Below are 57671 nucleotides of genomic sequence, written 5' to 3' on the forward strand. Positions count from 1 at the left end.
GCTTTTTTTCATAGAGCCCCTCGGAAGAAGGCTCCGGGACTATTGGCGTGAGGCGCTGTTCAGCCCACGCTTTCCCGGCGATCGCGCAGCTTCACATAGGCGATCGCACAATGCTCCGCGCAGTAGGGCTTGCCGGGTACGGGCTTGGCACCGCAGAAATGAAAGCCCGGCGTACCTGGATCGCCGTTAGGCCAGCAGCAGGCAGGGCCACGACGCGGTGACGTATCGGCCGTCAGCGGACGCAGAAGCGGACGGAGCATCAGATCTGGTGCCATGGTCTTGGCCTCTGCAGGTTTGCGGGTTGAGGATGCCTTGGGCGCGTCTTGCGCCTCGTCTTCCATAACGACCGAAGACGCCTGAGCGGGCGCGGGCTGGGCAGGCGCCGTCCTGACTGCCGGTTCCGCACGGCTGGCGGCTGGCGGCACGGGCTGGGTAGCCGGGCGCACGATTTCGGCAGAAGACAGCGGAGCCACCGTCACGGACGCATCTTCAGAAATGGATGCCTTGGTTTCAGGGCTCTTGACCGAAACGGCGTCAACAGGCTGCGCACTCTCCGCCGGTGCGCTCGTGACAACAGGCGCAGCCTCAGCAGCAGCGTCCTTGCGGGGTTTGGCCGAAGCACGAATAGGCGACGGGCGGGGCGGCAAACCCAGACGATGCGCCTTGCCCACAACGGCATTCTTGGTGATCGAAAGCTGTCTGCCAATCTCGGCAGTCGACAGTCCTTCCTGCCACAGCGTCTGAAGACGGGAGATTATTTCGTCAGTCCATTCCATCGCCCGTGCTCCTCATTCAGTCCTGTGACGTAAAACTAGGGTGTCGATACGACTTGCTCAATCCGTAAATCGGATTTTTCTATGATGAGACTGGCGGATAAACACAGAGCTCTTGTCCAAGTCAATCTGAACTCGCGCGAATTACCAAAGAATGAGGGCGATTGGGCCTCCGAAGCCCAATGCTGCGCCCTCATCTCGCCTGTTTCAGGGCGATACCGTCTCTTCAGGGCTCTTTTGCGCGCGAATAAGCCGGACAGAGCGCCCCGCGACGGCTAGCTGGATATCTCCACGCAGGAGAGCAAGGGCATCGTCGCCGAACACAGCCCTGCGCCACCCCTGCAGAACGGGGCTGTCTGTCTCACCCAGAGCGAGACTGTCGAGATCCTCGCTATTGGCCACCAGCTTGGGGGCCACGCGATTGGCCTCACAGCTGGCGGCGAGAACGACCTTGAGAAGGGCCACGAGCGCGGATGAAGGCTTGGCGCCCTCCGGCTTGCGCGGAGGGCGCGGCAGATCCTTCTCGGGCAGATCGAGCCCGAGCTTGACCGCCGCGAGCAGACCCGGTGCTGCCTTCCCCTCGGCAAAGCCGCGCGACACGCCCCGCACGCGTGACAGGGAGTCTGCATCCTGAGGGCGCACGGCGGCGATCTCCAGCAGGCTCTCGTCACGAATAAGACGCTGACGCGGGATATTGAGCGCCTGCGCCTCGATTTCGCGCCAAGCGGCGACCTCGCGCAGGACGCCCAGCATGCGGCGGTTATTGGTGCGCGCCTTGAGGCGCTCCCACTGGCGGCGCGGGTCGGGGCGGAAGGTTGCCGGGTCGTTCAGCACGGCCAGCTCGGCATCGGCCCAATGCAGGCGGTTCTGCTTTTCGAGTTCGCGATGAAGCGTCAGATAGACATCGCGCAGATGGGTGACGTCTGCCGCCGCATAGGCAATCTGCGCCTTGGAGAGCGGGCGCGCGGACCAATCACTGAAACGATGGGTCTTGTCGATGCTCGCCCCGGTAATGGCGCTCACCAGTGTGTCATACCCGACCTGATCGCCATAGCCACCGACCATGGCCGCCACCTGCGTATCGAAAATCGAGCAGGGCAACGCATCGAACAGATGCAGGAAGATTTCCAGGTCCTGACGGGCCGCGTGAAAGACCTTCACACAGCTTTCTGTCGCCAGCAGATCGGCCAGCGGAGCAAGGTCCAGCCCAGGGGCGAGCGTATCGATCACGGCAACATCGGACACACCGCCAAGCTGCACCACACAGAGTTCCGGCCAGTATGTATGCTCGCGCACAAACTCCGTATCGATCGTAACGAACGGCTCCTGCTTGAGTCGGGCGCAGAGTTGCGCCAAATCGTCTGTAGAAGACACGATGACTGGGGCTGGGAAACCGGCTTGAGACACTTGCATCTCCCATCCATACATCAGGGCAGACCCTCATGACCACATCAGAGAATGATCTCGCAGCACTCAGCCAGCTGGGTCGACAGACCGTGCAGCCGGACAGCCCCGAAACCGCCACGCTCGAGCGCGTGCCGAGCCCCCATAAGGGACGCGACTACGTGGTACGCTTCACCGCACCCGAGTTCACCTCGCTCTGCCCGGTCACGGGCCAGCCCGATTTCGCCCATATCGTCATCGACTATATTCCGGGTGACTGGATTGTCGAAAGCAAGTCGCTGAAGCTGTATCTGACCAGCTTTCGCAACCATGGCGCGTTCCATGAAGATTGCTCGGTCAGCATCGCTACGAAGCTGGTCGAGGTTCTGAACCCGAAATGGCTGCGCATCGGCGCCTATTGGTACCCGCGCGGTGGCATTCCGATCGACGTCTTCTGGCAGACCGGTCTGCCACCTGAAGGGGTATGGGTTCCCGCGCAGGACGTGCCAGGCTATCGCGGCAGGGGCTGATTGACGTTTCCGGGGCGGGCTCACTGAGGGCTCCTGCATTTTTGGTCCGGAAGCGGGGCCCGTCCTGGAAATTCCTTTTAATGGTGTCCGAAGCGTTTTCCCTGACAGACTGGCCTCTCCTGATTCAGGAGAGGCCTCATGACATCGATTGTGCGCGCTTTCATCGTCTTGACCCTGTCGGGTCTGTGCGCTCCCTGGACATCAGCGCGGGCCTCTCCTCCGCCAGCCGCTTTTCTCTTCCTGATCCAGCAGCGTTGCGATGTGCCGACCGCCCTGCCGGGAGATCCCGCCTGCCGCACCATGCGCCCTGTAGAGCCGGGAGAGGACCCGCTTTATCGCCTGAGCAACGGCGTAGAGGGAGAGGGGCGGATCGATATGGTGAATCTCCCGATCGAGCGTCATGGAAAATGGCGGGTCGTGAGCCCGGACGCCCATGTGAACGTGACTGATAAGACCACAGGGATCAAAGGGGGCGTGTCCGTTGAGGGTGTTGGGGCGCGCTTTATCTCAGTGCTGGGCAGCTGGAGCCCCGTCGCGGTCTCGCATTTCACTAATGCGGCCTGCGACGCCATGCCCGATAATTCTGACCGGTTCCTCGATTCCTGGGTGCTCGGTCCGGCTCAGGACAACACAGCCACGGCAGGACATGGCGAGACGCGCAGTGGCAACCTAACGCGGTATGAAGGGGAAACGGATGGCCCCGGCTGTCCTGCCCGTTTACGCAAGGCGGCCTATAGCTGGATCAGGCAGGACTATACGTATCGCTCGGGGCGGCGCTTTCCGAGCCTGGTTTCCGTGCATTACAGCGCTGCCAGCCCGCTAGGTGGACCGGGCGAAGCAGAGCAGAGGGAACGGCTCTATCTCGCCTGGGGGCTGGGCCTGGCACGTTGGGAGAAATGGTCACGGGAGGATTGGCGCAACCCGAAAACAGGCGAAACGGCGCTCGATCAGGCGCGGCGCGTATTCGTGTCAGGCCGATGCAACACGCCGATTGGCGACCGTGATCAGGGTGATGGCGTGACTTATAGTGCCGTCTCGTCAGACGGCACCTATGCCGAGACGATCAGGACGGCACCGGATTCTCCGGCCCATCGCTGGGTCCTGACGCAATGTCAGGACTATACCAGCCTACGCGCCGGCCCGACACGCGATCTGCAACAGATGAGCGCCGGAGCCAGCCCCGAATTCTGGAGATGAGGGCGGAGGTTACCGGGACGAAGAACAGAACGTCACGGATCGGACCGCGATAAAAAAAGGCCGGAGCCCTTCAGGACAACGGCCTTTTTTTATCTCGTGTATCGCAATCCGGTCAGTGGATCGGATGCGACGCCTCGGCGGCTTCAATCGCAGCGCGCGTCGACTGGATCTTACGGGAAATGCGATCCTGATCGATGATGTCGTCAGCGGCGACATTGGTCAGCTGCATCTCCAGCGTTTCAAGGCGGGCTTCTGCTTCGCTCAGGACAATATCCTCGATCGGCAGGGCCTCATCCGCAAGGATGGTGCAGCGATCGGCCGTGATATCGGCGAAACCACCGGAGACGAAGAAGCGCTCGGTCACGACGCCACCCTCATAGAGGGAAACGACGCCACCGCGCAGCAGGAGCATGATCGGCGCATGATCCGGCATGGCCGCGATATCGCCTTCCTCGCCCGGGATCACTGCCATTTCGACTTCCTTGCGGAAGAGCAGCTTCTCCGGGCTGATGATTTCGACCTGAACCGGCATGAGCTTACGCCGACTCCTTCATCTTCTCGGCCTTGGCGATCGCTTCGTCGATCGGTCCGACCATGTAGAAAGCGCCTTCCGGCAGGTGGTCATATTCACCGGCCACAATCGCCTTGAAGCTGCGAACCGTATCGTCAAGCGAGACCAGCTTGCCCGGCGAGCCCGTGAAGACTTCGGCCACGTGGAAAGGCTGCGACAGGAAGCGCTGGATGCGGCGCGCGCGCGCCACGACCTGCTTGTCCTCTTCCGACAGCTCGTCCATGCCCAGGATCGCGATGATGTCCTGCAGGCCCTTGTAGGTCTGGAGAATACGCTGCACGTCACGCGCCACCTGATAGTGCTCTTCACCAACGATCTTGGGGTCGAGCGAACGCGAGGTGGAGTCGAGCGGATCGACAGCCGGGTAGATACCCATTTCTGCAATCGAGCGGTTCAGCACGGTCGTGGCATCAAGATGGGCGAAGGTCGCGGCAGGTGCCGGATCGGTCAGATCGTCGGCAGGCACGTAAACGGCCTGAACCGAGGTGATCGAGCCCTTCTTGGTCGAGGTGATGCGTTCCTGCAGGGCGCCCATCTCAGTGGCGAGCGTCGGCTGATAGCCCACGGCCGAGGGAATACGACCCAGCAGGGCCGAGACTTCCGAACCGGCCTGCGTGAAGCGGAAGATGTTGTCCACGAAGAACAGCACGTCCTGACCTTCCTCGTCGCGGAAATATTCCGCGAGGGACAGGGCGGACAGGGCAACACGGGCGCGGGCGCCCGGCGGCTCGTTCATCTGGCCATAGACCAGCGCCACCTTGGAGCCAGCCGTTGAGCCGTCTTCACCGATCTTGATCACGCCGGCATCCTGCATTTCGAAATACAGGTCGTTACCTTCACGCGTACGCTCACCGACACCGGCGAAGACGGACACGCCGCCATGCGCCTTGGCGATGTTGTTGATCAGCTCCTGGATGATGACGGTCTTGCCGACGCCAGCGCCGCCGAACAGGCCGATCTTGCCGCCCTTGAGATACGGGCAGAGCAGGTCGACAACCTTGATCCCGGTGACGAGAATCTCGGAAGCAGCGGCCTGGTCCTCGAAGGAGGGAGCCTTGCGGTGGATCGGATAATGCTTGTCGGACACGACCGGGCCGCGCTCATCGACGGGCTCGCCAATGACGTTCAGGATACGGCCGAGCGTCGCCGGGCCTACGGGCACGGTGATCTGGGCACCGGTATCCTTCACTTCGCTTCCGCGAACGAGGCCGTCGGTGCTGTCCATGGCGATGCAGCGCACTTCGCGCTCACCGATTTCCTGGGCCACTTCAAGCACAAGGGTCTGGTCGCCAATCTGGACGTGCAGCGCATTGAGGATATGCGGCAGCGTGCCTTCGAACTGGATATCGACCACGGGACCGCGGACCTGCGTCACGCGACCCACGACGTTGCTGCTGGCAGACGACAGAGTTTCGGACATCGTATTTCGGCTCCTGCGTAAAAGTCTCAGACGGCTTCAGCGCCGGAGATGATCTCGATAAGTTCTTTGGTGATGTTGCTCTGGCGGGTGCGGTTATAGCGCTGCGACAGAGAGTCGATCGCCTTGCCTGCATTCCGTGTCGCGTTATCCATGGCAGTCATGCGGGCACCCTGCTCACCGGCGGCGCTTTCGAGAAGCGCAGCGAAGAACTGGACCTGGATGTTACGCGGCAGAAGCTGAGCGAGCAGCTCGGCTTCGTTGGGCTCAAATTCATATTGAGCGGTATAATCTGTCTGATTGTCGTTCTTGGCCACGGGCAGGGGCACAAGCGCCTCTTCCGTCGGGACCTGGGTCATCGCGTTCACGAAGCGGTTGAACACCACCGTGACACGATCGACCTCACCGCTCGCAAGCAGTTCGGTCACGCGCGTCCCGAGATCGGCCGCCTTCTGGAACTGAACCTCACGGCCGGACGTGCCTTCGATACGATCGACCAGCTTGCCGGGGAAGATGCGGGCCATGGCCTCGCCACCCTTGCGCCCGACAGGCAGGATACGCACGGTCTCGCCCTGGCTTTCCAAACGCGCAACGATCTGACGCACGCTCCGGACCAGATTGGCATTGAACCCGCCCGCCAGACCGAAATCGCTGGTCAGCAGAACGACGAGATGCGTCGAGCCTTTGCCGCCTTCCATCAGGATGGGCAGCTCGCCCTGACCTTCCGTCGCGGCGGCCAGTTCGGACAGCATGCGACGCATGGCGGCAGCGTAGGGGCGCGAGGCTTCGGCATGCTTCTGAAAACGGCGCAGCTTGGAGGCTGCAACCATCTTCATGGCGCTCGTGATCTTGCGCTGCGATTTCACGCCCGCGATCCGGGCGCGCAGTTCCTTCAGCGAGGGCATGATTCGTCCTTAGGCTGCGAAACGCTTGTTGAACGCGGTGAGCAGCTCGGTCAGCTTGGCTTCGACTTCCGGCTTGATCTGGCGATCATTGCGGATGGCGTCGAGAATGTCCTTGCCGGGGCCGCGCATCTCGGCCAGCAGCGTGGCTTCATAACGAACCACCTGGTCGACCTTGACCACGTCCACGAAGCCGCGCGTACCGGCAAACAGAACCACAACCTGCTCTTCGACCGGCAGCGGCGAGGTCTGGGGCTGCTTCAGCAGTTCCGTCAGGCGGGCGCCACGCTCGAGCTGCTTGCGGGTTGCGGGGTCCAGATCAGACGCAAACTGCGAGAACGCCGCCATTTCGCGATACTGGGCGAGGTCCAGCTTGATCTTGCCGGCAACCTGCTTCATCGCCTTGATCTGGGCGGCGGAGCCGACGCGCGACACCGAACCACCCACGTTCACGGCCGGGCGGATGCCCTTGTAGAACAGGTCGGTCTCGAGGAAGATTTGACCGTCGGTGATCGAGATCACGTTGGTCGGGATATAGGCGGCAACGTCGCCCGCCTGGGTCTCGATGACCGGGAGGGCCGTCAGCGAACCGCCGCCGAATTCGTCGGACATCTTGGCGGCGCGCTCGAGCAGACGCGAGTGCAGATAGAACACGTCACCCGGGAAAGCCTCACGGCCTGGCGGACGACGCAGCAGCAGCGACATCTGGCGATAGGCCACGGCCTGCTTGGACAGATCGTCATAGCAGATGAGGGCATGCATGCCGTTATCGCGGAAGAACTCGCCCATCGAGCAGGCCGAGTACGGTGCGAGGTACTGCATGGGAGCCGGATCGGACGCGGTGGCGGCGACAACGATGGAGTATTCCATCGAGCCTTCTTCCGTCAGCGTACGAACGAGGTTGGCGACGGTCGAGCGCTTCTGACCGATGGCAACGTAGATGCAATACAGCTTCTGCTTCTCGTCACCCGTGGCGTTGACGGGCTTCTGCGCGACGATGGTGTCGATCAGAATGGCCGTCTTGCCGGTCTGGCGGTCGCCGATCACGAGCTCGCGCTGGCCACGACCGATCGGCACCAGGGCGTCGATGGCCTTGATACCGGTCTGCATCGGCTCGCACACGGACTGGCGCGGCATGATGCCCGGAGCCTTCACTTCGGCGCGCTTCATGACAACGTCGGTCAGCGGGCCCTTGCCGTCGATCGGGTTACCGAGCGCGTCAACAACGCGGCCCAGAAGCCCCTTGCCGACCGGCACTTCGACCACGGCACCGGTGCGGGTGACGGTGTCACCTTCACGGATACCTTCGCCATCGCCGAACACGACGACACCGACGCTGTCCTCTTCGAGGTTCAACACCATGCCGCGATCGCCGGTGGTCTGGAAATCGACCATTTCGCCGGACATGGCATTGGACAGGCCATAGACGCGCGCAATGCCGTCACCGATGGACAGGACGGTGCCCGTCTCGGAGACCTGCGCTTCGTCATTGAAGGACGCGATCTGCTGCTTGAGGATGTCCGAAATCTCTGCGGGACGGATATCCATCACGCGGCTCCCTTCATGGCATTCTGGATGCGGGTCAGACGCCCGCGAATGGAGGTATCAAATAGCTTGGCGCCAATCTGCACGACAAGACCACCGATCAGTTCGGGCTCGACGCGCTCGATCATGGAAACACGGGCATAGCCCGCTTCTGCCAGGCGAGTCTGCAAGGCGCTGCGCTGGCCTGCCGTAAGCGGCTGTGCGCTGCGCACTTCGGCAATCGTCTCGCCACGACGCTTCGCGTCCAGGGCAAGAACGGCACCGAGAATTTCATCGACGCGGGCGACGCGACGGTTGCGGGCGATCACGGCCACGAAACGCTTGAGCGTCTCGCTGAAGCCCTGCGCGTTCAGCACGGCTTCGAGACCCTGGCCGGCCTGGCGGGAATCGAGACTCTGGTCGGCCAGGAATTCGCGCAGCGGGGCGCTCTCCGCGATCAGCTTGCGCAGGGCGCGCACCTGATCCAGCACTTCAGGGAGCACCGATTTCTCATCAGCATAGTCATAGAGCGCAAGGGCGTAGCGTTGCGCCATGCCCCCCGACACCTCCCTGCTGACCTGCGGTGCCTCGGCTGTTTCGACCACTGTCACGTCTGGCGTTCCCACCCCAATTACACAAACATCCTGATGACCATCGCGACCATAGTGCCGGGCAAAGCGCCCTGGGCATGGTTCATGGAACCGATCGATCATGACTCAGGTAACGAGACTGTTCGTCCCGATTCCGCAATAACGGATCAGGCCTCGCGGGGCGTCTAGCACGCAGGCCGCGCCAAGCGCAACTGACACTCTGCGGCGCAAACCCTGTAAACGCACGCCGTTCTGTCACGCTGTCCTCCTTCGCGCCTTGAAGACTACCTCACCTTCCTCCGGACACCCCGGAGGGCAAACCGTTCCGGATTTGCACTTTTGCGTGTGAACTTGCGAAAAGAGCGCCCTCCCAGACCACCAGATTCGGAAAGTCCGCCTCTTTCATGCCTCCCGTCCGCCCAGTGCCCTCTCTCTCATGCGCCCGTTTCTCTGCCAGTGGGCTGTCTCTCAAGGTATCCGCAGCTTTTACAATCATCCTTTGCAGCCTGGCCGGCCCCAGCATGCTCGCCGAGGCAGCGTCAATCGCATCCGCAGCCACAACCGGCAGGGACACCGCAAAGGACGCCTCCCCCCTTACGCCGGAACAGCCCGCAGGCGTGCCTTATTGGGACAACTGGACAGACGCGCAGGGCGTCAGTCATCTGACCAAATGTAAGCTCAGGAATTTTACCCTGATGCGCATGGCGGCCCATGCCGACCCGCAATGGGTCAATCACGCCCAGCAGGGTCAGGCCCGCATGGTCACGAGTATCCAGCCAGCCGGGTGGAAGGGCGGATGGCATGCCCCCGAAAGCGTGCAATGGATCATCCCGATTCAGGGCGTCTGGTTCGTCCAGAGCATGGATGGCACGCGCGTTGAGCTCAATCCGGGCGACGCCCTGTTGAGCGAGGACATTGGCGGCAAGCCCGATGCTGAAGGCCATGTCGGTCATTTGTCAGGGAATGTGGGGGACGCGCCTGTCGCGCTCATGATCACCCAGTTCGCCGCAGCCCAGCCCAGCCATGAGCCGTGCCAGACCCGCTAGGCTCGCCGTTCACCCGCAAGACCGGGAAAGCCCGATGCGCGTGGTGCGCCAAGCCTGGCCCGATATTGTGCCGTTCGGGCGAATCAGCGCGGGAGCGGGAAGCGACCCGGAAGTTAACCCTATCAAGGCCGGTCGGCGCAGCGCGCGAAACACAGATTTTCGAGGAGAAATTCGGCTGGAGCGGGCGAAGGGAATCGAACCCTCCTCAGAAGCTTGGAAGGCTACTGCATTACCACTATGCTACGCCCGCGCTTCAGCTGATGGTTCTCCCTAACGCTGATCCAGGCGGGAAGCAAGAGACAGTTTCGCCCGAAAAACTGCAAATGATCTCTTGACTTAAGCGCCCGCGCGCCGCATTACGCCGCAAGTGGTCTCGTCATGACCCAACCGGACAGGATGCTTCATCCGGAACGGTTGACCAGGCGGACGACGATAGGGGTGTAGCTCAATTGGCTAGAGCGCCGGTCTCCAAAACCGGAGGTTGAGAGTTCGAGACCCTCCGCCCCTGCCACCACGCCGCAGCCGCTGGCTGATCATGTCAGCGAGCGGAGTCGGGCGCGGTATTCCGCCACGCGCGGCTTTCAAATAAACATGAGGATGACGGTGTCGGTCACTACCCCCAAGCACGGGTCGCAGCAGTCTTCGCCCTCCAAGGGAGGTGCATCGAAAGACGCCCCGAAACCCTCTCCCAAACCAGCCGCCCGCTTCAATCTGGTCCAGTACCTGAAGGATGTGCGCACGGAAGCGACCAGGGTGACCTGGCCGACACGTCGTAATACGCTGGTCACCACGGGTGCCGTTCTTGCAATGGCCGCCCTTACTTCCGTTTTCTTTTTCGTTGTCGACCAGGTCATCGGGCTTGGCGTACGCGAACTCTTTGGCGTTGGAGGCTGAGACGAACAACCATGGCTAAGCGTTGGTACGTCGTGCATGTCTATTCCGGGTTCGAGAAGAAGATCGCGACCCACATCAAGGAACAGGCTGCCCAGAAGGGTCTGAGCGACCAGTTCGAGGAAGTTCTGGTTCCCTCCGAGGACGTCACCGAAGTTCGCCGTGGTCGCAAGGTCAATGCTGAGCGCAAGTTCTTCCCCGGCTATGTTCTGGTGAAGATGGAACTGACCGACGATGCATGGCATCTGGTCAAGGATACGCCCAAGGTCACCGGCTTTCTCGGGACACGCAACCGTCCCTCTCCCATCACTGAAGCTGAAGCCGAGCGCATGCTCAAGCAGGCCGAAGAAGGTGTCGAACGTCCGCGTTCGGCCCTGACCTTCGAGATCGGCGAGCAGATTCGCGTGGCCGATGGCCCCTTTACCTCGTTCAACGGTGTTATCGAGGAAGTGGACGAGGAACGTTCGCGCCTCAAGGTCAGCGTGTCGATCTTCGGTCGTTCCACCCCCGTGGAACTGGATTACACGCAGGTCGAGAAGCTCTGATCGCTTCACGATACAGCGCGCGATAGACAAGAAAAACCCGCCTCCTTTGGGAGGCGGGTTTTTTCATGTCTGCACTCCGGAATGAGATAACCGGAACCCTCGGTAAACCCGGGCTCTGCCAAGCCTGGGCAAAGCTCCGGTTCTCGTCATGGCGCGATGGGCAGGACCGGCAACGCGCGGATTTTCTGTGCGGCGAGATCGGCTAGTTGTCCTGTCAGGGTACTGAGACCCGCGACCAGTGTGTCTGCCTGCTTGTTGTCCAGATGGGTCTGATACTGCACGGGGACAGTCAGGTTCGGTCCAATCCCTGGCTTGTCGCCATGGACGGAGAGCGACCCGACCAAAGTAGCATTGCCTTGCTGATCGGCATTGAATGCCGTGATAGTCACCTCGACAAAAGCCTGAGGCTTGGTCGAAACCGCATCATTCTGGGCAAATACTGTGCTGCCGGGCAGGCGCAGGGCAAGATCACGGGTCAATACCCGGCCGATCATGTCACCAATAGGCTCGCTCCAGGCGTTCCCCTTGGCAATATCGAGTTTGTAATTCTTGTCCTGACGCACGATCTCGTCGCGATCGAGACTGGCTGTGACAACAGGCGTACGCACTTCCACAGTCACCGGTCCGCCTGCCTGGGCAGGACCGGGAACCGGTGCAATGGAATACAGATCGGGATCGCTGCCACAGGCTGTAAGACCTGTGGCCATGAGCAGGGACAGGCCGAGCATCGCCGCAGGGCGACGTAAGCCTGAGAAGGCGCCCTGGCGCGGGCGGGATGGGGTAAGCTTCTTCACGTCAGTGGCGTCCCGTAATCAGTGCCGAGGGATGATGATTCAGATAATCGGTCAGAAAGCGGATAGACCGCGCGGTCTGACTGAGCTGCGTGATCATGGCCTGCAGGTCGCGATGGAAATCCGTATCGCCGCCATAGCTGGCCAGAACGACCTGCGCATTCTTCAACGTACCCTCAAGCGCATCGCTCATGGCGGGAAGCTTCTTCAGGAAAGGCTTCATGCCTTCATTGGCATTCTGGGTCAGCTCGGAGATATGGCGCAGCGAGTCCCGCAGGGCGACAATCGACTGCTTGACCTCAGGGCTGGCCAGACGCTGATCGGCATGAGCAAGCAGGTCGTTCAGGTGCTCGCCAATCTGGGTGAGCGGCATGGCCGCCACCTTGTCCATGGTCGTCGCTGCGGATGCCATGATCCCGTCGATCCCGCCCGGCTGGCTCGGGATGATGGCGACATCATCCTCATAGGTCAGGCTCGCCGGCTTGGCGTTCTTGACGAATTGCAGCCCGATCATGGATTCGCCGGTCAGGAAGCTGGCGCTCTCCACAGAGGCACGCATGCCTTTGGCTACGAAAGCCGCGAGCAGCTTGTGCTGCGAGTCCCGTGAGCTTTCCTCGGCGTTCAGGACGCGCTCCGGCTCGAGCTCCATCTCTACGCGCACGCGGGCAGAAGCATCTTTCTCATCCACCTTGAGCGAAACATCGGTCACGCTGCCCACCTGGATGCCGAACATGCTGACGGAAGCGCCTGACGTCAGCCCCTTGACCGAGCTGTCGATATAGGTGGCTGCCTTCACGCGCTGATGATAGCGCGCGTTATCTGCCTCGGCCTGACTGGCATAGAGCCGGAACACGGAATTGGCGGGCGCCTGTGGGGCATCCACTTTCAGTCGACGCGTGGGCAGGCCGAAGGCAACACCACCCGAAAGCAGCGCCTGCAACGAGGTTAGCTGGACCTTGAGGCCTCCAGCGCCCAGTCCGACCTGCACACCCGAGACATTCCAGAAACGCGAATCGGTACGCAGGTAATGATCGTAGGGCGACTTCACAAAGACCTGGACCATGATCGGCCCCTCGCCTCCGGGCGGCATGGTGTAGCCCAGAACCTCACCGACCGACATGTCGCGGAAGAAAACAGGGGCGCCTTCGCCGATCGACCCAAGAGTCGGTGTGACCAGCATGAACGTCGAACCCGGCTGGTCGGAGCGCACGCCGGGAGCAGCCTCGAGCCCCGTGAAATTACTCTCGTAGCGCCCCCCCTTCTCGCCGGGATCGATCGCGATGTAGGCGCCAGAAAGGAGGGTTTCCAGACCGGTGATGCTGGCCCCGTTGATACGCGGACGCACGACCCAGAAGCGGGTGTGATCGGTCAGGATATCCTCGGTATCGCCATTCATGCGGACGTGCACGATCACCCGCCGCATATCGGGCGTCAGGCTGATATCCTGCACTGTGCCCAGCGTCACGGCCTTGTTCTTGACCTGGGTCTGACCAGCCGTCAGGCCTGATGCCGTATCGAAGGTGATGGTGATATCGGGGCCGCGATTGGCGAAGCTGCGCCAGGCGAGCCACCCCGCGATCACGATGGCAATGATCGGTATCAGCCAGACGATCGAAAAGCGTGTCTTTCTGACCCCGGCCTTTTTGGGGGCGGGCGTCTGCTGCGGGGATTGGTCGTTTTGGTCGCTCACGCGCGCTCAGGCTCCATATCGTGAGGAGGAAAGGGATGACCGGCCTCGGAGATCCCTCCTTGGTCGGAATTTTGTCTTGCCTCATCGGGGGCCGGTACAGGTCCGTTCTCCCCGGCGGCGTCCCACATGCTGCGTGGGTCGAAGCTATGCACCGCAAAGATCGTCACGATGACGACGATGGTGAAGAAAACCACACCCGGATCGGCCAAAACATTGGCGAGAAAATTAAAATGAACGATCGCAACAAGAATTGAGATCATGAAAACATCGATCATGGACCAGCGCCCGATGATATCAATCAGACGATAGAGCTTGGTGAGCAGGCGCAGTCCGCGCTTCTGCTTGCGCCATGTCCCGAAGACCATGACGGCGAGTGAGACGATCTTGAGAACCGGCACCGTGATGGAGGCAAAAAGCACCAGCAGGGCCAAGGGGATAAGATTGGACTGCCAGAGTTCGATCACGCCGTGGATGATGGTGCTCGTATCGGGCCGGCCCATCTTGGTATAGGTCATGACCGGCAGGAGATTGGCTGGAATATAACAGATGATCCCGGCCAGAAGCAGCGCCGCAGCATTGGTCAGACTGTTGGACTTCCGGCGGCGCAGGATCTGATGACAGCGCGGACAATCGCCCATATCCCCCTCGCGCGGCACCTCGTGATCGAAGGCCATGACCAGACCGCATGAGTGGCAGGACAGCATGTGCTGCAGGGGTGGCATGGATTCTTCCGTGGCGGTCAGATGCTCGACCGGCAGAATGCGGCCCTGCCCGTCTTCCATCTCCTCGCGGATGTCGCGGTTATGCCAGATACGCTCGACATCGAGTGTCGAATCCGTCGCGGCCATCGTGATCATGAGCGCGGCAATGAGGAAGACACCCGCCTGCAGGTCGACAATCGCCAGATCGATGAGCTTGGTATAAGCCACGAACACACCGAGGATATAGACCTCGATCATCGACCATTCCCGCAGACGCTCATACCAGGACATGAGGCGCGGTGCCCAGTCGGGCATGTGCCGGCGGCTGGCACCAATCAGGATCGCCCCCATCAGTGCAATCACCACCCCGGGCATGACCAGGGTCGTAAGCCCCACAATGACGCCAATCTCGCCGAACCCCTCACGGCCCAGCTCGATCGGGCCGGTCAGGATCGTGACGGTATTCACGCGACCATGCACATTGATGGTCAGGAGCTGTGTGATGAGCAGCGCCAGATAGAGGGCGGCGGAGGCGAGACAGAATGCGGTCGGGGCGGCGATAGGGGGCGTATGGCGACGCCGGGCAAGCTGGGCATCGCAGCGGGTGCAATAGGCGACCTGCCCGCGATTGAGCCGAGGGACTGTCTGAAACAGGCCGCAATCGGGACACTCGCGCAGCCCTTCCACAACCTTGAGGGTCGGTGTGGGCGGCGCAGCGGAAGTCATCGTGACGGCGTTGCGCCACAGACGCTTGTGGAAGCGATCAGACATGAAACATGTTGTAGCGAACGATTCCGTCTAGAGATAGGTGTTTGGCCTGTTGCAGTCGGGGCCGGTCTCGGCTATAGCACCGCGCCAAGGACGCCGACATAGCTCAGGGGTAGAGCAACTGATTCGTAATCAGTAGGTCCTCGGTTCAATTCCGAGTGTCGGCACCATTACCCTCGCCTTTAGATATCGGTCAGCCCTGTGCTGCTTGCCTTTTGCCAAGCGTCCACCCTGCGACACAGTACAACGCAAGGAAGGCCAGAGGGATCCACTCGCCTTTCAGGCTCTGCGATACAAGATCGGTCAGCACGGTTGCGAGATTGATCACGCAGGCCAGTATTGCCAGCACGGGCACGATACCGAGCCACAGACGCCCCAGCACGATACCACCCAGCGGAACGCGGAAACGCGATGCCGGCCTGTCTGCCTCCCCACGCAAACGCATGACGGCCACGGCAATCACCAGAAAACCGATCATGGTCCCGATGCTGACCAGATCGGCGAGGAGTGTGATCGGCAGCATGGATGCTGTGAGAGCCGTAAGCCCCGTGGTGAGAGCAACGGCCAGAACCGGCGCACCGCTCCCTGGGTGCACCAGACTCAGGCGCGGGCTGACCAGACCATCGGAAGCCAGAATCTGGCAGAGCCGGGACTGCCCGTAGAGGCTCACGAAAAGCACGGAGCCGAGACCGATGACGGATCCGAATTGCAGAATCAGCCCGAGCACGGGCATGTTCAGCGCCCGTACTGCCAGCGAGACCGGACTCGCCACGCCAAGTGCCCGAAACGGCACCAGTCCCGTCATGACGAGAGAGACCAGAACATACAGCACGGCTGATATCGCAAGAGCACCAATCAGACCTAAAGGAACATCACGCCCGGGATTGCGGGCCTCCGAAGCTGCAATGGAAATTGAGTCGAATCCCAGATAGGCGAAAGACACGACGGCCACCGCGCGCAGCAGCCCAGCGAGACCGAAATGGAACCCTCCCTCGGAGGGCGGCAGGAACGGGTGCCAGAGGGTCGGGTCAAGATGGAAGATACCCACTCCGACGAACACCGCCAGAACCAGAAGCTTGAGCAGAACGAAGCATCCATTGGCCCAGCTGGCCTGTCTGATGCCTTGTGACAGAACGAGGCCAAGAGTCAGAACGAGGAACAGGGCGACGAGATTGATCTGCCTGGCCAGGTGAAAACCACCATCGCGCCAGACGATGAGCGATCCCGTCACGGAAGAGGGCAGCACGATGCCACACGAGGCCAGAAAACCCGATAGATAGCCTGTCAACCCAACCGAGACCGCAGAACCGGCAAGCGCATATTCAAGAACGAGCATCCAGGCGACCCACCATGCAGGGCCGACGCCCAGAATGGCGCGGGCATACCCATAGGCACCCCCCATGGCGTCCGGAAGGGCCGATGCCAGCTCGGCATAACAGAGCCCGATGAAGCCGCAGCTCAATGCTGCCAGTACAAAAGAAAGGGATACAGCCGGACCCGCATATTGCGCCGCAGCGACGCCCGGCAGCACGTAGATTCCGGCACCGACCACACTTCCGATGCCCATCATCAGAAGGCCGAACGGGCCGAGTTGGCGGTGAAGGGTGCGCGACTTGCCGTCAACCGCCATGAAACATCTTCCTCAGACTGTGAATAACGCCAAGGGTGGCGTTGTCCCGCAGCCAAGGCAAGCCCGCAAACGACCGGTCAGGTCGTATCGCCTTCAAAACATCATATTGACCGCGATCTGCGGGGCCACGTTGAGGCTCGTATTATGCCCGGCGAAGAAGGCAGAAGCGCCCGCCACGACGCCGAACCGCGGAGACCAGCTATATTCGAGCGCCGGTGCCACCATCCAGTCTCCTGAGGAGGCGCTGATACGATCGATACGACGCCCCTTTCCGTCATACCCCCAGACGCGCGCACCATTGGCCCAGTCACGCACCATATCGACCGCCAGAACCAGTCTCTGGTTGAACCCGAATTCGAGTGAGAAACCGGTCTGACCGCTCATCCCGGGGCGGCCCCGCCCGACGAACCCTTTTGTCGTGCCGTAACTCGTCAGATTGGCCAGCTGGGCAGAGGAGACCGCCCGACGGAACGTCCCCCACATACGTAAGCGCAAGGTATAATCATGGGGCAGCTGATAGGTGGATTGCTCGACGAGGGCGGTACGAAACACATAGGCACCGTTTCCTATACCGTCCTGGCTGCGGCCCAGATTTGTATAGTCACCCGTCGGCATAAGCATGCCAACGAAGAGACTGAGAACAGGGATATAACGCTTGGGGTCGGGATCGAGGAAGCGCCACAGAAAATCCACGGGCAGATCGCCGAATTTGAGGCCGCTCGAGTTACCGTCATGACGCTTCCAGCCATAACTGATTGCCGGGAAGAGCTGGATGCTCACATGATCGGTCAGGCCATATTTGATCATCGTCGAGTTGCTGATGGTTCGCTGACCTGATTCCATTGGCGCACTCGCTCCATGGGAGCCCAGATAATCAACCGCCTGATTATAGGTGAGATAGGGTTCCAGCCCCAGCACCCCGGCCTTGAACTGAGGACCTGAGGGCGAAATCAGGGATCCGGTGTACCATTGCTCATCGCGGGGGAGCGGCACAGCATCGGCAGCGCCTGCCGACATTGGAAGAAGAACCGCTATCAGGGTCGCAACGAGCGCCGTCACTGTTGCTACAGATGATCGGATATTCCGGGAAGCCGCAGGATACTGTCTCAAAATCTCGCCGTATTATTTTTTTGTTACCCAGCGAGGGTTTAAATGCTTAATTCAGGAAGACAACCATAAGCGCGCATGAATATCCTGACCTGAAAGTCAGACTCTTTGCGGCGCAAAGGTTTTGCCAGCAAGCGTCACATAGATGTGAGTAAGTATTGGCACTTACCGCCGTAGTATTCGCATTTTATCGATGATTTTTGGAAGCGACGCTCCAGACTTGCAACACTCTTTATAGTGTCTTGTCTGGAGCGGGCGATGGGATTCGAACCCACGACCCCAACCTTGGCAAGGTTGTGCTCTACCCCTGAGCTACGCCCGCGTTCCGTTGGACGGGTGAATACTGCCTGCAGCACCTGGGCGCAAGAGGGTTTTTTCAAAAAAGCTGTTTTTTCCGGTTTTTTCTTCGCTGCCTTATAAGCAGGTGTCGATGCGGCGCTGAGCGGGCTTGCCTCCGCAGGGCTTCAGAACAATCTTTAGGCCAAACCTATCAAGGCTTGACGCGGTCCCGATCGCGCTGCCCCGGAACAGAGAGATTTCATGGACTATATTATAGGGCAGAATCGGCCCCAGCCCGGAAATGACGCCACTGCGCCAGCCTCGGGCGGTGCGATGATCGTCGATGCAGACCAACGCAGCTTCATGCCGGAGGTGCTTGAGGCAAGCCGCCAGCTTCCGGTTCTCGTCGATTTCTGGGCACCGTGGTGCGGCCCCTGCAAGCAGCTCACCCCGGTTCTGGAGCGCGCTGTCACAGCGGCTGGCGGCCGGGTCAAGCTGGTCAAGGTCGATATAGAAGCCAATGCAGCGCTGGCGGCGCAGCTTGCGCAGGTCGGGCTCCCGATACAATCCATTCCCCTTGTAGCTGCGTTCTACAAGGGACAGATCGTGGATATCCTGCAGGGTGCCCAACCCGAGAGCGAGGTGAAGCGTTTCATCGAGCAGGTCGTGAAGGCAACCGGGGCGACCCTGCCCAGTGCAGATCTACTGGCAGCGGCCTCTGCCGCCCTTCAGGAAGGGCAGGCTGAGGAGGCTGCAAGCCTGTTTGCCTCCCTGCTCGAAATCGAGCCGGAGAATCCCGAGGGCTGGGGTGGCATGATCCGGTCCATGATCGCTCTGGACGACGACGAAGCCGCGGAGGAGGCCCTGAGCCAGATCCCCCCGAAACTGGCTGAACACCCGGCGGTATCGGGCGCTCGTGCCGCGCTGGCTCTGCACAAGGAGAGCCGTCACGCTGCTGCTGCCCTCGATGGGCTGAGGGCAGAATGCGCGGCCAAGCCAGGGGATCTGGAAGCAAGGTTCCGACTGGCCGGTGCTTTCAACGGAGCAGGGATGAAGACCGAAGCCGCCGACACGCTGCTGGCGATCATCAAGGAAAATCGCGAGTGGAATGACGGTGCGGCGAAGGCTGAACTCCTGCGGTTTTTCGAAGCCTGGGGCAACACCGACCCGGCCACACTTCCTGCCAGACGCAAGCTCTCCGCGATTCTCTTTTCCTGATGCGCGGTGACGTCCGTCCCTGAACGGGCGCGGCGTGGTTTCTGCCCAGTATCAGTCTATGGCCTGCCTGCGCTTCACGCGCGGCGGGTTTTGTTCTCATCGTCCGTTTTTCCGAGGAACATTTCTATGGCCCAAGATCTCGACCCGCGCCTGCTTTCGATGCTGGTTTGCCCTGTGACCAAGGAAGCTCTGGTCTATGACCGTGAGACGCAGGAGCTCATCAGCAAGGGAGCCCGCCTCGCCTATCCGGTGCGCGACGGTATCCCGGTCATGCTTCCTGAAGAAGCCCGCTCATTATCTGACTGACCGCGATCGCGGCATGTGTACCGGGTGTCGCGCCCTGACAAGAGTCGGGCGCGGACCTCGACACGCACGCGGGATAACCTGACTGGCGCGCACGATGTCATGTGCGTTCTTCCCATTGCCTTCCGCAGAACAGGGCCTCAGCACATCATCATCGAACGACGAAAAATGCCGTGTCGAGGGTGAAACTGCCATCGTCCTCGAACGCAAAACGATGCTGCACATGCGGGCTCGCCGCACGCTGCAATGACAGTATGGCGTCCCGATGCAAGGCTGGGGTGCGGGTTCTGGCGACCCAGGATGCGAAATCCAGCCTCAGGCGCAGTGGGATATGCGCCTCGACAACAAATCCTGCCCATTCAAGATTCTGACGCCATTCGGACGGGCGATAATTGCGCATATGTGAAGGGTCACGCAGCACCTCGATAGCCTGCAGGACCGAGTCAGCCATCGCGTCCTCGGGTGCCACCGTGTCAATGAAAATACCGAGCCCGCCCGGTCGCAAAACCCGCCGCGCCTCGACGAGCCCCGTTTCCAGATCATTCCAGTGATGGGCGCTGTAACGGCTGGCGACTGCATCGAACACATCATCGGCAAATGGCAGAGCCTCGGCGAAGCCACAGGCGGCCTGAATCTGCTCATGACCGCGCCGTTCAGCCTCGGCCATGACGGCACTTGTCATGGTCTGGGTAGGGTCACAGGAGACGACCAGGTCAGCATGCGGCGCAGCGGCATAACTTACGTGCCCACCCCCGCAGCCGAGATCCAGCAGGCGCGCGGGGCGTTCGGCGGTCAACTGCTCGATCAGATGATCGAGATCGCCACCTGTCGCATGGGTGGCGCTACGCACATAATCTTCGGCGCGCGTACTGTAGTGGGACGTGACAAATTCGCTCATCGATTATCCCTCTTGCCATAGGATACTTCAGCGTCAGGCACGGCGTATTGCGGCTTGACTTCGCTTGTCGTGACCGTCTCGGTTGCCAGCCCCGGCAACATGGGTGGTCCTGATGCACCATCCATGCCCGGGATGGCGACCGGCAGCGAGGCATAGGCACGTGCCATCCTGTCCCGGTGCGGCGGCTGTCCTGGAGGATGACCCGGTGGCCCGTTCACGGCCAGATCCGGCTTGGGCGGGCCGAAACCATTTGCCGCACAACCCGTCAGAACCGTCAGAAAGAGGATAAGCGGGACTGAGCGCATGAGTTTCGTTGTATCAATCTCCTTGACGGGCGGCAATTGACGGATGGTGGCGACTGGGGCAGGCATCGCTGACGATTTCAGGGAGAGTTTTCGTGTTCGATGGATCGCTTGCAACACCCTCAGGACGTCGCAAGGCGTGGGTCGACAGTCTGTTCGTCGATCATGCAATTTTCAGACTGCCCTGGACCAATCTTGCCACGGTCGTTCCCGGCAAGGTCTATCGTTGCAATCACCCCACCCCGGCGCGACTGGCCCGTTTGACACGACGCCTCGGCCTCAAGACCCTTGTCAATCTGCGCGGGCACCGGCGATGCGGTTCGGATGCTCTCTCACGCCATGCGGCCGGGAAGATCGGGCTGACCCATGTCGACATGGCCTTCGAAAGCCGCGGTGCCCCGCACAGGGACCGTATCCTGCGCTTTGCGGGGCTCTACCGGCAGATCGAGACACCCATGTTGATGCATTGCAAATCGGGAGCCGACCGCGCCGGTCTTGCTTCGGCACTGGTCATCCTGTTCGAGGGTGGGACAGCCGCCCAGGCCCTGCGTCAGCTGCACTGGCGTTTCGGGCATTTCAACCGCTCGCGCACAGGCATTCTCGACGCATTCATCCTGCACTATCAGGCGCAGGGCGAGGGCAGGCTGCCCTTCCTGCAATGGGTGGAACACGAGTATGACGAGGTCCAGCTCAAGAAGGATTTCGTGGCGGGCAAACTTGCCTCCTTCCTGACCGATCAGGTTTTGCGTCGCGAGTAATCTTCCCGGCGCACGCCCTCGCCTGTCTCGCTACTTTCAGGCGGGTGCCGCCATGCTTTTCACCAGATTGACAAGATGCTGCCTGACACGCGCGTCAGACACATGCTGAAAAGCACGCAGAAGCTCGAGTGACATATCATCGAGCATCGGCGCACCCGTCTCGGGGGCTGCCTCATCCGCGTCATCTCCCTTGAAAAAAGTGGGGGGCGGTTCGGCGAAGCCACCACCAAGGGCTGCGATGGATCTCTCATGGGTGCCGGAAATGAGGTCGTCGAAAAAAAAACCGATTGGAACATTGAGAACGCGTGACATCTCATAAAGCCGGCTTGCACCCACCTTATTGGCGCCACGTTCGTATTTCTGCACCTGCTGAAAAGTCAGCCCAAGTGCGGATCCGAGTTTTTCTTGCGACATCCCAAGTAAAGTGCGTCGCATTCTTATGCGCGCACCCACAAGAGCGTCAATTGGACCTGCCGCCGAAGCACTTTTAGCGGTATTACTCATGAATAACGACTCATTTTCTGGTTAATCCGTGTGCCTATCGCCACGAGTTAACCTTTTATTATTTCTCGCCGACGATACCCAAGGAAAACGGCCAGAATCGCCACGCCAACGCTCAAATAAAGCGGCACGGCTCTGCCATAACGGGAAAACACCGTTGGACGGTGCGGCGCAGGCAGGGCAAGGACGAGCGTACCGGGCTTGCCCCAGGAAAGACGCCCCAGTTCGTGGCCCGCCCCGTCATAAGCCGCCGTAATTCCCATATTGGCGGCCTGGACCACAGGGAGACCTTCCTCCACGGCGCGCATTCTCAGCGTCGCAAGATGCTGGCGCGGTCCTGCACTATTGCCGAACCAGGCATCATTCGTGACATTGGCGATCCAGCTTGGGCGTGGGTGCGCAGCGACCTGACCTGAGAAGATGATCTCGTAACAGACAAGAGGATCCACCGCCCCAAGCGAAGGCAGGGACCATGTGGTGACACCCTTTCCAGGTGTCAGCTGGGCGGGAAGCAGGTTGAACGGAATGAAACGCGGCTGATATTCGCCAAAGGGTACAAGAGTCGATTTGTCGTAAATGGCGCGGATCTGTCCGCTCTCATCGAGAGCCATGATGCTGTTGTAGAACCGCTCGCGGTCATCACGGCGATCGGACCCGACCATGCCCCAGGCCCCGTCTGCTGCCTGCGCAATGAGACGCCGCGCCGCTTCCTCCTCATCGAGAAGGCCGGGGAAACCCGACTCAGGCCAGAGATAGACAACGCTGCGATCCGGTGCGAGCTCGCGCGCTTGTGCAACGCCCTCATTGGTAAGGCGAAGATAAAGCCTGAATGCCTCGACCGCCCCCTCATGCGACAGGATGTCGCGTTCCTGCACGTTACCTTGTAACAAGGCCACGGCGGGATTGATCGTCTTTTCGAGACGCGGATGGGACAGGCAGAACCAGCTCCCGCCCAGCCACGCGACAGCCAGGATGGCAAGAAGGCGTCTCAACTTCTTGCCATGCCAGACAAGCAATCCTGCGAGAGTGACCACCAGGGTCAGCCCATCCACACCGATGAAGGCGGCAGGCTGGATCATCAGGTCACCGAGCCTGCCGGGAAATTCGAGCACACTGCCGGTCGGATTCCACGGGAACCCTGTGAAAATGAAGACCCTTCCCATATCTGCCAGCGTCCAGAGCGCGGCAAGCAGCGCCATGCGTGGCACACCTGCCGGGACCATGCGGGAGAGAAGCACCGGCACCATGATGAATGGGGCCAGAATCACTGCACATCCCGGCGCCGCAATGGGCACCGCCCACCAGAACTCATGGGCCCGCGTCAGGATGGCGTTTGTCAGCCAGGACAGGGCAGCGGTGTGATATCCCAGACCGAAGAGGAAGGCGTGCAACGCAAGCTGCCGCCAGCCTGGACTGTCCTGGGTGCATCGGTACAGATAGAGCAGCCCGATGGCCAGCGCAGGCAGACAATAGACCGGAGGCAGCGCCAGGGAGGAGAATGCCCCGACAAGCAGATCGACCAGAATCATCTTCCTGGTGGAAAATGGAAGCCGGCTCGGCGGGAAAGGGGAATTCCTGAGCCGGAATGTCACGTAGTGCTCCTGGACTATTCGAGAGCGTCTCGCAAGCGGCGCTCATAATGTCGATAATATTTGTCCGCCAGCAGCTCGCTTTTCACGAGAACGGCCACATCGGTCGTATTGAACTGCTCGTCAACCACTGCACCATCACCGATGAAGCCGCCCAGACGCAGATATCCCTTGATCAGGGGCGGCAATCTGGACAGGCATTTGCGGTGATCCAGCAGATGCGGGTCACTGCGCTGCATATCGACATAGCGATCCGGCAGAGCGCGAATGCGCAGGGCCGGCGGTGCGAGATGGTTATGATAGAGATAGGTCAGTTCATCGGCCATGAGCTCGGGATTCGTCCCCGGCAGGCTGGCGCAACCAAAAAGCACATCAATACGGTGCAGGAAGATGTAGGAGGCGATGCCACGCCACAGAAGCTGCATGGCCGAGCGACCGCGATAACGCTTGTCGACGCAGGAGCGACCTACTTCAAGCAGGCGCCCTGGAAACTCGGTGAGTGCCGAGATATCGTACTCGCTCGATGTATAGTACCGCCCGAGGAGGGCTGCCTTGTCGCTGGTGAGCAGGCGATAGGTGCCAACCACACCTTCCGCGCCGGAAGATACAGCATGATCGATGACGAGCAGGTGGTCTGCCACCTCATCGAAATCATCGATGTCGCGTTTCAGACGAGCCGTCCGCTCGTCCGCGCGCGCGCCCATCTCCTCGAAAAAGACGCGATAGCGCAGAGCCTGTGCGGCCTCACGTTCTGCATCCGTGGTAGCGATACGGACCCCAAGTTGCCCCCCGCGCAGTTCCGGAAAAGTGTCGCGCGCCAGATCAAGCGTGGACAAGGACTGACCGGCAGATGCCGAGTCATCACCATCCGTGACCAGAAGGCGGAACATCTCGGCATGGGAGGGTTTCGCGTTCATCCGTCCTGACCTGTTGTCTCGCCTGATTTCTGGGGGGCGCGCCGACCGAAAAGCTCGAGACGGTGAGAAACGAGGTCAAAGCCAAGACGGCGCGCCAATGTTTCCATAAGGGCTGCGTGGTCCTCGTCCTCGAACTCGACAACATGCCCGGTATCGACATCGATCAGATGATAATGGTGCTGGTGACCTGGCTCGCTTGCCTCATAACGGGCGCGGCCACCGCCGAAGTCGCGACGTTCGAGAATCCCTTTTTCCTCGAGCAGGCGAACGGTACGGTAGACCGTTGCGATCGAGATCCGGGCATCCATCTGCGACGCACGCCGATAGAGTTCCTCGACGTCGGGATGATCCTCAGCCTCGGACAGCACACGCGCAATAACGCGGCGCTGCCCGGTCATCTTGAGCCCCCGGTCGATGCATAATTGCCCGATGCGCGACTCATCCTGAGCCCGCCCGCTTCGCTTTGCGTCAGCTTTCGCTTCAGATACCATGAGAAAGGGCGTAGCCGAAATTCCGGCCCTTTGCCAACGTTAAGTAGCGGGCAAAGAGCGGCTTTCTCACCTCCTGTGACCGAGACCGATCTTGCGCGCCAAATTCGAACGATGGCTGGCGTAATTCGGCGCAACCATCGGATATTCCGGAGGGAGATCCCAGCGCTCGCGATATTGCTGAGGTGTCATGTCATAGACGGTCTGAAGATGGCGGCGAAGCAGCTTGAGCTTTTTGCCATCCTCAAGGCAGATGATATAATCGGGAAATACTGATTTCTTGGGTGAAACAGCAGGTGTCGGCTTGACGATCTCGGGCTTGGTATTGGTGACAGTGGACAAGGTCTGATGCACGGTCCGTATAAGCGCCGGCAGGTCCTGACCAGAAACTTCATTATGGGCCACATAAGCCGATATAATTTGTGTGGTCAGCTTTTGCAGGGTCAAGTTGTCCGGATCGCCTGACATGTAAGTTCTCCCCGATGAATATATCTTAGAAAGAGAGATATACTGAATGAACGATACAGTCCAAGAAAATCTCATAAATAACTACAGGTCTTCGATTTGATGACCAGTCAGATTATTGATATCACAGACAAGATATGTCCCATGACGACGGTTTACGTCCGTCTTTCTTTCGATCGCGCCGCGCCCGGCACAGATATCCACATCCTTCTGAAGGGTGAGGAAACGCGGCGGAATGTGATGCGCCTTCTGGAAACACTGGGCCAGATCCCGCAATGCTCGGCGCCGCGGGACACGACGATCGCGGATTACCGAATCTCGTTTGTCAAATCATAACGCAAGACAGCGGCGTCGCTCCCATCATGGTAATATGCGCGCCTTACGCCGCAATGTTGAAAGCCAAGCCCCAAATAAAAAGCAAGAGCAGGTTCATTCTGCTTCGACACCTCGAGAAATAATGCTTCAACAGCGAGGTTGCGCAGGTGACCGAGCGCTGCGCCCAGCAGGGAGGCCGCCACACCCTGGCGCCTGAAGGCGTTGGCTACGACAATGGTCAGGATTTCGGCCTCACCGGCACAATGGCGGAGCAGGACCAAGCCGACTGGCAGATCCCCCTTCAGGGCAATCCAACCGATCGTGCCTTCCGTGCGCAGAAGAGATGAAAAGGAATCTGGACTCCATTGCTCTGCTTTGCTGAACCCATCACGGTGGAGGGCAGCGCAGACAGGAGCATGGGCCTCCCCTATAAGCGTGCAATGGAACGCCGCCCTCATCAGAACGGTGCAGGCCTCAGGCCGCGAGCAGGCAATTTGGCTTCCGGGGCGTCAATATAGAGGGGTGAGAGGACGGAACGGTCGTCCGACAACAGCCCTGCCTCCAGCACCCACGCGATATCGGGGCCACCCGTCCAGATCACCTGGGGGTGATCAGTCCCCGGGGGGGAGACAGCGCTCGATCCCGGCCCCACAAGAATTGCTTCCTCTGGGACAGGGCATTCCGCAGGAGAACCCGCCCAGAAACTGCCATCCGGCCATTCCACGAAAACTCTGTCGCGTCTGGCCTGTGTCACGCAAATGGTGTTCTCCCAGCCAAGCCTTGTGCGGAAACAGGCGCCCGTCGTGACACCCCGGAGTCTCGCACCAAACCCGAAGGCCAGACCATTGGCCAAGGAGAGACTGGCGCGCAGACCGGTGAAGGAACCTGGACCGAGCACTGCTATGATAAGATCCGGCCCGTTCTTCCAGCCAAGATCACGGATCATATCCCGGCATTTGGCGGGAAGCGCCCCGGTTGCTCCGATACCATCAAGACGGTCATGCTGGACCAGTCTCCGGCCATTGAAGGCCGCCACATCGCCTGTGCTGGAGGGACCAAGGCTCGCGGCATTGAGCACGAGACTGCGCAAGTCAGAATCCATCAGAGGACGAGACAGGCTTCGTCAAATCCGAGCCGCATGGCCCGTTCCTGTCGGGGCGGTGCATCAGCATAGCCAAGCCCGACGATGAAATTAACGCGCCATCCCGTATCAGCGAGGAAGATATCCTCGATGGAGTAAGCATCGAACCCCGAGAATGGCGCGACCGAGAGACCCAGGGCGCGTGCAGCCATCAGCAGATAGCCCCCCTGAAGCGAACCGTTGCGAAAAGCGGTTTCCTCGGAGAGGCCGACATCTGCGGCGAACCAGTTCCGAAGATTGTCTTCGCGGCTCAGGCGGGGCAGATGCTCGAAAAAAAGAGGGTCATGACAGACCAGCACGATAACAGGTGCGGTCAGGCAGCGCTCGACATTGCCTGCCGAAAGCGCCGATCTCAATCGTTCCTTCATGTCATCGGCTGTCAGAAACACGAAGCGTGCCGGGCTGCAATTCCCGGAGGTCGGACCCAGTTTGACCAGATCATACAGGGCGACCAGCGTTTCGCGCTCGACCGGGCGTGCCGCCCATTCTGTCGCCGTACGGGCCTGCCGAAAGAGCTGGTTCAGAGCGTTGTCATCCAGGGGTGCCGTGGGCGGAAACTCTGGCTGACTTTCACTCACTCGATCAATCCTCGACCTGCTCAACCGCCACCACTTCAGGAACGTAGTGTCGCAGCATGTTTTCAACGCCGTGTTTCAGCGTGGCGCGGGATGAGGGGCACCCTGCGCAGGCGCCCTGCATCGTCAGGCGAACCACACCGTCACGATATCCCCTGAATACGATATCACCCCCATCTCCTGCAACGGCAGGGCGAACACGGGTGTCGAGCAATTCCCGGATCTGAGCAACGACAGCCTCATCTTCGGGGGCAATCGCCTCTTCTTCGGTTTCCGCTACCGATTCAAGGCAGGGCGCACCGGATTCGAAATGCGATGTGATCGCTGCCAGCAACAAAGGCTTGAGTGTATTCCAGCTGAATTCATCCGTCTTGGTGACAGAAATGAAGTCACCACCCAGGAAGACGCCGCTCACGCCATCAACCGCAAAGAGCGACGAGGCCAGGGGCGAGCGCCCTTCGGCAGCGGATTTTTCGGCAAAATCTGCGGTCCCACGATGCCCGGTCACAGCGCGACCCGGCAGGAACTTCAGAGTGGCAGGATTGGGGGTATCCTCAGTCTCGATAAACATCACAGCTCTCAGATAACGGTTGCTGCTGTGACATGTGCCATCAATCGCGACTCCGCAAGTCCTTTATCCCCGGATTCACGCTTTGGCGACACCCAATGGCAGGGTGATCTCGACACAGAGGCCACGGCCCGGAACATTGCGCAGATCGACTTTACCGCCTGCCCGCCCGACTTCACGCGTGACAATGGCAAGGCCGAGCCCCATCCCCCCGGTTGCCCGCGACCGTGATCCTTCGACGCGATAAAAAGCTGACAGCACCTTCTCAAGTTCGGCCTCGGGAATGCCGGGACCGTCATCGATCACGGCGATGACAGCCTGCCTGCCGTCCGTCTCGAGCGTGACGTGAGCATCACCGCCATAATTACAGGCATTGTCGATGAGGTTGGCAAAGACCCGCTTGATGGCCAGAGGACGCACCATCGCCTGACAGCGGTCAGGGCCGGTATAGCTCGTTTCGCGCCCGCGATCGCTCTGCGAATCCAGCAGGGTGTTGAGTATGGCGACAAGATCGACCTGCTTGACCGGTTCCGGATCCAGGTCACCGGCGAGATAGGCCAGGACACCTGTCACCATGGCTTCCATCTCGTCGATATCGGCCTCGATCGCAGTTTGGGTCTCTTCGTCATCCATGAACCCGGCACGCAGTCTCAAACGGGCGAGCGGCGTGCGGAGATCGTGGGAGACTGCAGCAAGAATCTCGGTGCGGTCGTTGATCAAACGCCGGATGCGATGCTGCATCTTGTTGATGGCTTTGGCGAGGCCGCGCACTTCACGCGGTCCTCGCTCATCAACCATCGTCCACTGCATATCATCGGACTTTGCAATACTGTCTGCGACCTGTGCCAAAGCACGCAACGGCGTGCTGAGTGATCGCACAATCATGGCCGCCGCAATTGCGACGGCGCCCGCGGTAATCGCAGCAGATGCGAGACCGCCGGTCATGTGCCGATGCTTCAGAATTCCCGGCACGTTAAAGGCAAGGCGACTGCCATCTGCAAGTTGCAGACTGCCGTGAATGCTGGATGAGTCGGCCCGATCGGCCCATACCCGGATATCGGCCTTGCCGAGATCACGGTCATTGGCGATCAGACTTTCCTCGACCTGCCGCAAGCGATGCGGCTGATCGAGGTCGATAGGCTGGTTGGCTGAACGCCAGCTGACACTGATGCCGTTGTCGGAGAGGAGGGCGCCAAGGAGTCCGCGCTGGCTGATTGGCGTGGTGCGCAACACACGAAGGTCGGTGCTGAGCTCCTCTGCTAGCTGGGTGATCCGGCTGTCATCATCGATATAGGTCTCGGCCTCTTCATAAAAGAAAGCACTGGCAACGAAGACCAGGATGACGGCCGCGAGTAGGACGACACTGACGCGACCGACCAGACCCACAGGCCAAAGGCGAATGATCCGGGGCGTATGCCCCCCTCCGAGACTGAACGGCATAGGGCCTTAGACGCGCTCGACTTCAGCGACGAAGATGTAGCCGAGACCACGCACGGTACGGATCAACGCATCGGCATCGGCCCCGAGCTTGCGGCGGAGACGGCTGACAAGCACATCGATGCTACGGTCGGACACGTCGCCAAGACGCGTGCGGGACAGCTCCAGCAGACGATCACGGGCAATAACGCGCTGGGGGTTGTCGAGGAAGCTGGTCAGAAGGTCATGCTCGGCACCCGAGATATCCACGACAGCCCCTGAAGGGTCGGTCAGTTCGCGGCGGCGGAGGTCGAGCTTCCATCCGGCAAACAGGATCGTCTCCTTGCGAGAAACCTCGGTGGGGGCTGCATTCTGGCCACGGCGCAGAACGGCGCGCACACGGGCAAGCAATTCGCGCTGGCCAAAGGGCTTTGCGACATAATCATCTGCGCCGATTTCAAGGCCGAGAACGCGATCGCGTTCTTCACCGCGGGCAGAAACCATGATGATCGGGGTCTGGGCGAGCGGAGCCTCGCCGGGGTGGTTGGTGCCCTGCCCGTTGCGGATGGCACGGCAGAGCTCAACGCCGCTCGTCTTTGGAAGCATGACGTCCATGACGAAAAGATCGACCGGACCTACTGCCAGAGCATCCCACATCTCATCCCCTGAGGCGACGCTGCGAACCCGGAACCCGTCGCCCTGGAGCGCCCTCTGGATCAGGGTGCGCATTCCGGGGTCATCTTCAACGATAAGGATACGGGCAGGCAGGTCGGGAGCCGGTGTCGGGGCGGATGGTGCTGTCGTCATTATCCCATCGATCATTCTGTGGTAAACGAGATTTGATACAATTTATGTCTCAGTTCGCGCAAGAACAACCGTTTCGATAGGATTTCGACGCGTTTTACCTCACTTCGATGGTTTCGTTACAAGGAGCGCCCAGAGCTGGGCAAGATCCTGCGATCCGTGATCGCCATGGACCTCGGCAAAGGTCTTGACGGCGTCATCCTTGCGACCGCCATCCATCTGCGCCATGCCATATAGCAGCTTGGCCCCCTCAGGCGCGGTAGGATTCTTTGCCAGGCCCTCACGCATCAGAGCCAGACCCGCATCGACCTGCCCGTTGAGGACAAGGTTGTAGCCTGTTGTCAGCGACGGAGCCGCATTGGGCATCTTACGGGCGGCTTCGGCATCGGCGGCGAGGCTCGCCTTTACCTCGGCAGCGCGTTTCACGACCATGGCCTTGAGGCGTGCCTCACGGGCCGCGCCGGCATCCTTGCCGAGCGCCCCGCTGGCATAGGCCTGATTCATGAGATTGAGCCCAAGCTGGGGCAGACCGCCCTGCACGGCGCGCTCGACCATGTCCATGTAATCTGACGGCTCTTTAAGTACGCCGGTGGCCATGCGCAGACGCTCGAGATTGAAGGTGAGCGCATCAGGCATTTGCGGGTCAGCCGCAAGATTGTGGATCAGCATCGCCCAGTAATCGGGCTTGGAATAATACTTGGCCAGAAGCACGTAAGCGTGCGTCTCGTTGGCCGAATCTTTCATCTGGTGATAGCAGGTCGCCAGGAACTGGAGCTGGTTCTCGGCAGGGATACGCTTCGCCTTGATCTCGGCGTTGATCTGGTCCTGCTGGACACGCGCTGCGTTCTTGTAATCCTGCTGCAGATAGTAGGACTGGACCAGAAGCGTCTGCATCTGGGCGTTCGGCCCAGCAATCTTCAGATAGCGTTCGATAGCCGGTACAGCCTGTGCGTAATCCTTGGCATTATAGGCCATGGTCGCATTGGCCATCAGCATCTGCTGCTTGGCGGCTGCCGGAGTGCGAGGCGATGCGATAAGCACGTCATACGCCTTGGAAGCGGCAGCCACATCGCCCGACGAGGCCGCGACGGCGGCACGCATCTGGGCAATGGTGTATTTCTCGTAATCGGTTTTCCCCGGTACCGCGTCAGCGGCGTTCACCGCACTCATGGCCTTGGCGTAGTTCTTCGCGCCCAGAGCCGTTTGCGCATCCTGCAGGGGTTTGCCGACCTTGGCACTCAGCTGGTCTTCAGCGTGAACGACCGTGACCAGGCTCGACCCGATGACGGGAACGAAAGAGGAGGCGGCCAGAAGCGAGCTGGCAACCAGGAGGGCGCGAGAACAACGGGGAAAACGCACTTACTGTCCTTCCATGAACTGGTCTTGACCCACAATACCGAGCTTGGTGATGCCAAGACGCTGAGCGTCGGCGAGCACATGGGCCACGGTCTTGTAGTCCGCCAGGCGATTTGGGTGAATATGCATCTCGGGCTGATCGGGCATGTTGGCCGCGTTCATGAAGCGCGCCTGAAGATCGGCCTCGGAGGAGACGGGTTCGCCATTCCAGCTGATGGAATTGTCGAAGTCCACCGCAACGGTGACAACCTTGGGCTCTTCTGTGCTCGGCGGCGGATTGCCCTGCGGCAGGTCCAGCGCGACCGAATGCGTCTGAAGCGGGATGGTGATGATCAGCATGATGAGCAGCACGAGCATGACGTCGATCAGGGGCGTCGTGTTGATATCGACGATGCCCTCGTCTTCATGCGTGCTGTCGGATCCAACGCTCATGGCCATGAGGGAACTCTCCAACAGGCGGAAAGCCGGCCAAGACCGGCATCCGGGAAAAACGGAGCCGGAGTGCCCTGCCGCCTCGTGGGGTCAGCAGGGCACTCCTGAAGCGGGGTCCTGACCGAAATCAGGAGTGAGGCTGCTCGGTGATGAAATCGATGCGATAGATGCCAGCTTCCTGGCAGGTCGCAACAATCTTGCCGACAGCTTCGTAACGGGCCTTGCCGTCGCCCCGGATCTGGATCTGGGGCTGAGGCTTGATGACCGCGACCTTCTCGAGACGATCGAGCAGATCCTGATGACCGCGCAATGGAACTTCGTTCCAGTACGCCTGACCATTCGCCGTGACCGCCAGGACGATATTGCCTGGCTTGGTCTGGGTCGGCTGGTTGGCGTCGCGCGGCAGCTGCACCTTCACGGAATGCGTCGCAACCGGGATGGTGATCAGGAAGATGATGAGAAGAACAAGCATGACGTCGACGAGCGGCGTCGTGTTGATCGCCGAGACGACTTCGTCTTCTTCACCACCCCCACCGACGTTCATCGCCATGATCAGGCAACTCGCGAGCTGGTGGTCGTGGTCGTCGGGCTGTGGTCGGCGCTCACCGTCGGGGCGACACCGTGACGGAAGCCACCCAGCAGGACGGACTGGACGTCAGCGGCGAAGTTACGCACGCGGTCCATGGCGCCCTTGTTGCGGCGAACCAGCAGGTTGTACCCAAGAACGGCCGGAACAGCGGTGGCAAGACCGATAGCCGTCATGATGAGCGATTCACCAACCGGGCCGGCAACCTTGTCGATCGAGGCCTGGCCTGCAATGCCGATGGCGGTCAGGGCGTGATAGATACCCCAAACGGTGCCGAACAGACCGACGAACGGCGAGGTCGAACCCACGGTGCCGAGGAAGGCGAGGCCGCCCTGCAGACGCGTGTTGATGGTGTCGACCGAGCGCTGAACGGACATGGCGGTCCAGCTGTGCAGGTCGATGGCGTCGCGCATCGAGCCTTCATGGTGCTCGGCAGCAACAATGCCGGTCTCGGCGATATAGCGGAACGGCGAAGCCGGCTTCAGGGCAGCAGCGCCTTCCTGAACGGTCGGCTTGGTCCAGAATTCGCGGGCGGCTTCCTTGGAAGCGGCGAAGACCTTGGACTGCTCCAGGAACTTCGTGACCATGATGATCCAGGTGCCGGCAGACATGATGACCATGATGATCAGAACGCCACGGGCAATCGCGTCACCATTGGACCAGAGCGCGCTCAGGCCATACGGGTTTTCCTGCGACTTCGGCGCGGTAGCTTCGGCAGGAGCCTCGGGAGCGGGAGCAGCAGCGTCAGGAGCCGGAGCGGCCGGAGCGGCGGCATCGGGAGCCGGGGCGCCAGCAGCCGGAGCCGCAGCGTCGGGGGCAGGAGCGCCAGGTGCGGCTGCGTCAGGCGCCGCGGGAGCGGGCGCGCCCTGAGCCGGAGCGGCAGCGTCGGGAGCAGGAGCGGCAGGCTGGGCAGCCGGTGTTTCCTGGGCAAGAGCAACGGCCGGCACGACCACACCTTGCGCCACGGCAAGCGTGACTGCCAGGGCCGGGGCGGCGAGAGCGGGAAGGCGGAACAGTCTCGTCATTAACTCCAAATCCTCTGAAAAAGAGCCCCTTCTAGAAGGACTCTGGCAGTGCCGGCACGCTCACGGGCGGGCGCGGCTTGGTTTCTCACTATTCGGGGCGCGGAGGCTGCCTGCCCCCTGCCCCACTGGAATCCGGAGCAGCGAGGCTCCTTTTCCCGTCATTCCTGTGTGCGACCGGGTTTTTCGTCCCGGCCGCGCTGCACTCAGTCGTCACCCAGGGTGAAGTTGATGTGCAGGGTATGATGGTGCTCGACCACCGCCTGTCCGTTCGTGACCGCAGGCTGGTAACGGGCCTTGCGGAGGAACTCCATGGCCGCCTCGACGAAGGCGTGGCCGCCGGTCGAATTGGTCACCTGACAGTTCGATGTACGACCATCCGTGCCGATATCGCAGGCCACCGTGACACTGCCTTCACGGTTTTCTTCCAGCATTTCCTCAGGGAAGACCGGACGGGCACCGTTGATCGGCGAAGCACCAGCCGAGTGATCCGGTACAGGCGGGCCAGGAGGCGCTGCGGGAGCGGGCGGCGCATTATTGGCTGGCGGCACAGGTGCCGGCGGCTTCTCATGCGTGACCTGCTTGATCACATGCTTCTGTGGCGGCGGCTGAATCTGGATCTTCGGCGGCGGTATGTACGGCGGCGGCGGCGTCGTCATCTGCGGCGGCGGCGGCGGTGGCGGCGGCGGCGGCGGCTTCTTCGGTTCCGTGATGATCTTCGTCTTGATCGGCGGATGGAACTGTTCGACGATCTTCGAACCCAATCCGTTCACCAAGGCGTAGATCACAACGATGTGGAAGAGCACAGCGATTGCGATGCCGACGATGTACTTCGTCGGGCGTCGCTCCTGCTCGGCGTAGTTCATCGGTTGTGTCACTCCAAACCCTCTGTCCTGAGCCCCACACCTCTCTTGGCGAGAGGGGCGGACCGACTTGTCATTATCGCAACCGCCCCATGCGACTTGCGTTCCGGTCAGGCGTCAGTCTGGCCGACACATCCCGAAATGTTTACCATGCTCCCAGCGCATGGCTCCCGTGCAAATTGGGCAAAGGTAAGGCATTGCTGTCAAGTCAGTTTCGTTTCGTTCATGCCATTTTCCGGTGGGCAATGGATTGCATACCAGCGACACGACACTTTGAGACACAGTGAAACGGAACATTAATTCACTGCAAGAGTAATATTTGTGAAACGCGCAAAAAGGGGCTGAAAGTCTTGCCCAGCAAGAGATTCAGCCCCTTAGGATGCCGGAGCCCTATTGGGCGTTGGCGCTGGCTTCCGAACGCGTTGCGCCGACGCGTTGAGCAAGGGCGGCAGACATGAAATCGTCCAGCGCACCATCGAGCACTGCATCGGGATTACCTTTTTCCACCCCGGTACGCAGATCCTTGACCAATTGATACGGCGCCAGAACGTATGACCGAATCTGATGTCCCCAGCCAATATCGGTCTTCGCCGCTTCGGTCTGGGCCGCCGCTGCCTCACGCTTCTGCAACTCGGCCTCATACAACCGGGCCTTCAGCATTTGCATGGCCGTAGCCCTGTTGCGGTGCTGCGAGCGGTCGGTCTGACAGGCCACCACGATTCCCGTCGGCATATGGGTGATGCGAATCGCCGAATCGGTCTTGTTGACGTGCTGCCCACCCGCACCGGAGGCACGGAAGGTATCGACCTTCAGATCGCCGTCATTGACCTCGATCTCGATGGTGTCATCGACCACAGGGTAGACCCAGACGGATGCAAAGGAGGTCTGACGTCGTGCCGCGGCATCGAAGGGCGAGATACGCACCAGACGATGCACACCCGCTTCAGTCTTGAGCCAGCCATAGGCATTGGCGCCCGTGACCAGAAGCGTGGCGGATTTGATACCTGCCTGCTCGCCCTCACTGGTTTCCATGATGGTCACCTTGTAGCCGCGCTGCTCGGCCCAGCGCGTGTACATGCGCAGCATCATCTCGGCCCAGTCCTGGGCCTCCGTGCCACCAGCACCCGCATTGACCTCGATATAGCAGTCATTGCTGTCTGCCTCGCCTGAGAGCAGGCTCTCGATCTGGCGTGCATTGGCCTGCTCAGCCAGCTTGCGCAAGGTTGCGACCGCCTCGGCGACTGTATCCTGATCCTGCTCTTCCTCAGCCAGTTCGACAAGCTCGAGCATATCGGCAGTATCCTGCTCGATCTTCTCGACTCCCTCGATCTGCGTGGCCAGCAGCGTCCGCTCGCGCATCAGCTTCTGCGCAGCGTCGGCATCGTTCCAGAGGTCGGGGTCTTCTACGCGATGATTGAGTTCGGCGAGACGTGTCTGTGCAGCATCCCAGTCAAAGATGCCTCCTCAGCAGTGCCACCGACTGCTTGATCTGCTCCGATAGGGCCTCGGTTTCGGCCGACATGATTCATGCTCCTGCGTGTTGGATGCGTCTCAATAAAGCCCACCCATGCCAATGTCACCCTGTGGCTGGGCGTTGGGGGTCTGTTGTTTCTTCGGTGCACCGGAAGTCTCGGTACCCGGCTCACCCAATCCGGCCTGGCTGGAAGCACCTGCCATGTCGGTTTCGGTGTCATACAGGTCCGTTCCGGTATCGGCGGCTGTGAGGGCTTCGGTACCTGCACCGAAGCCGTGAAGCGCGATACTCATACCAGGCACCTGATCGGCCTTGAACCCGTCAACCGCCATCAGGCGGCCCGTGTCGTAACGCGCCAGCGTGACCCCCTCGGGCACACGGAAGCGCAGTTCAGGGCGGCCCTCAAGCGCCACCTTCATGAACCGGTTCCAGATCGGACCGGCAATGCGGCCGCCAGTCTCGCTCTTGCCGAGCGATTGCGGCGTGTCGAAGCCAACCCAGACCACGGTGACAATATCAGGCGTAAAACCGGCAAACCAGGCATCGCGGAAATCCTGGCTCGTACCGGTCTTGCCCGCAATCTCGCGCGTGATTCCCTGCCCGGCAATCGTTCCTGTGCCACGTTTGATCACGTCCTGCATCATGGCCGTGATCTGGTAGGTACTCGCTGCACTGGCTACCTGACGGCGCTTGTCCTGAAGCTGAGGGACCTCAATGCTTCCCGGCACCGGAACGGTTGGCTGGGCCGCCGGAGGGACGGCGGCCGCTATACCCGGGGTTGCAGCAGGCGGGGTGGCCGTGGGCGGTATTGCGGGGGCGATCACCGCTGTCTCGTTAGGCGCCTGCAACGTTGTACCCAACGTGAGCCCTTCGGGCTTCCACAACACGCTGCCATCGCGGTCCAGCACAGCGTCGATCAGAGAGGGTGTGACCAGCTTGCCTCCGGAAGCAATGGTGGCATAGGCCCCAGCCTCGCGCAGCACGGTTGTCTCGACCGCGCCCAGAGCCGCAGGGAGCACGTGAGGCATCTGATCGACAAGCCCGATCGAGATCGCCATGTCAGCCACGGATTTCATACCCAGATGGGCTGCGAGGCGAATCGTCACCAGATTGCGGCTTTCGCGCAAGGCGTCATGCAGGGTGGTCGGTCCCCAGTTATCCTCCTCATAGTTCTTCGGATGCCAGTCGCCATAGGAGACAGGCGCATCGTCGAATTTCTCGGAAGGGGGAATGCCCTGTTCCATGGCATCGAGATAAACGAAGGGCTTGAAGGATGACCCGGGCTGACGCAAAGCCTGCGTGGCACGGTTGAACTGGGATTCCTTGAACGACCAGCCGCCGACCATGGCCAGCACACGCCCGGTGCGCGCGTCGAGGCTGACGAGTGCCCCCTCGACCTTGGGCACCTGACGCACCGCGACACGCCCGGAATCGGCCTGGGGCTCGATCATGATCACATCGCCAGCAGCCAGCCCACCCGCGCTGCGCAGCCAGCCCAGATCCTTGGGCAGGACCTGCCCCTCCTGAGCGCTCCCCTGCGAGATCCAGCCTACGCGTCCCTGAGCGGGATTCAGCACCACGGCCAGACGCCACTGATCGATCATGCCTGCGGGTGCCGTGACGTCTTTCAGACCCGTCACCCAGCTTTCCCCCATAATCGCATCATGCAGCTTCGCAACGGGGCCGCGCCAGCGGCTATGGGCGCGGTCATACTCCATCAATCCCTGGCGCAGGCTGAGGGTGGCGGCATCCTGAAGCTTGCGGTCGAGACTGGTATGGACCTCAAGCCCGCCCTGCATCGCACGATCGGGGCCATAACGGTCGATCAGTTGGCGGCGCACCTCACTGCCGAACCACTCAGCATTGGGCAGCGGACCGAAGCGCACGGCATCATGGGGAATGAGGGGCTCTTTCTGCCCGGCCTCAGCGGCCTCATGCGAGATGGCGTGAATCTCCGCCATACGGTCCAGCACCCAGTTACGCCGCTCAATGGCGCGCTCGGGATGGCGGTACGGGTTGTAATTGGCGGGTGATTTGGGCAACGCGCCCAGAAAAGCAGCCTCGGCATCGGTCAGCTGATCGAGCGGCTTGTTGAAATAGGTCTGTGCCGCCGCCGCCACGCCATAGGCGCCGTTTCCGAGATAGATACCGTTCAGATAGATCTCGAGAATCTTGTCCTTGCTCAACGTCTGCTCGATCCGCAGGGCAAGGAGCGCTTCTTTTTCCTTGCGCTCCAGCGTGCGGGCATTGCTGTTGAGCAGCATGTTGCGCGCGACCTGCTGGGTGATGGTCGAGGCACCGAGGGCACGCTTGCTGCGATGGGTGAGGTTCGTCAGCTCGGCGCGTATGATCGCCAGAGGGTCGAGACCGGCATGCGTGTAAAAGTTCTGATCCTCTGGCGCGATGAAGGCATTCTTGACGCGCTCGGGAATGGCATTGATCGGCACATAGATGCGCCTTTCAGCGGCCAGCTCGGCCATGATCCGGTCATCGCCCGTATAGATGCGGCTGACCGTGGGCGGCTGGTAGGTCTTGAGCGTATCCACGCTCGGCAGATCGAAAGCGATGCGTTCATACTGGTGCCAGACGAACAGGCCCGAGCCCGCCACGCCCACCAGAACGATACCCGCTGCAATGGCCAGCCCCTGACGCCACCGCCTGTAGCGCGGCCCTCTGGGAGGCTGGCGGCCGCCCTCAGGACCCCGGTGCCCCCCAAGGGGGGTGCGCCCGTTATTCCCGCCGCCGGATGCGACAGAAAACCAGAAAAGGGGAAACTCCGGTGAGGACAGGGCGGTAGAGGCGTGGATCATGAAATCAGGCTAGCATTCTCTTGCCGCTTCGTCGCCCCCCTCTCCCACCTCAGGGGTGTTGCGGAAGCTTGGCAGCACAAGCGCGCAGAAAAGGACCATGAGTAAGCCCTTTTCCGCCGCGTGCCAAAACCTGTGCCCCTGGGAAGAACGAGCGGCCGCCCCTCAAGCAAGAGGCAGAAACGTCTCAGTTCAAGCCTCCAGTCTCTAGGGTGAGGTCTGCCCTCAGCTTACCCGGATGGAGGGGGTGACCGGGGCTTCCTCGAGCGAATAAGGCCCGGCTGAAACGATCTCGATCGACAGGAGGCGATGCTCGCTGCCGTCATCGGGAGGAAGTGAAAGGAAAGCGTCACCCGCGGTCCAGCGTGCCGTGTCATTCACGCGAGCATGCCACCCGCGGAATTCCTGATGGGTCAGATGATCGCGGATTTCGTTGATGGAGCCCGAAGCGAAATAGAGGATTTGCCCGACTTCCACACCCAGATGGCGTCTGTCATCCACAAAAGGACCGATCATGTCGCAAGGGCGGGACACACGGGACCGGATGGATACCGACCGGGCAGCAGAAGGCAGGATGAAGACATGCTTTGTGCCCGCAACACGCACAGGGCGTAGAACCGTTCCGTCATTGCATTCCAGATGCAGGCCGGCTTCATGGGTCACTGCGGGCCCTTTCCGGTCGCTCAACCCGGCGCGGGTGGCAATGGCTTTCCAGGCAGCTTCGATCGTCTCCCGGTCGCGTGCGAGGGGCGCTGCGGCGTCTTCACACCAGTCGAGCTTCCTGGTGGCGATGCCAGGGGCGCTGGACTGACAGTCATACAGGGCGCGATTACCGGTATCGAGATAGCTCTCCGACGGTGCTCCTTCCGCAAGAACCACTGAATGCGCTTCGGTCTCGAAATGGAAGTAGTCGAAAGCTACCTGCTTCCGATCGAAGGCGATGGAATAACCGTTCACGAGCTGCCGAGCAGGAATGAAACGCCCGTCGATCAGCATGCAGTGTTCAGCCGTCACATACAGGTCGCGCTCTGGCACGATTCCATCAAGCGCCCCTCGGCAAATGCGTACGGGATAACCGGCACGGTCATCTTCAAGCTGGGTATCGACCGTGCAATGGCCGCGCCCGGTCCAGGTGACACGACGGGTGACCTCCTCTCCGTCAACGATCGCAATGACCGTATCACCTGTTTTGAGGCGCTCCACTTCCACCTCGCCAGAAGGCGTGCGGATGCGCGTGCCCGCGAGATAACAGGCCACCAGCACCACACCCGATGCTGAATCGAGGAAAATTGCCCCGCTATTGCCGATCCCCGCAATGTTGAGAGTGAGGGTCGAACCGTTGGTCAGGGTGATCTGCATCACGTCGCCGCTCTTGTTGACGGCAGCAATCTGGCTCTTCGACACGCCCGCAATGGTGATCCGGTCCGACAGATTCTCATTGGCGCCATTGAAACCCGTGATCATGGTCGTCGGAAGAGCTCCTGCCGTGACGGTCATTTCGGCGTAGCCGTCCCCCGCCAGGCTAAGCGTCCCACCGACCGTGCCGTTCAGTACGGCCGAGCCACCAGCCTGCACGTTGACAGTACCGACAATCTCACCCCCTCCCGAGATGGCGATTGTCGCACCGGACCCGACGGTACGATCGTGAGCAGCACCGGCATAGACCTTCTCCAGGGCGCCCTGGCCGGTAAGGGTCCCACCGGAAATATAACCTGAATTGGTGATCGTGCCTGTAAGGAGCGTACCGTTGCCGCATTTGAGATAAGCGCCATCATCTACGGAGCTTTCTGAAACTGTCCCACCACCGGTGACAAGGACGTTCGCGTTTCCACCGATATGCGAACTGACAATCTTGCCTGAACCGTTGACCGTGACCCCGCCACCATTGATGGACTCGCCTTGAATCAGACCGCCATCATTCACCGTGACCAGGCAATTGGTGATCGATCCATACCAGAGAGCCCCACCCCCCTCCACGATAATCGTCATGCCGTTCCACGGGTAGGTATTACTGACACCAGAGGAGATGATTGTTGGATTCGGCATGGAAAAATCCTCTTATTGTTGAATTATTCCATAATTAAGATCACGATGTTTTGGTAATCGAAAGTTAATTGGTTATACCTCGTGTTAATAACCATCAAATATGACGTCTAATTGAATATTGGGTCTTATTGTTGCAAAGGTATAACGACTCTTATCAGGAAGAACTTCCTGCAATTCCGATCGCCCCGTGCGGTTTCTTATCCCTGAAGACTCAAAGATATAGAGAAGATCGAGTGCTCCCACTCGCCCGAGACACGCAGACGGGAAATGGCAGCACTCGTCAAATCAGGGGCGTCAGGAAGAGGCAGCGCCTTGCACACCGACCTGCAACATGTAGAGCGCACTGCCCGCACACATGACGAGGTGATCCCGTTTGGGCCCGGCAAAGGTCAGATTGGAGCAGCCCTGCGGCAACCGGATACGGCCGAGCAGAACACCCTGCGGACTGAACACGAAAACACCGCACAGACCGAGCGGCCCGGTCACACCGCACCAGAGATTGCCGAACACGTCGGCCCTGAAGCCATCCGGGTTCATCTGCGCCCCATGGAAGCGCATATCGGCGAAGATACGCCCGTTCGTCAGACTGTCGCCCTGTACGTCGAACACATGGATCGCCTGATCGCCGCCCTTCTTCTGTCCCGGCCCGGCGGGGGTCGAGGCAATATAAAGCTTCTTGAAATCAGGGGAAAAAGCCAGACCGTTGGGGCAGGTCACGTCTTTTTCGAGCAGCACGGCCTTGAGCGTACCATCGGGCGCAAGACGGAACACATGGTCCTGCTGACGACGCACACCACCGATATCGCCAATCAGCTCACGACCGATCTTCCAGCGGATCCTGCCATCGGGATTGGTCGGGCCGCCGGGTTCATCCGCATGACCCTCTGAGATATTCGTGCCGTAGCCGGGATCCGTGAACCAGACACTGCCATCGGGATGGGGCACGACATCGTTCGGCGAATTCAGGCCCTTGCCCTCGAACTTGTCAGCCAGGGTCGTGACGCTGCCATCATGCTCGAAACGCACCACGCGACGGAAGAAGCCCTCACAGGTGATCAGCCGTCCCTGAAAATCGAAGCAGTTGCCATTGGCTGCATAGGAATCAGGACGGAACTGCGTGACTTCGCCGGTTTCCCAAATGTAGCGCAGTGCCTTGGACTGAACGACATCGCTGAACACCAGATAGCGTCCCTCGCTGCTCCAGGCCGGTCCTTCTACCCAGTCGCCCTTGTCATAGATCCGGCGTATCGGCGCAGCGAAATAGGTCAAACCACTGAAGGACGGATCAAGCGCGATCACATCGGGGTCGGGGAAATAGGCTGGCCCGGCAGCAGCGCCCCACTGGCGGGGCGGCTGGCTGATCACGCTGGGTGGTGTTGCCACCGCATCGGACGCGGCACGCGCCGGGATGGCGGCGCAGGCGGCTCCGCCCAAGGCTGTGGCGAGAAACCCTCTGCGAGCGAGGGGCGTCTTGAAGTCCATCTTGTCGTCCTGTGACCATCTTGTGGGATTGCATCCTAGACCGCAACGTTTCACGCCGCGTCACGGATGATGTTCGTTTTGTATCAAGTTATTGTCAGCAACCCCGGCCTGCCTCGCGCGTGACTGTGGCGTTCTGTAGTGAGTCGATCCGACGCATTGACTCTGCCCCGTCGGGCGGTGTCACCTGAACCGCATCATCTGTCGCCAGATCAAGGACCCGAGTTCTCATGACATCTGTCAGCCCCCTCGCCGGCAAGACGCTGGACAAGAATGCCCTTGCCGATATCCCGGCCCTGATCAGCGCCTATTACAATCGCAAGCCGGATCCCTCTGTCGCGGCACAACGCGTCGCTTTCGGAACGTCGGGCCATCGTGGTTCCTCGCTGCATACGAGCTTCAACGAAAACCATATCCTCGCCGTCGCCGAGGCTATCTGCCGTTATCGCAAGGACAAGGGAATCGACGGTCCCCTGTTCATCGGGATCGACTCCCATGCACTCTCCGCCCCGGCGCAGCGCTCTGCCATCGAGGTCTTTGCGGCTCACGGTGTCGAGGTCCGCATCGATTGTCATGACCGCTTCACCCCGACACCGGTCGTGTCCCATGCCATTCTGACCTATAACAAGGGACGCAGCACCGGGCTTGCCGATGGCGTGGTCATCACCCCGTCGCATAACCCGCCCGTCGATGGTGGTTTCAAGTACAACCCTCCCCATGGCGGACCAGCCGATACCGACATCACCAAACTGGTGCAGGACCAGGCCAACGCCTTCCTGAGCGGAGGGCTCAAGGACGTGCATCGCCTGCCCTATGAGGAGGCCCGCAAGGCCGATTGCGTGCGCGGTCATGACTTTATCACGCCCTATGTGGATGATCTGGGCGCCGTGATCGATATGGATGCCATTCGCGGATCCAGCATCCGCATCGGCATCGATCCTCTGGGGGGTGCAGCACTCGATTACTGGCCGGCCATTCTCAAACGTTATGACCTGAAAGCCACCATTGTCAGCGATGAACTCGATCCGGCTTTCGGCTTCATGACCGCAGACTGGGACGGGCAGATCCGTATGGATTGCTCTTCCCCCTATGCCATGGCGCGACTGATCGGCATGGGGTCGCAGTTCGACGTGGCTTTTGCCACCGATACGGATGCCGACCGTCATGGCATCGTCTCGCGCCCGGCCGGGTTGATGAACCCCAATCACTATCTCGCAGTGGCCATCTGGTATCTGTTCAATAACCGTCCCGGCTGGAGTGCAGACGCGAAGATCGGCAAGACACTGGTCAGTTCCGCGCTGATCGACCGCGTGGCGGACAAGATCGGTCGCCAGGTCGTAGAGGTACCGGTCGGGTTCAAGTGGTTTGTCGATGGCCTGTACGATGGCACGCTGGGCTTCGGTGGCGAGGAAAGCGCTGGCGCGTCCTTCCTGCGTCGTGACGGAACCGTGTGGTCCACCGACAAGGACGGGCTGATTCTGGGTCTTCTTGCGGCTGAAATCACAGCCGTCACGGGCAAGACACCTGCCGAACACTATGCGGACCTCACCGCAGAGCTGGGAGCGCCTTTCTATCAGCGCATCGACGCCGCTGCGAATGCCGCCCAGAAAGCCATTCTTTCGAAGCTGAGCCCCGAGCAACTGCCTATGACCCATCTGGCAGGGGATGAGGTGCTTGCCAAGCTGACGCGGGCACCGGGCAATGACGCGCCTATCGGCGGACTGAAGGTCACGACCGCCAATGGCTGGTTCGCCGCGCGTCCCTCAGGCACCGAAGATGTCTACAAGATCTATGCCGAGAGCTTCGTCAGCGAGGCCCATCTCAAGCAGATCCAGAGCGACGCTCAGAAAGCGATCTCGGCTCTGTTCGACGCCTGATCTCTCACGGACCTTTCTTCTGCTCAGGCTGAATAAAGGTCCGTTTCTGGAGGCAGGCTGCTGGTCTATCCTGCGCCCGCTTCGCCCCGTGTCGAAATGCCTTGATCAGCAATGACTTGGTCAGCAATCGTTGCCCTGGTCAGCGTTGCCAACCTGCCCTGGCCAATCCGGTCGGGGCTCCGGGATCGCCGAACCACCGCCTGCCCCTCTGCGCCATGGTCGCGGAGATATGTGTTCCATGCCAGACTGCCCGTGAGGCCGGGCTTCCTGGCGGCGACGTCATCGCAGTACCTCGCAGGGCGGCAAGCGTGCCCATTGGATCGGCTATGCCGCACTGGCGTGCTGGTCAGAACTCCCGCGAGACACAAGGAGATCCCGCAATGCGCCTCCCCTCCATGATCATTGGCCTTGGCCTGGCAGCCAGCATTGCCGCTGCTCAGGCCGCGCCCGCGCAGATTGCCGGGGACTGGCATGGCGTGATTTCCCTGCCACAGGGCCGGTCTCTGCCCATTATTCTCCATGTCGTCGTGAAGGGAGACCGGATCAAAGCCACCCTCGACAGCCCCGCCCAGAACGGTTTTGGTCTTCCCGTGCAGGAAGCCAGCCTTGTCGGTGAGAGTCTGACCCTCGCGCTGCCAAAGCTCTCCGCCCGGTATGTCGCAACCCTGCACGAGCAGGCGCAGATATTGGACGGTCGCTGGTTTCAGGGTCCTGCCTCCCTGCCACTGATCCTGCATCACGGTACACAGGCCGTCGCCTCGCGCCCGCAGATCCCGCATCCGCCATTCCCCTATCGCAGTCTGGAAGTCGCATTCGATAACCCGGCAGGCCCGTCCCATCTAGCGGGCACCCTGACCCTGCCAGAGGGCAAGGGACCTTTTCCGGCGGTGCTGCTCATTACCGGCTCGGGCCTTCAGGATCGTGACGAGACGATCCTGGGACATAAACTTTTCCTGCTCTGGGCCGATACACTCACCCGGAAAGGCATAGCGGTGCTTCGCGTGGATGACAGACAACGAGGCGGATCTACAGGGCCGGTCACAAGCGCCACGACAAAGGATTTCGCGGGGGATGTCGAGGCGGGGTTACGTTTTCTGCGCGACAATCCCGAAATCGATCCGAAACGCGTCGGGCTGATGGGCCATAGCGAAGGCGGGGAGATTGCCGCGATGATCGCGGCCCGGGACGACACTCTTGGCTTTATCGTGCTGCTTGAGGCGCCTCCGGTACCCGGTCGTCAGATCATGCTCGCCCAGAGGGACTGGGCCATGAAACAGCGCAAAGTCCCGCAGGCAATCGCCCGGGAAAGCGATCTCGATTTCGTTTCGATACTGGATGCCATGACGCCGGACCAGACCCAGCAGGAAGCCGATAAGGCCGCTGACGCAGTATGGAACCGACGCAAGGACATGACGACCGGGCTGCCCCCGGAGTTTCGCGTCCTCACAACGCCCGCCATACGCTTCATGGATCGCTACGACCCATCCTCCGACCTGTCGCGTGTACGCTGCCCGGTTTTCGCCGTAGTGGGCGAGAGGGACAGGCAAGTACCGCCTGACATCGCATTGCCTGCCCTGAGAAAGGCACTGGGAGGAAACAAGCAGGCAAGAATTATCGAGTTGCCGGGGCTCAATCATCTTCTGCAGAAAGCCGCAACCGGAGATTCCGGGGAGTATGGTACGATTGAGGAGGATATCGATCCGGGCGCACTCGCCGTGGTGACGGACTGGATCAGAAGCCAGACCGGCCAATGACTGCGGCAGATGACAAGCCCCTGACCGCGTTCGGACCGACCAAGAGACCGCTACGTCAGGGTGATACGATGCCCCGCCGGAAAAACGAGGCTGGCTGGGTCTGATCGCATCCGATCACCGCCGTGAACGACTTCGGCAGGGAAAAGATGGGCCCATGCGCTTCCACACATCATCATGCGCCAGAGCGGCGTGACACAGGGCCGCCGCCGCGTGGCCGGCGATGAGCAAGGCAAAAACCCATGCGCCCCATCGATGGGCAGCAGTCAGAATGATCACACCCGTCTCACCGGGGCTGAACGACAGGAGAGGCCAGTCGAACAGGCCGAACATGGAAAGAGGCATGTCAGGCCCTGCTGCGCACGCCAGACCATACCCGGTGAGGGGAAGAAGGATCTGCCCGCTATAAAGCAGCGCATGACCGCCCCGGGCCAGACCTGCAACGAGCCGTGACTGCGAGCGATGCGGATAGGGCAGCCGGTGACCGAGCCGCCATAAGACCCGCAGCATGGCCAGAATTCCGAGGGTCACACCGAGGGCTCGGTGCACCTGGAATGCGCGATAAGCCTGGGTATCCGTCAATCCCGCATGGGTCATGGAAAGCCCCAGAGCGATCTGCGCGCCCAGACCCAACGCCATCGACCAATGCAGGAACCGTGTCAAAGGATCGTAACGCGCTGAAGGAGGCGAGACCGTGATGGCCGCCGATAGCCCGTTGACTGGCACGGATTGCGCTTTATCCCGTTTCACGGCGCATCCCTAGTGCCGGTCGAGCGTATCGAAAAGCTGCCGGAAACGAGTCCCTGCCGCGCCGGGTTGGGCAACAGATTTCGCTTCTTGCTCGTTGACCGGGTTGTCCACCACGACCATCCCGACCATGCCCATCCAGTAATGCGGCAGGCATTTATAGCCATAAAGTCCGGGCTTGCTGAATGTCACGCTCAGATCATGCCCCATGGGTCCGGCAAACGGTTCAGCTCCCTGCGGAATCATACCCGGGAGAGACTGAACATTGTGACCGGGATCGGCCGCTACGAAATGCACCGTGTCACCGCTGTGGATATGCACGATCGCTGGTTCGAAACCCCGACCGCCCGTGGCAGTGTGGCTCAACATCCTGACCTCGACAGTGGCGGCCTTGGCAGCGTGCGACGTGACGAGGCCCGTACCTCCCAGGAGGGCGACCGTCACAGCAGCACATGCCATCGCGGCGCGAGGATGACTGGAACGATTCATCGGAAAATCTCCCTTGTCTGCCCGTTATGGCGGGCAGATCCGGTTGTCAGACGTCAGTTACGACGCAGGTCGAAACGATCGAGCGTCATGACCTTGGTCCAGGCGCTGGCAAAATCCTTGACGAATTTCGCCTTGGCGTCGTCGGAGGCATAGACTTCCACGACAGCGCGCAGCTCGGCATTCGCGCCGAAAATCAGATCGACCGAAGACGCCGTCCAGCGCTTTTTGCCTGTGTCGCGATCGAGCCCGTCATACACGCCCTGCTGCGTGGCCGATTTTTCCCAACGCGTGGACATGTCGAGCAGGTTGACGAAGAAATCATTGCTCAAAACGCCCGGAGACGTGGTCAGCACACCCTGCTCTGAATGACCGGCATTGATATCCAGAACGCGCAATCCGCCCAGAAGCACGGTCATTTCCGGCACACTCAGCGAAAGATTGCTGGCACGATCGACGAGCATCTGCGTGGGTGATTTTTCATCCGGTTCGGCGCGGTAGTAATTACGGAACGCATCCGCGCTCAGCTCCAGCAGGGCAAAGGACTGCTTGTCGGTCTGCTCGGGACCGGCATCCACCCGCCCTGGGGCGAAGGGCAGGTCCAGCGCAACGCCAGCTTTTTTTGCGGCCTGCTCCACACCCACATTACCGGCCAGCACGATGACATCAGCCAGGGAGATTTTGCGGCCATGATGGGAACCCCCGTTGAAGTGCTGCTGAACCGCTTCGAGCTTCGGCAGGACGGTTTTCAGCTCATCAGGGTCGTTCACAGCCCAGTCACTCTCAGGCGCCAGACGAATACGCGCCCCGTTGGCCCCGCCACGATGATCGGAATCGCGGAAAGATGCTGCGGACGCCCAGGCGGTCTTGATCATCTCGCGCTCTGTCAGCCCCGATGCCGCGATCGCCTTCTTCAGCTCACGCAGATCGGCGGCATTGACCATGGCCCCCTGAGCCGCAGGGAGCGGGTCCTGCCACAGGAAGTCGGCGGATGGGACTTCAGACCCGAAATAGCGCGATTTCGGCCCCAGATCGCGATGGGTCAGCTTGAACCAGGCATGGGCGAACGCATCGGCGAACTGCTCGGGATGTGCGGCCCAGCGCGTGATGATGGCGCGATAGGACGGGTCGGTACGCAGCGCGATATCGGTCGTGAACATCATGAGCGGATGCAGCTTGTTCGGATCGCTGGCATCGGGAACGATATTCTCGGCGTCCTTGGGGACCCATTGCGTGGCCCCGGCCGGGCTCTTGGTCTTGACCCATTCATGCCCCAGAAGATTATCGAGATATTGCGACGTGAAATGAATCGGATCGGCCGACCATGCGCCCTCGAGCCCGCTGGTAATGGCATCGGTCGCCTTCAGCTTGCCCTGCACACAATGGTTGGCCCAGCCCATACCCTGCTGCTCTACAGGCGCTGCAGCAGGCGCAACCCCTACGCATTTGGTGGCGGAAGCCGCGCCATGCGCCTTGCCGAAGGTATGACCGCCCGCGATCAGGGCAACCGTTTCCTCGTCATTCATGGCCATGCGCCCAAAGGCGAGGCGAATCATCTGCGCCGCCGCTGCCGGGTCAGGCACGCCATTGGGTCCCTCGGGATTCACGTAGATCAGCCCCTTGGTGGTCGAGGCCAGAGGCTTCGGCAGATGGCCACCCGGCTCGACACTGGATTTCTTGATCTGTGAATCGACGTTCGAACTCATGAACTGGGTGCCGGGGCCCCAATAGACCAGCTCGCTCTCCCAGTCATCGGCGCGTCCACCGGCAAAGCCAAGCGTCTTGAAGCCCATGGACTCCAGCGCGACATTGCCGGTCAGCACCATCAGATCGCCCCAGGAAAGGTTGCGACCGTATTTTTTCTTGACCGGCCAGAGCAGACGGCGCGCCTTGTCCAGACTGGCATTATCAGGCCAGCTGTTCAGCTGCTCGAAACGCTGCTCGGCGCCTTCCTCACCGCCGCGCCCATCCATGGCGCGATAAGTGCCGGCCGCGTGCCACGCCATACGCACGAAAAACGGTGCGTAGGTGCCGTAATCGGCCGGCCACCAGGGCTGGGATTGGGTCAGGGTCTTGCGGATATCGGCTTTGACAGCCTCCAGATCCAGCTTCCGGAAGTCCCTGGTATAGACGAAGTCGGGCCCGTAGGGGTTCGATGCCGCATCATGCAGGCGCAGTGGCGCCAGGCTTAGCCGTGTGGGCCAGTAGAATTCATTGGGGTTTTCGATACCGTCTGCACGGGCTGCGCTGGGCATTGTGGTCAGGGTCGTGGTCGCGATCAGCGCCGCCATGCCGAATTTCAGCAATCTCATCTTCGAACTCCAGTACAATCAAGGACGACCACGGTTACCTGGCGGTCGTTACTGCTGGAATTCTCCTAGGAATTATATACTTATTACTCCAACCGTTTGTCTCTATATCTCTGACAGGCATTACCAAAACTTTCCACCGGAATAGCTGGAACCGCCCGTTCGGGTTTCATGCATAGGCGCGATAGATCCTTGCTGATTTACCCCCCTAATCGGCGCGTGTCGGGCGTGTCATCCAGACAGCACCACGCCACTGCCCCCGGGACCAGATCGGCGTTGAAATTCTCTCTGGGAGACAGCCATGCAATATCGCCCCCTTGGCCGGAGCGGTCTGAAAATCAGCCAGATCATTCTGGGCACAATGAATTTCGGGTATGTTACCGATGAGACGGAATCATTCTCGATCATGGATCGCGCCCTCGAGAACGGTGTCACCATGATCGACACCGCCGATGTCTATGGAGGGCCGCAAAAACCGGATATCGAAAAAGGATATGGACTCTCTGAAGAGATCATCGGGCGATGGCTCGCCCAGGGCGGGCGGCGCGACCAGATCGTGCTCGCGACAAAACTCTACCAGCCGATGGGATATGGCCCCAATGACCGGCATCTTTCTGCCTATCATATCAGACGGGCCTGCGACGCGAGTCTGAAGCGCCTGAACACGGACCATATCGATCTGTACCAGATGCATCATATCGACCGGTCGACTCCCTGGGAGGAAATCTGGCAGGCCATGGATGTCCTGATCCAGCAGGGAAAGATCAGCTATGTCGGCAGCAGCAATTTTGCAGGCTGGCATCTCGCGACGGCACAGGGTTTTGCTGCACAGAGTGGCAGGCTTGGCCTTGTTTCCGAACAGAGCCTCTACAACCTGACCAGCCGGGCCATCGAATGCGAGGTTCTTCCCGCTGCCCGTTATCATGGCATTGGCGTCATACCCTGGAGCCCTCTTGGCGGAGGATTGCTTGGTGGCATACTGAACCACCCTCATGGTGGGAGGCGTGCAGAGATACTCGCCCGCAACGCTTCGCTCAGATCACGCATCGAAGCCTACGAGACCTTCTGCAGCGATTTCGGGGAACATCCTGCCGCTATTGCCCTCGCCTGGCTGATGCACCAGCCCGGTGTCACCGCACCGATTGTCGGTCCCCGCATGGCAGAACAACTGACGCTTCAGCTTCACGCGACATCCATCAGACTGGATCAGGAGGCGCTCACCCGTCTCGACGCGATCTGGCCCGGGCCGGGTGGCGAAGCTCCGGAGGCCTATGCCTGGTGACAACCCGGTTACGGCCCTGACAGGGCTTGGGTCAGGCTCTGCACAATCATATCCGTCATACCCATCATATCCGTCATACCATGGTACGTGTACGTGGTGCCTAAGCCTGCCCGGCCTTACCGGTTTGGCAATTACCAGCCGGGCTGGCCGATCAGACGCTCGAAAACCGCCCTGGGCGTATCGCGGCGCAGCTGGGTCGCAAGTTCGGCCCCGAGTGCAGCACCCTCCTCCGGTGCTCCGGAGAGCGAGCGACGCAGCACAAAGCTCCCATCCTCGGAGGCAATGAGACCATGCAGGGTCAGGCGTCCTCCTGTGATCGCCGCATAACCACCGATCGGTGTTCGACACGAGCCGTCCAGCCCTTCGAGGAGGGCACGCTCGGCCATTGCTGCATGACGCGTCGCTCGGTCTTCGAGTGCGGGCAGGAGCGCTCTCAACCCGTCATCCGCGCGACGCAACGTGATGCCGATGATCCCTTGTCCGCAGGCTGGCAGCATGGCTTCGGGCTCGAATACGACATCGGCCCTGTCTCCCAGACCCAGCCGGTTGAGCCCTGCCAGAGCGAGGAAGGTCGCATCGCATTCTCCGGCCTCCAGCTTGTTCAGGCGCGTCTGGACATTGCCCCGGATCAGGCAGAAACGCAGATCAGGCCTGCGCGCCAGAAGCTGGGCCTGGCGCCGTATTGAGGCGCATCCGATGATCGCGCCCTTTCGCAGGGCCGAAAGCGGATCATTCCCGGGACGCAGGGCACCCCGGTCCCGCAGAACGAGCGCATCGCGAGGATCTTCGCGTCGCAACGTGCAGCCCAGCATCAGATCATCCGGCAGGAAGGTTTCCAGATCCTTGAGACTGTGCACGGCAAAATCGATCCTGCCCGCGCGCAGGGCCTCATGAATCTCCTTCGAGAACAGCCCCTTTCCGCCAATCTCGGCAAGGCGGCGGCTCTGATCCCGGTCACCGCGCGTCGAGATCTCCTGCGCCTTGATCGATCCGAAAATCTCGAGAAACGGGTAGGCTTCGCCCAGTTGCGCCATGAAGCTGCGCGTCTGAACGAGCGCCAGCGGCGAGCCGCGCGTGCCAACGCGCAGATCACGCCCGAAAACCGGGTGGGTGAGCAGAGCGGCAGGCAGGGTGGCAGCACTATGCGGATCGAGCGTCAGGGGGCGTGCGGGCGAGATCGTCATGAACACAGGGCATAGCGATGTCCCTGCACTGGCAATAACTGATTATTCCGCGATCAGTCATCGACACGGCCTATCGGGCGCGTATGTGAACGCCCGTGTTATCCGATGGCGTTGTTGGACACACTGGCCCTCCCACCGGTTTTGCGTCAAGGACGGCTCCGGTTAGCCCGGTCAGTCGGGCCGCTGGACATATGCCCACGAGTCAGTCACGGGTCTCGGCGAAGGCTTCATGCAAACGGTCATGGCGATTGCTGCGCGCACGATTACGCAATGCTTTTTCGAGATGGATCAGATGGTCCCGTGTGATCCTCAGCGCCTCGTCACGATCCCCACGCTCCATAGCCTCGATCAGAGCGGCATGATCATGGCAGGAATGCTGGGCATCCTCATCGGACTGATACAGGGCGGCGATCAGAACAGTACGCGCCGTCAGGTTCTCGAGAATCGTTGCGATCACGGAATTCCCGAGGACATCGGCAATATGGACATGAAAATGCCCGAGCAGATACGAGCGCCGGGCAAGATCCTGCCCTGCAAGTGCGCTTTGCTGGGCGTGGAGATGACTGCGCAACCGGGCAATCGCCTCAGCATCGACCAGCCCATGATCGAGGATCAATCCCGATTCGACGGCCCGGCGCGCCTCGATCACCTCGCGAGCTTCAGCCACACTCGGTTCGATAACGAACCATCCGCGCCTTGGGGTCACATCGACAAGGCCGCGTGAGCTGAGCCGGATCATCGCCTCACGCACCATGGTGCGCGATACGCCGAAAATCTCGCCCACTTCCTTCTCGCCGAAGCGCTCACCGGGCGCGATGCGCCCTGAAAGCACGGCACGGATGATCTTTTCCTCGATCACAAGTCCGCTGGCGCGCTCGGGCTCGCTCTTCTCGTAGGGCCTGTCTTTGGAGGGCCTGTCGACGGACGGCCTGTTTTCGTAGGGCATGTCGAATCTATGCCCTTCTCCCATCGCTTCGGCAAGCACCCGGAAGGGGGCTGACGATGACGAGACATGCCCGATCTCCCTATCCATGACGGAATCGTCGTGTTCCTTCATTCCGATGTTGAATTGATCCGTTTTGTATTCTAATTAGTATACAAGATGATCCCCGGAATGTTGCGTCGCCCCGCCCGAAGACGCCACGGAGCCCAGAATGACTCACCCCTTGACGTCGCGCCCTGCCCGCCTCTTTTCGTGTCGTGCCGCCCTGCTGGTTACGACAATTGCCGCCTGCCCTCTTTCAGGCGGTTTGACTGCCCTGGCGGCCCCGCTCCCCGCCGCCCAACCGGGATCCGGTATGTCGGGAGATACCGCTCGCCACGCAGGCGCCATGCATAGAAAAACGGGAAATGCCCAGGCGCACCATCGTACGACTTCCCGTGAGGGCAGCAGTGAAACCGTGCATGTCTCGGCGCGTCGCGGCGTAACCAGCGCGGGGCAGCACGACGCTCACTCTGAAACCGTGCTTTCGCGGCAGGAGTTGCAGAACCGGAACGTTCGGCAATTGACCGATATTGTGCGTGTGGCACCCAACCTGACCATTCAGCCCAGCTTCGGCAGCGCCGCGCTTAATTTTGCGCTGCGCGGTGTCGGGCTGATGGATTTCACCCAGAACAATACCCCCTCGGTCATGCCCTATGTCGATGGCATCGCCTATCCGGTCAGTATCATGACCACAGGTATCCTGTTCGATATGGATGATGTTTCCGTTGCCCCCGGCGCTTCGGGCTTCACCCATGGCCAGCCCACAACAGGTGGTGAGATCAACTTCCATACCGGAGACCCGACGCAGCAATTCCACGCTGGGTTGACCGAGGATATTGCCAGTTACGGGCGTAATCGTGTGGAGGGTTTCGTATCGGGGCCGCTCTCGAAAAGCGTCGCCTATCGCATCGCGGGTCAGTCGCTCACAGGCGGCGGATTCCAGCATAATGCTCAGGGCACGGGCTACGGGAACAGCAATATCGGTGCGCTGCGTGGCAAGCTGCGCTGGACGATAGACGACACGTCACGGCTCGATATCGGCGGCCACTGGACGACCGACCAGTCGGAATCGTCTTCGGGGCATAATCTTTATAATTCCTACGGCGTGCCGGTCACCAACGACATCTACCAGACCGCCTGGGGCCTCGACCCCCGCTTTGCGAAAATCATCGGGATCAACCCGAACAACACGAAGCCCCGTGAAGACAACCTCTTCTGGGGCGCAAATATACGCTACACCAAGGAATTCTCCTGGGCGCGCCTCTGGTCACAGAGCGCCTATGAGATGGTCGATGAGCATGAGCTGACGAACCAGACCAACTCGGTCAAGTCCTATGGCAACATGTTCCGCAACAACCAGACCAATGTGTTCTCGCAGGAAGTGAAGCTGGAATCGCGTGACCCCAAGGCACGCTTTCATTGGGAGACAGGCCTTTATTATAGCCGCTCGCGGATGGCGCAGAGCTTCTGGTACGACAGCTCGGACCGGCCTGGAACCACGCCGCTGAACGAAACCGCCTATCGTCAGAACCAGCAGAATTTCAATCAATACGTCCAGCTCAGCTATCGCATCCTGCCGAAGTTGACGCTGATCGGCGCGATCAACCATGATTCCGATGACCGTCAGATGCTCAATCTGACGAGCACCAACGTCAATCTGAATACCGGGCTGGCCACTTCACAGACCAATTTCGGGAGTGCTGGCGCACTCACGAACCAGTTTGGCGGCCGTGTGGGCGCCCAGTACCAGATCACGCCCAACATCATGGGCTATGCCATTTTCTCCAAAGGGTTCAAGCCCGGCGGTTTCTCGGCCAATATCACCCAGAATGCGAACCAGCTTCGCCCATTCAAGCCTGAATCGGTTCTCACCTATGAGGGCGGTTTCAAATCCATGCTGTTCAACCGACGCCTGCGCTTCAACGCAGCGGGCTTCTATTACGATTATCGCGACCAGCAGATTCTCGGCAGTATTCTGGTACCGCCCTATGGTGTGCTGGGCGGTTACGTGAACGCCCCGCGTTCCTATATCTACGGCGCCGAGTTCGACATGGAGGCGCATCCGTTCCATGGCCTCGTTCTGACGCAGAATTTTGGCTACCAGAATGGTGTCTTCACGCAGTTCCAGAGCCTGAACCGCAGCGCAACGACCGCGCAATTCGCTTCGACCGGGGTCTGGTCGCCTATCTATACCAACTACAATGGCTATAATATGGGGCTGGCAAACCTCACCCTGTCAGGTGCGGCCGTCTATAGCTGGAACGTGTTTGCCGATTATCGCATGAGCTTCGACGTCGATTACAATTATCGCGGCGCCCAGACACAGCCGCAGCATATCGGCGATGGCGGCATCTATCGTGCGCCCGCCTATTTCCTGCTCAACTCCTTCCTGACCTTCGCCGCGCCCAAGCAGCACTGGTCGCTCACTGTCTACGGGCAGAATCTGGCCGATCGCCGCTACTGGCTCTCGGGCGGCACGCAGGCCACGTTCTATGGCGTCATTCCCGGCCTGCCCCGTTTCGTTGGCGCGAAGATCAACGTAACCTATTGATCCTCCGCCCCGGCCACACCGGGGCGTTTATCTGTCAAGCTGATGGAGAAACGATTTGAGCACCCATGACCTGAAGAAATCCGCCCGTTATCGCCCCGGTATTTTCATTCAGGTCATTATCGCGACACTAGGCGGCATCCTGCTTGGGCTTTTCGCACCGCATCTCGCGCATCAATGCCGCTGGATGACCGATCTGTTCCTGCGCCTCATCCTGATGATCGTGGGCCCTCTGCTGTTCTGCATCGTGGTCAGTGGCATTACCGGTGCAGGGTCTCTGGGGGCGGTCGGTCGGCTGGGCAGCCGCGCGCTCATCTACTTCGAGGCCATGACCACATTTGTGCTTCTGCTTTCGGTGGGGGCGGCGCTGCTGCTGCACCCCGGGCGGGGTATGAGCTACACCCCCAGCGCCGAAGACGCCCATGCGGTCGCGAGCTATGCCGCCAACGCTCATGCGCTTCATGGACAAGGCGTGACCGGTTTCATTCTCAACCTCATTCCGCGTTCGCCCGTGGCCGCTTTTGCGGAAGGCAATATTCTTCAGATCCTGTTTTTCGCCGTGCTGCTCGGGTGCTGCCTGTCGCGTCTGGGCGAGGCGGGAGCGCCCATCACCCGACTGATCGAGAGTTTGTCAGCGCTGTTTTCGCGCATGATGCGTGTGATCATCGCCACTGCGCCACTGGGTGTGTTCGGTGCGGTTTCGACGACCGTTGCGGAGTATGGTCTCGATGCGATCGATCACCTCGCCCTGTTCGTCATTCTGTATTTCAGCGCCATCGCCGTGTTCATCGTCGTGATTCTGGGTGGGCTTCTCGCACTATGCCGGATCAACCCGGTCCATTTCGTACGCTATTTCCGCGAAGAGATCCTGATCGTCACGGCCACCACGAGTTCCGATTCCGTGCTGCCCAGTATCATGACCAAGCTCGAGGCGCTTGGCATATCCCGTCAGGTCGTAGGTCTCGTCGTACCGGCCGGATATTCGCTCAATCTCGATGCCCTCTCGATCTATCTCGGATTCGCCGTGGTATTTCTGGCTGAGGTAACCCATACGCCCCTGACCCTCACGCAGATTTTGTCCATGCTTGTCACGGCGCTCATCACCTCCAAGGGGGCCCATGGTGTGCCCGGGATCGCCATTGTGGTTCTGGCGGCGACCATGGCCGCCGCGCCCTCGATCCCGCTTTCGAGCCTTGTTCTGCTGATCGCCGTCGACTGGTTCAGCGGCATTGCACGCGCCGTGGGCAATCTGGCGGGGAATTGCGTTGCGCCGGTCGTTCTTGCAGCATGGGAGGGCGCACTCGATCGCGAACGGGCACGGCAGATGCTCGGCTCTCATAACCGCTGAAAACGGATCACCATGGACAAAGCCAATCGCTACCCGGCAGCACGCCTCGCCGAGGCCTGCCAGACCAGACTTGTCGGGGCAGGCGCCCTGCCCGACGATGCGGCACAGACCGTGCGCGCCATGATGCATGCCTCGCAACTCGGTACAGATAGCCACGGCGTGCGCCTGATCGGCTATTACGTGGACATGCTGGAAAACGGAGGGGTGAACAAGCGGCCCCGGCGCCAGTTCAGTCCCACGGCGCCTGCGACGGGACGACTCGATGCCGATTTCGGCCTGGCGCATGGGGCCTCCTATGAGGCGATGGACCATGCTGTGTCTCTTGCCCGTGAATGCGGCATTGGCGCCGTGACCGTCCATCACTCGACCCATTATGGCGCCGGGGGCGCCTATGCGCTGGCGGCAGCGGAACAGGGTTTCGTCTCGCTTGTCCTGAGCAATTCCGACCCCGCCGTGGCCCTGTCCGGTGGGCGGGCGCCCTTTCATGGCACCAACC

53 protein-coding genes, 4 tRNA genes and 2 pseudogenes (1 of these 59 only partly in view) are annotated in these 57671 nt (G+C 60.7%); 17 read left to right on the forward strand and 42 right to left on the reverse strand.

Going from position 1 to position 57671, the window contains the following annotated elements; all coding sequences use genetic code 11:
* Positions 1-59 precede the first annotated feature (59 nt).
* A complete protein-coding gene (locus AA0535_RS09415; RefSeq protein WP_264815739.1) occupies positions 60-776 on the reverse strand; it encodes a GcrA family cell cycle regulator in 717 nt (238 codons plus the stop codon).
* Between the two features lie 204 nt (positions 777-980).
* A complete protein-coding gene (gene rnd / locus AA0535_RS09420; protein WP_264815740.1) occupies positions 981-2186 on the reverse strand; it encodes a ribonuclease D in 1206 nt (401 codons plus the stop codon).
* Between the two features lie 29 nt (positions 2187-2215).
* On the opposite strand from rnd, the gene queF reads away from it, so the two are divergent.
* Positions 2216-2686: a preQ(1) synthase gene (queF, locus tag AA0535_RS09425; protein ID WP_264815741.1), complete on the forward strand. Its 471-nt coding sequence runs from the start codon at positions 2216-2218 to the stop codon at positions 2684-2686.
* 138 nt (positions 2687-2824) lie between these two features.
* Positions 2825-3883, forward strand: coding sequence for a hypothetical protein (locus AA0535_RS09430; RefSeq protein WP_264815742.1), 1059 nt, complete (start codon positions 2825-2827; stop codon positions 3881-3883).
* A gap of 112 nt (positions 3884-3995) precedes the next feature.
* Here AA0535_RS09430 and atpC read toward each other — a convergent pair whose 3' ends face one another.
* From atpC to atpH, 5 genes are read right to left on the reverse strand one after another with little or no spacing between them, the layout of a single operon-like run.
* Positions 3996-4415, reverse strand: coding sequence for an ATP synthase F1 subunit epsilon (atpC, locus tag AA0535_RS09435; protein ID WP_264815743.1), 420 nt, complete (start codon positions 4413-4415; stop codon positions 3996-3998).
* A gap of 4 nt (positions 4416-4419) precedes the next feature.
* Entirely contained in the window at positions 4420-5874 is a 1455-nt protein-coding gene (gene atpD / locus AA0535_RS09440; RefSeq protein WP_264815744.1) for a F0F1 ATP synthase subunit beta, read from the reverse strand.
* A gap of 26 nt (positions 5875-5900) precedes the next feature.
* A complete protein-coding gene (locus AA0535_RS09445) occupies positions 5901-6776 on the reverse strand; it encodes a F0F1 ATP synthase subunit gamma (protein ID WP_264815745.1) in 876 nt (291 codons plus the stop codon).
* Between the two features lie 9 nt (positions 6777-6785).
* A complete protein-coding gene (atpA, locus tag AA0535_RS09450) occupies positions 6786-8321 on the reverse strand; it encodes a F0F1 ATP synthase subunit alpha (RefSeq protein WP_264815747.1) in 1536 nt (511 codons plus the stop codon).
* Positions 8321-8851 (reverse strand): ATP synthase F1 subunit delta, encoded by a 531-nt coding sequence (gene atpH, locus AA0535_RS09455; RefSeq protein WP_264815803.1) that lies wholly within the window; start codon positions 8849-8851, stop codon positions 8321-8323. Before atpH ends, atpA begins: the two co-directional genes overlap by 1 nt.
* Positions 8852-9408: 557 nt before the next feature.
* On the opposite strand from atpH, the gene AA0535_RS09460 reads away from it, so the two are divergent.
* Positions 9409-9933: a cupin domain-containing protein gene (locus tag AA0535_RS09460; protein WP_264815748.1), complete on the forward strand. Its 525-nt coding sequence runs from the start codon at positions 9409-9411 to the stop codon at positions 9931-9933.
* 176 nt (positions 9934-10109) lie between these two features.
* On the opposite strand, the gene AA0535_RS09465 is transcribed toward AA0535_RS09460, so the two are convergent.
* Positions 10110-10183 (reverse strand) — tRNA-Gly (locus AA0535_RS09465).
* 184 nt (positions 10184-10367) lie between these two features.
* On the opposite strand from AA0535_RS09465, the gene AA0535_RS09470 reads away from it, so the two are divergent.
* From AA0535_RS09470 to nusG, 3 genes are all read left to right on the forward strand, one after another.
* Positions 10368-10444 (forward strand) — tRNA-Trp (locus AA0535_RS09470).
* Positions 10445-10530: 86 nt separating this feature from the next.
* Entirely contained in the window at positions 10531-10827 is a 297-nt protein-coding gene (secE, locus tag AA0535_RS09475) for a preprotein translocase subunit SecE (protein WP_264815749.1), read from the forward strand.
* A gap of 11 nt (positions 10828-10838) precedes the next feature.
* Complete coding sequence (gene nusG / locus AA0535_RS09480; protein ID WP_127103096.1) at positions 10839-11369, forward strand: transcription termination/antitermination protein NusG; 531 nt, start codon at positions 10839-10841, stop codon at positions 11367-11369.
* A 209-nt stretch (positions 11370-11578) separates the two neighbouring features.
* Here nusG and AA0535_RS09485 read toward each other — a convergent pair.
* From AA0535_RS09485 to AA0535_RS09495, 3 genes and pseudogenes are all read right to left on the reverse strand, one after another.
* Positions 11579-12097 (reverse strand): annotated as a pseudogene (locus AA0535_RS09485) (PqiC family protein); the annotation flags it as partial.
* A gap of 67 nt (positions 12098-12164) precedes the next feature.
* Positions 12165-13850 (reverse strand): PqiB family protein, encoded by a 1686-nt coding sequence (locus AA0535_RS09490; protein ID WP_264815751.1) that lies wholly within the window; start codon positions 13848-13850, stop codon positions 12165-12167.
* On the reverse strand, positions 13847-15322 hold the full coding sequence (locus AA0535_RS09495; RefSeq protein WP_264815752.1) for a paraquat-inducible protein A: 1476 nt from the start codon (positions 15320-15322) through the stop codon (positions 13847-13849). The genes AA0535_RS09490 and AA0535_RS09495 overlap by 4 nt, the downstream gene beginning before the upstream one ends.
* Positions 15323-15414: 92 nt before the next feature.
* On the opposite strand from AA0535_RS09495, the gene AA0535_RS09500 reads away from it, so the two are divergent.
* Positions 15415-15489, forward strand: a tRNA-Thr gene (locus AA0535_RS09500).
* 23 nt (positions 15490-15512) lie between these two features.
* Here the strand turns inward: AA0535_RS09500 and AA0535_RS09505 are convergent.
* From AA0535_RS09505 to AA0535_RS09515, 3 genes are all read right to left on the reverse strand, one after another.
* Positions 15513-16949 (reverse strand): APC family permease, encoded by a 1437-nt coding sequence (locus AA0535_RS09505; RefSeq protein ID WP_264815753.1) that lies wholly within the window; start codon positions 16947-16949, stop codon positions 15513-15515.
* Between the two features lie 93 nt (positions 16950-17042).
* The gene (locus tag AA0535_RS09510; protein ID WP_264815755.1) at positions 17043-18008 is read right to left on the reverse strand and encodes a hypothetical protein; all 966 of its coding nucleotides are present in this window, start codon (positions 18006-18008) and stop codon (positions 17043-17045) included.
* Positions 18009-18303: 295 nt separating this feature from the next.
* Positions 18304-18378: transfer RNA gene (locus tag AA0535_RS09515), tRNA-Gly, on the reverse strand.
* 218 nt (positions 18379-18596) lie between these two features.
* Between AA0535_RS09515 and AA0535_RS09520 the strand changes: the two genes are divergently transcribed.
* Positions 18597-19553 (forward strand): tetratricopeptide repeat protein, encoded by a 957-nt coding sequence (locus AA0535_RS09520; protein WP_264815756.1) that lies wholly within the window; start codon positions 18597-18599, stop codon positions 19551-19553.
* A 126-nt stretch (positions 19554-19679) separates the two neighbouring features.
* The gene (locus AA0535_RS09525) at positions 19680-19859 is read left to right on the forward strand and encodes a Trm112 family protein (RefSeq protein WP_264815758.1); all 180 of its coding nucleotides are present in this window, start codon (positions 19680-19682) and stop codon (positions 19857-19859) included.
* A 148-nt stretch (positions 19860-20007) separates the two neighbouring features.
* Here the strand turns inward: AA0535_RS09525 and AA0535_RS09530 are convergent, their stop codons facing one another.
* Positions 20008-20754 carry a class I SAM-dependent methyltransferase gene (locus tag AA0535_RS09530; RefSeq protein WP_264815759.1) on the reverse strand — a complete coding sequence of 249 codons (747 nt, stop codon included), beginning with the start codon at positions 20752-20754 and terminating at the stop codon, positions 20008-20010.
* A complete protein-coding gene (locus AA0535_RS09535) occupies positions 20751-21125 on the reverse strand; it encodes a hypothetical protein (RefSeq protein ID WP_264815760.1) in 375 nt (124 codons plus the stop codon). The genes AA0535_RS09530 and AA0535_RS09535 overlap by 4 nt, the downstream gene beginning before the upstream one ends.
* A 26-nt stretch (positions 21126-21151) precedes the next feature.
* Here AA0535_RS09535 and AA0535_RS09540 point away from each other — a divergent pair, with 26 nt between their 5' ends.
* Positions 21152-21814, forward strand: a complete 663-nt coding sequence (locus AA0535_RS09540; RefSeq protein ID WP_264815761.1) for a tyrosine-protein phosphatase — start codon at positions 21152-21154, stop codon at positions 21812-21814.
* Between the two features lie 36 nt (positions 21815-21850).
* Here AA0535_RS09540 and AA0535_RS15860 read toward each other — a convergent pair whose 3' ends face one another.
* The 6 genes and pseudogenes from AA0535_RS15860 to AA0535_RS09565 form a co-directional block, all read right to left on the reverse strand.
* Positions 21851-22126 (reverse strand): hypothetical protein, encoded by a 276-nt coding sequence (locus AA0535_RS15860; RefSeq protein ID WP_456304537.1) that lies wholly within the window; start codon positions 22124-22126, stop codon positions 21851-21853.
* Positions 22127-22153: 27 nt separating this feature from the next.
* A pseudogene (locus AA0535_RS15865) lies at positions 22154-22318 on the reverse strand (helix-turn-helix domain-containing protein); the annotation flags it as partial.
* A 47-nt stretch (positions 22319-22365) separates the two neighbouring features.
* Complete coding sequence (lnt, locus tag AA0535_RS09550; protein ID WP_264815764.1) at positions 22366-23844, reverse strand: apolipoprotein N-acyltransferase; 1479 nt, start codon at positions 23842-23844, stop codon at positions 22366-22368.
* A gap of 77 nt (positions 23845-23921) precedes the next feature.
* Entirely contained in the window at positions 23922-24794 is an 873-nt protein-coding gene (locus AA0535_RS09555) for a GNAT family N-acetyltransferase (protein WP_264815804.1), read from the reverse strand.
* A gap of 23 nt (positions 24795-24817) precedes the next feature.
* Complete coding sequence (locus tag AA0535_RS09560) at positions 24818-25312, reverse strand: Fur family transcriptional regulator (protein ID WP_264815765.1); 495 nt, start codon at positions 25310-25312, stop codon at positions 24818-24820.
* A 66-nt stretch (positions 25313-25378) separates the two neighbouring features.
* Positions 25379-25777, reverse strand: coding sequence for a MucR family transcriptional regulator (locus AA0535_RS09565; RefSeq protein ID WP_264815767.1), 399 nt, complete (start codon positions 25775-25777; stop codon positions 25379-25381).
* A gap of 99 nt (positions 25778-25876) precedes the next feature.
* Here AA0535_RS09565 and AA0535_RS09570 point away from each other — a divergent pair, with 99 nt between their 5' ends.
* Positions 25877-26110, forward strand: a complete 234-nt coding sequence (locus AA0535_RS09570) for a sulfurtransferase TusA family protein (RefSeq protein ID WP_264815769.1) — start codon at positions 25877-25879, stop codon at positions 26108-26110.
* Here the strand turns inward: AA0535_RS09570 and AA0535_RS15775 are convergent.
* The 15 genes from AA0535_RS15775 to AA0535_RS09645 form a co-directional block, all read right to left on the reverse strand.
* Positions 26083-26547, reverse strand: coding sequence for a GNAT family N-acetyltransferase (locus tag AA0535_RS15775; RefSeq protein ID WP_373319305.1), 465 nt, complete (start codon positions 26545-26547; stop codon positions 26083-26085). The genes AA0535_RS09570 and AA0535_RS15775 overlap by 28 nt on opposite strands.
* Positions 26547-27179, reverse strand: coding sequence for a tRNA threonylcarbamoyladenosine biosynthesis protein TsaB (locus AA0535_RS09580; RefSeq protein WP_264815772.1), 633 nt, complete (start codon positions 27177-27179; stop codon positions 26547-26549). Before AA0535_RS09580 ends, AA0535_RS15775 begins: the two co-directional genes overlap by 1 nt.
* 11 nt (positions 27180-27190) lie before the next feature.
* Positions 27191-27808: a malonic semialdehyde reductase gene (locus AA0535_RS09585; protein ID WP_373319306.1), complete on the reverse strand. Its 618-nt coding sequence runs from the start codon at positions 27806-27808 to the stop codon at positions 27191-27193.
* A 4-nt stretch (positions 27809-27812) separates the two neighbouring features.
* Positions 27813-28376, reverse strand: a complete 564-nt coding sequence (locus AA0535_RS09590; RefSeq protein ID WP_264815773.1) for a NifU family protein — start codon at positions 28374-28376, stop codon at positions 27813-27815.
* A 75-nt stretch (positions 28377-28451) separates the two neighbouring features.
* Positions 28452-29813: an ATP-binding protein gene (locus AA0535_RS09595; protein WP_264815774.1), complete on the reverse strand. Its 1362-nt coding sequence runs from the start codon at positions 29811-29813 to the stop codon at positions 28452-28454.
* A gap of 6 nt (positions 29814-29819) precedes the next feature.
* Positions 29820-30596 (reverse strand): response regulator, encoded by a 777-nt coding sequence (locus AA0535_RS09600; RefSeq protein ID WP_264815776.1) that lies wholly within the window; start codon positions 30594-30596, stop codon positions 29820-29822.
* 99 nt (positions 30597-30695) lie between these two features.
* Entirely contained in the window at positions 30696-31952 is a 1257-nt protein-coding gene (locus AA0535_RS09605; protein WP_264815777.1) for a tetratricopeptide repeat protein, read from the reverse strand.
* Positions 31953-32387: an ExbD/TolR family protein gene (locus AA0535_RS09610; RefSeq protein ID WP_127103116.1), complete on the reverse strand. Its 435-nt coding sequence runs from the start codon at positions 32385-32387 to the stop codon at positions 31953-31955.
* 121 nt (positions 32388-32508) lie between these two features.
* Positions 32509-32931 (reverse strand): ExbD/TolR family protein, encoded by a 423-nt coding sequence (locus AA0535_RS09615; protein ID WP_023979754.1) that lies wholly within the window; start codon positions 32929-32931, stop codon positions 32509-32511.
* Positions 32932-32933: 2 nt separating this feature from the next.
* Positions 32934-33992, reverse strand: a complete 1059-nt coding sequence (locus AA0535_RS09620; RefSeq protein ID WP_264815778.1) for a MotA/TolQ/ExbB proton channel family protein — start codon at positions 33990-33992, stop codon at positions 32934-32936.
* Positions 33993-34195: 203 nt separating this feature from the next.
* On the reverse strand, positions 34196-34855 hold the full coding sequence (locus AA0535_RS09625; protein ID WP_264815779.1) for an energy transducer TonB: 660 nt from the start codon (positions 34853-34855) through the stop codon (positions 34196-34198).
* 387 nt (positions 34856-35242) lie between these two features.
* Positions 35243-36374 (reverse strand): peptide chain release factor 2 gene (gene prfB / locus AA0535_RS09630; protein ID WP_264815780.1). Its coding sequence is split into 2 segments (ribosomal slippage): positions 35243-36304 and positions 36306-36374, totalling 1131 coding nucleotides; the frame shifts between segments, so codons are not numbered across the junction.
* Between the two features lie 29 nt (positions 36375-36403).
* Positions 36404-39136, reverse strand: a complete 2733-nt coding sequence (locus AA0535_RS09635) for a penicillin-binding protein 1A (RefSeq protein ID WP_264815781.1) — start codon at positions 39134-39136, stop codon at positions 36404-36406.
* Positions 39137-39358: 222 nt separating this feature from the next.
* Complete coding sequence (locus tag AA0535_RS09640) at positions 39359-41179, reverse strand: Hint domain-containing protein (protein ID WP_264815782.1); 1821 nt, start codon at positions 41177-41179, stop codon at positions 39359-39361.
* 294 nt (positions 41180-41473) lie between these two features.
* Positions 41474-42661, reverse strand: coding sequence for an SMP-30/gluconolactonase/LRE family protein (locus AA0535_RS09645; RefSeq protein ID WP_264815783.1), 1188 nt, complete (start codon positions 42659-42661; stop codon positions 41474-41476).
* 227 nt (positions 42662-42888) lie between these two features.
* Between AA0535_RS09645 and pgm the strand changes: the two genes are divergently transcribed.
* Both pgm and AA0535_RS09655 read left to right on the forward strand, forming a co-directional pair.
* Positions 42889-44535, forward strand: a complete 1647-nt coding sequence (pgm, locus tag AA0535_RS09650; protein WP_264815784.1) for a phosphoglucomutase (alpha-D-glucose-1,6-bisphosphate-dependent) — start codon at positions 42889-42891, stop codon at positions 44533-44535.
* A 380-nt stretch (positions 44536-44915) separates the two neighbouring features.
* Positions 44916-46289 carry an alpha/beta hydrolase family protein gene (locus AA0535_RS09655; RefSeq protein ID WP_264815785.1) on the forward strand — a complete coding sequence of 458 codons (1374 nt, stop codon included), beginning with the start codon at positions 44916-44918 and terminating at the stop codon, positions 46287-46289.
* 114 nt (positions 46290-46403) lie between these two features.
* Here AA0535_RS09655 and AA0535_RS09660 read toward each other — a convergent pair whose 3' ends face one another.
* From AA0535_RS09660 to katG, 3 genes are read right to left on the reverse strand one after another with little or no spacing between them, the layout of a single operon-like run.
* Positions 46404-47036: a cytochrome b gene (locus AA0535_RS09660; protein WP_264815786.1), complete on the reverse strand. Its 633-nt coding sequence runs from the start codon at positions 47034-47036 to the stop codon at positions 46404-46406.
* A 9-nt stretch (positions 47037-47045) separates the two neighbouring features.
* On the reverse strand, positions 47046-47522 hold the full coding sequence (locus tag AA0535_RS09665) for a pseudoazurin (protein WP_264815787.1): 477 nt from the start codon (positions 47520-47522) through the stop codon (positions 47046-47048).
* A gap of 53 nt (positions 47523-47575) precedes the next feature.
* The gene (katG, locus tag AA0535_RS09670) at positions 47576-49774 is read right to left on the reverse strand and encodes a catalase/peroxidase HPI (protein ID WP_264815807.1); all 2199 of its coding nucleotides are present in this window, start codon (positions 49772-49774) and stop codon (positions 47576-47578) included.
* 355 nt (positions 49775-50129) lie between these two features.
* Here katG and AA0535_RS09675 point away from each other — a divergent pair, with 355 nt between their 5' ends.
* Positions 50130-51110 carry an aldo/keto reductase gene (locus AA0535_RS09675; RefSeq protein ID WP_264815788.1) on the forward strand — a complete coding sequence of 327 codons (981 nt, stop codon included), beginning with the start codon at positions 50130-50132 and terminating at the stop codon, positions 51108-51110.
* A 131-nt stretch (positions 51111-51241) separates the two neighbouring features.
* Here AA0535_RS09675 and hemC read toward each other — a convergent pair whose 3' ends face one another.
* Both hemC and AA0535_RS09685 read right to left on the reverse strand, forming a co-directional pair.
* Positions 51242-52288 carry a hydroxymethylbilane synthase gene (hemC, locus tag AA0535_RS09680; protein ID WP_373319310.1) on the reverse strand — a complete coding sequence of 349 codons (1047 nt, stop codon included), beginning with the start codon at positions 52286-52288 and terminating at the stop codon, positions 51242-51244.
* Positions 52289-52496: 208 nt separating this feature from the next.
* Complete coding sequence (locus tag AA0535_RS09685) at positions 52497-53327, reverse strand: GntR family transcriptional regulator (RefSeq protein ID WP_264815790.1); 831 nt, start codon at positions 53325-53327, stop codon at positions 52497-52499.
* Positions 53328-53448: 121 nt separating this feature from the next.
* On the opposite strand from AA0535_RS09685, the gene AA0535_RS09690 reads away from it, so the two are divergent.
* The 3 genes in view from AA0535_RS09690 to AA0535_RS09700 are tightly spaced (at most 55 nt apart) and all read left to right on the forward strand, a layout consistent with a single transcriptional unit that may run on beyond the window.
* Entirely contained in the window at positions 53449-55830 is a 2382-nt protein-coding gene (locus AA0535_RS09690; protein ID WP_264815791.1) for a TonB-dependent receptor, read from the forward strand.
* Positions 55831-55885: 55 nt separating this feature from the next.
* Positions 55886-57175, forward strand: a complete 1290-nt coding sequence (locus tag AA0535_RS09695; RefSeq protein WP_264815793.1) for a cation:dicarboxylate symporter family transporter — start codon at positions 55886-55888, stop codon at positions 57173-57175.
* Between the two features lie 12 nt (positions 57176-57187).
* Positions 57188-57671, forward strand: the 5' end (the start) of a protein-coding gene (locus tag AA0535_RS09700) for an Ldh family oxidoreductase (RefSeq protein WP_264815795.1). Its footprint extends 551 nt past the window's final position; the window shows 484 of its 1035 coding nt (coding positions 1-484); it begins with the start codon at positions 57188-57190; its stop codon lies beyond the right edge, outside the window.

The organism is Asaia krungthepensis NRIC 0535 (assembly GCF_025995175.1).
Lineage (GTDB): Bacteria > Pseudomonadota > Alphaproteobacteria > Acetobacterales > Acetobacteraceae > Asaia > Asaia krungthepensis.

Coding starts and splice junctions, on each gene's coding strand:
- AA0535_RS09555 (WP_264815804.1), bottom strand. CDS start 24,794: ATGTTCCGCCTTCTGGTCACGGATGGTGATGACTCGGCATCTGCCGGT.
- atpH (WP_264815803.1), bottom strand. CDS start 8,851: ATGGCGCAACGCTACGCCCTTGCGCTCTATGACTATGCTGATGAGAAA.
- AA0535_RS09675 (WP_264815788.1), top strand. CDS start 50,130: ATGCAATATCGCCCCCTTGGCCGGAGCGGTCTGAAAATCAGCCAGATC.
- AA0535_RS09655 (WP_264815785.1), top strand. CDS start 44,916: ATGCGCCTCCCCTCCATGATCATTGGCCTTGGCCTGGCAGCCAGCATT.
- AA0535_RS09615 (WP_023979754.1), bottom strand. CDS start 32,931: ATGGCGATGAACGTCGGTGGGGGTGGTGAAGAAGACGAAGTCGTCTCG.
- AA0535_RS09645 (WP_264815783.1), bottom strand. CDS start 42,661: ATGGACTTCAAGACGCCCCTCGCTCGCAGAGGGTTTCTCGCCACAGCC.
- AA0535_RS09620 (WP_264815778.1), bottom strand. CDS start 33,992: ATGACGAGACTGTTCCGCCTTCCCGCTCTCGCCGCCCCGGCCCTGGCA.
- AA0535_RS15860 (WP_456304537.1), bottom strand. CDS start 22,126: ATGTCACGCGTTCTCAATGTTCCAATCGGTTTTTTTTTCGACGACCTC.
- AA0535_RS09430 (WP_264815742.1), top strand. CDS start 2,825: ATGACATCGATTGTGCGCGCTTTCATCGTCTTGACCCTGTCGGGTCTG.
- AA0535_RS09590 (WP_264815773.1), bottom strand. CDS start 28,376: ATGTTTATCGAGACTGAGGATACCCCCAATCCTGCCACTCTGAAGTTC.
- AA0535_RS09625 (WP_264815779.1), bottom strand. CDS start 34,855: ATGAACTACGCCGAGCAGGAGCGACGCCCGACGAAGTACATCGTCGGC.
- queF (WP_264815741.1), top strand. CDS start 2,216: ATGACCACATCAGAGAATGATCTCGCAGCACTCAGCCAGCTGGGTCGA.
- katG (WP_264815807.1), bottom strand. CDS start 49,774: ATGCCCAGCGCAGCCCGTGCAGACGGTATCGAAAACCCCAATGAATTC.
- AA0535_RS09530 (WP_264815759.1), bottom strand. CDS start 20,754: ATGAGCGAATTTGTCACGTCCCACTACAGTACGCGCGCCGAAGATTAT.
- atpD (WP_264815744.1), bottom strand. CDS start 5,874: ATGTCCGAAACTCTGTCGTCTGCCAGCAGCAACGTCGTGGGTCGCGTG.
- AA0535_RS09520 (WP_264815756.1), top strand. CDS start 18,597: ATGGACTATATTATAGGGCAGAATCGGCCCCAGCCCGGAAATGACGCC.
- AA0535_RS09560 (WP_264815765.1), bottom strand. CDS start 25,312: ATGGTATCTGAAGCGAAAGCTGACGCAAAGCGAAGCGGGCGGGCTCAG.
- atpA (WP_264815747.1), bottom strand. CDS start 8,321: ATGGATATCCGTCCCGCAGAGATTTCGGACATCCTCAAGCAGCAGATC.
- nusG (WP_127103096.1), top strand. CDS start 10,839: ATGGCTAAGCGTTGGTACGTCGTGCATGTCTATTCCGGGTTCGAGAAG.
- pgm (WP_264815784.1), top strand. CDS start 42,889: ATGACATCTGTCAGCCCCCTCGCCGGCAAGACGCTGGACAAGAATGCC.
- AA0535_RS09610 (WP_127103116.1), bottom strand. CDS start 32,387: ATGGCCATGAGCGTTGGATCCGACAGCACGCATGAAGACGAGGGCATC.
- AA0535_RS09505 (WP_264815753.1), bottom strand. CDS start 16,949: ATGGCGGTTGACGGCAAGTCGCGCACCCTTCACCGCCAACTCGGCCCG.
- AA0535_RS09600 (WP_264815776.1), bottom strand. CDS start 30,596: ATGACGACAGCACCATCCGCCCCGACACCGGCTCCCGACCTGCCTGCC.
- rnd (WP_264815740.1), bottom strand. CDS start 2,186: ATGCAAGTGTCTCAAGCCGGTTTCCCAGCCCCAGTCATCGTGTCTTCT.
- AA0535_RS09570 (WP_264815769.1), top strand. CDS start 25,877: ATGACCAGTCAGATTATTGATATCACAGACAAGATATGTCCCATGACG.
- AA0535_RS09460 (WP_264815748.1), top strand. CDS start 9,409: ATGCTCGCCGAGGCAGCGTCAATCGCATCCGCAGCCACAACCGGCAGG.
- AA0535_RS09525 (WP_264815758.1), top strand. CDS start 19,680: ATGGCCCAAGATCTCGACCCGCGCCTGCTTTCGATGCTGGTTTGCCCT.
- AA0535_RS09640 (WP_264815782.1), bottom strand. CDS start 41,179: ATGCCGAATCCAACAATCATCTCCTCTGGTGTCAGTAATACCTACCCG.
- AA0535_RS09415 (WP_264815739.1), bottom strand. CDS start 776: ATGGAATGGACTGACGAAATAATCTCCCGTCTTCAGACGCTGTGGCAG.
- AA0535_RS09685 (WP_264815790.1), bottom strand. CDS start 53,327: ATGGATAGGGAGATCGGGCATGTCTCGTCATCGTCAGCCCCCTTCCGG.
- AA0535_RS09635 (WP_264815781.1), bottom strand. CDS start 39,136: ATGATCCACGCCTCTACCGCCCTGTCCTCACCGGAGTTTCCCCTTTTC.
- lnt (WP_264815764.1), bottom strand. CDS start 23,844: ATGATTCTGGTCGATCTGCTTGTCGGGGCATTCTCCTCCCTGGCGCTG.
- secE (WP_264815749.1), top strand. CDS start 10,531: ATGACGGTGTCGGTCACTACCCCCAAGCACGGGTCGCAGCAGTCTTCG.
- AA0535_RS09535 (WP_264815760.1), bottom strand. CDS start 21,125: ATGCCTGCCCCAGTCGCCACCATCCGTCAATTGCCGCCCGTCAAGGAG.
- AA0535_RS09565 (WP_264815767.1), bottom strand. CDS start 25,777: ATGTCAGGCGATCCGGACAACTTGACCCTGCAAAAGCTGACCACACAA.
- AA0535_RS09495 (WP_264815752.1), bottom strand. CDS start 15,322: ATGTCTGATCGCTTCCACAAGCGTCTGTGGCGCAACGCCGTCACGATG.
- AA0535_RS09665 (WP_264815787.1), bottom strand. CDS start 47,522: ATGAATCGTTCCAGTCATCCTCGCGCCGCGATGGCATGTGCTGCTGTG.
- AA0535_RS09595 (WP_264815774.1), bottom strand. CDS start 29,813: ATGCCGTTCAGTCTCGGAGGGGGGCATACGCCCCGGATCATTCGCCTT.
- AA0535_RS09445 (WP_264815745.1), bottom strand. CDS start 6,776: ATGCCCTCGCTGAAGGAACTGCGCGCCCGGATCGCGGGCGTGAAATCG.
- AA0535_RS09690 (WP_264815791.1), top strand. CDS start 53,449: ATGACTCACCCCTTGACGTCGCGCCCTGCCCGCCTCTTTTCGTGTCGT.
- atpC (WP_264815743.1), bottom strand. CDS start 4,415: ATGCCGGTTCAGGTCGAAATCATCAGCCCGGAGAAGCTGCTCTTCCGC.
- AA0535_RS15775 (WP_373319305.1), bottom strand. CDS start 26,547: ATGAGGGCGGCGTTCCATTGCACGCTTATAGGGGAGGCCCATGCTCCT.